Here is a 41,352-nt window from a genome sequence, read left to right as displayed (position 1 = left end):
GCCGGCCTCTAAATTGCGAAGCATGCACTATCCCGGTGCACAACGGCAGTCTTGATTATTTCAGGCTGCCAGAGAGGAATTGTTGCAAACGCTCGGACTGTGGATTGACCAGCACCTCACGCGGGTTGCCGCTTTCTTCGACGACACCTTTGTGCAGGAACACCAGCTGGTTCGACACTTCACGGGCGAAGCCCATTTCGTGGGTCACCACCACCATGGTCCGGCCTTCCTGGGCCAGGGCCTGCATCACCTTCAGCACGTCGCCGACCAGTTCCGGGTCGAGGGCCGAGGTCGGTTCGTCGAACAGCATCACCTCAGGTTCCATCGCCAGTGCACGGGCAATCGCCACGCGCTGCTGCTCGCCGCCGGACATGTGGCCAGGGTAAGCGTCTTTACGATGCGCCACGCCGACCTTGTTCAGGTAGTGCTCGGCTTTCTCGCGGGCTTCGGCCTTGGACATGCCGAGCACGTGGACCGGCGCTTCCATGATGTTTTCCATCGCGGTCATGTGCGACCACAGGTTGAAGTGCTGGAACACCATCGACAGACGCGAACGCATGCGTTGCAGCTGTTTCGGGTCAGCGGCTTTCAGCGCGCCGTCCTTGTTGGCAACCAGTTTCAGCTCTTCGTTGTTGAGCAGGATCTTGCCCGCGTGCGGCTGCTCCAGCAGGTTGATGCAGCGCAGGAAGGTACTTTTGCCGGAGCCACTGGAGCCGATGATGCTGATCACATCGCCAGCCGCCGCTTTCAGGGACACGCCCTTGAGCACTTCGTGACTGCCATAGCGTTTATGCAGGTCTTGGACTTCAAGTTTGTACATGCGGTCGGTTCTCACAAAAACAGTCAGTCAGTCGTTGAGCAAGCGCCCGTGACGCAGCGCTTCGCGCCCCGCCACCTTGGCCAGCCAGAAACCGGGTTGGGCATAACGCAGCCGTTCAATGGCAAACAGCACCCCGGACGTACCAGCACACACCGTGCTGACCCGATCCGATAACGGATCGATCACTTCAAAAATCTCGTCGCCGGCTTCGATCCACTCACCGGGTTTACGCAGAAAACTGATCACGCCCGGATGCGGCGCGAACAGCAATTCGGTGCCTTCGAACGGCATGCCTTCACACGCGTCCTGCGCAGGTTTCGGCCATTCGCCGCTGATCAAGCCTTGCTCGGCGAGGAACGCGAGAATGCCTTCTGCGTAAGCCTCGGCGTCAGCGCGAGCGGTATCGGCCTGCCCCCCTAATTCAATAGTAGTCGCCAGACAGGCCAGTGGAATCTGTGCGTCCGGGAACTGTCGGGACAGACGCAACCATGGCAGCGAGCAGGCTTCGTCGAAGGAGCTGCCGCCGGAATCTTCTGCCAGCAAGCCCACTTTCACATTCAGGTGCGCGGCGAGCGAACGCCATTGCGGCCAGTGTTGCGGCAACGCGTACATGTGCAGTGCGGCTTCGGCATCGCAGTGCAAATCGAGCACCACATCGGCAGTGCAGGCATGGCTGAGCAACACGCGCTGCATGCCTTGCAACTGGCTGCTCGCCTTCGGCAATGCCGCCAGGTGATCGCTCATGGCCTGACGGATCAAGCGGATGTTGGCGTGCGGATCGTCACCCAGATGCCCTTCGAGTTGGGCGGCCACTGGCGCGCTCAGTTCGACGAAATCGCGGTTGAAGTTCTTGCCGCTGCCCGCCTCGAAACGCCCTTGATGACTGCCTTGCAACAGCTGACCAAGACCCAGTGGGTTGGCCACCGGCACCAGTTCGACCACACCGTTGAGCAGGCCTTGGGCTTCGAGTTCGGTCAGGCGCTTTTTCAGCTCCCAGGCCGTGCGCATGCCCGGCAATTCATCGGCGTGGAGGCTGGCCTGGATGTAGGCCTTGCGCTCGCCGCTACCGAAGCGGAACACCGAAATCTGGCGTTCGCTACCGAGGTGGCTCCACGGCAATGAATGATCGATGCGTTCCATATCAGTGCTTCCGCGGGGCCAGGTAGCCCAGCCAGCGGCGCTCGGCCAGTTTGAACAGCTTCACCAGAATGAAGGTCAGGCACAGGTAGAACACACCCGCGGTGATGTACGCTTCGAACGGCAAGTAGAACTGAGCATTGACCGTGCGCGCGGCACCGGTGATGTCGATCAGGGTCACGATGGACGCCAGACTGGTGGTCTGCAGCATCATGATCACTTCGTTGCTGTACTGCGGCAGCGCCCGGCGCAGGGCCGATGGCAGCAGAATCCGCTTGTACATCTTGAAGCGCGACATGCCCATGGCCTTGGCCGCTTCGATCTCACCGTTCGGCGTAGCGCGAAGGCTGCCGGCGATAATTTCTGCGGTGTAGGCGCTGGTGTTGATCGCGAAAGCCAGGCACGCACAGAACGTCGCGCTGGACAGCCACGGCCACAGGAAGCTTTCCCGCACCGCCTGGAATTGCGCCAGACCGTAGTAGATCAAAAACAGCTGCACCAGCATCGGCGTGCCGCGGATCACGTAGGTGAAGAGCCAGGCAGTCATGTTGACGGCCGCGTTCTTCGAGACGCGCATCAGCCCCAGCGGCAAGGCCGCCAGCAGACCGAAAAACAGCGACAGCGCGAGCAATTTGAGGGTGGTCACCAGGCCGCCGAGGTACAGCGGCAGGGCCTCCCAAATGACGTTGTAGTCGAAGATCATAGATCAGCCGCCCTTACGCCTACCGAGTAGCGCTTCTCAAGGTGACGCAATGCCAGCAACGAGACACTGGTGATCACCAGGTACATCGCGGCCACTGCGAGGAAGAAGGTGAAAGGCTCGCGGGTGGCATCTGCCGCCTGCTTGGCCTTGAACATCATGTCTTGCAGACCCACCACCGAAATCAGAGCGGTGGCCTTGGTCAGTACCAGCCAGTTGTTGGTGAAGCCCGGAATCGCCAGGCGAATCATCTGCGGCACCAACACCCGGAAGAACACCTGAAAACTGCTCATGCCGTACGCCATACCGGCTTCGGCCTGCCCCTTCGGAATCGCCATGAAGGCGCCACGGAAGGTTTCCGACAGGTACGCACCGAAGATGAAACCCAGGGTGCCGATACCGGCGGCCAACGGGTTCAGGTCGATGTAATCGTCATAGCCGAGCATCGGTGCGACGCGGTTGAGCAGGTCCTGACCGCCGTAGAAAATCAGCAGGATCAGTACCAGATCGGGAATCCCGCGGATCACCGTGGAATACAGATCGCCCAGCCAGGCCAGCCAACGCACCGGCGACAGACGCAGCGCAACGCCGATCAGCCCCAGGACGATGGCCAGGGCCATGGACGACAAGGCGAGCTGAAGCGTCAGCCATGCGCCATCGAGGATGACAGCCCCGTAGCCTTTCAACATGATTCAGATCCTCGAAAGTTGGGATGAAAAAATGGCGCAAACCTCAGAGATCCTGCTGCTTGCGCCATTCGGACTTGTCGCCGGGACGTGTTACTTGCCGTAGATGTCGAAGTCGAAGTACTTGTCCTGGATCTGCTTGTACTTGCCGTTCTCGCGAATGGCAGTGATCGCGGTGTTGACCTTGTCTTTCAGCGCATCACCCTTGCGAACAGCAATACCTACGCCGTCGCCGAAGTATTTGACGTCGGTGAAGGCCGGGCCCACGAAAGCAAAACCTTTGCCGGCGTCGGTTTTCAGGAAACCGTCATTCAGCAGCGTAGCGTCTGCCACGGTGCCGTCGAGGCGACCGGCAGCGACGTCGAGGTAAATTTCGTTCTGCGAACCGTACGGCTTGACCTCGGCACCCAGCGGGGCCAGGACTTCGCGGGCGAAACGCTCGTGGATCGAACCACGCTGCACGCCGATGTTCTTGCCCTTCAGCTCGGTCAGGCCTTCGCTGACTTGAGTGCCGGCCTTCATGACCAGGCGAGCCGGGGTGTTGTAGTACTTGTTGGTGAAGTCCACGGACTTCTTGCGGTCTTCAGTGATCGACATCGACGACAGGATGGCGTCGATCTTGCGCACTTTGAGTGCCGGGATCAGACCGTCGAACTCTTGCTCGACCCAGACGCACTTGACCTTCATCTCTTCGCACAGTGCGTTGCCGATGTCGTAGTCGAAACCAACGATGCTGCCGTCCGGTGCTTTGGAAGCAAACGGAGGGTAAGCCGCTTCGATGCCAATTTTCAGAGGCTTTTCATCGGCGAAGGTTGGCAGGGACAGCACGGACAGTGCCAGGGCGCCAAGCAGCACGAGTTTCTTCATCTTGGGACTCCATCGGTAAAGGGCTAAAACGGCAGAGTGAGCAACAGCCCATTATGCGAATGAGTAAAACCGGAAAGCGGTTGCTGCGTCCTGGGAAACCGGCGTTGTTTTCAACGCGAGCAACGACGAGCGAGTGATCGGCATTCTAACGACAGGCCCGAAGCCGATATTTCTTCAATGCGACAACAAATTACAGAAGCACCGAGAAAGCCGTTTGGGCACGTTGACAGCCTTGCAATTTCATGCAAGAGCAAAAGACAGTGAACCGATCTATATTGCAAATTGCGGGCCTATTATTCGCAAAGCCTTCTAATCCGGCAAGCGCAGCGTGGGTTCTTATTTTTTTGCGGGGTTGAAATGCATTGATGCGGGGTTATGGCGTTTCGCAATGCCCCGTATCGGCGCAGGCGGTTACACATTCAGTTACTTGAAGGGTCGTGGGTAACAGTGGGAAATGGACTACGGGGGAAGCCGATAATTATTGGCTGGTGTTTATGGGGGTGTCTGATAGATAGCCTTCGCGAGCAAGCCCGCTCCCACATTGGATCTCCAGCGAACGTGGGATTTGTGCCCGACTCAAACCCACTGTGGGAGCGGGCTTGCTCGCGAAGGGGCCAGCCCAGCCAACACAAAACCTTCAGCCAATAAAAAGCCCCGCCAGACTCAACACCTGGCAGGGCTTCGATAACGCCAAACGCTACTTAAGCAACATTCATCGTCTTGTGCGTATCAATCAAATGCTGCACCACACCCGGATCCGCCAGGGTCGAGATATCCCCCAACCCATCATACTCAGCGGTCGCAATCTTGCGCAGAATCCGGCGCATGATCTTGCCCGAACGCGTCTTCGGCAGCCCCGGCGCCCACTGGATCACATCCGGCGAAGCAATCGGGCCGATCTCTTTACGCACCCAGTTCTTCAGCTCCAGACGCAATTGCTCGCTCGTCTCTTCACCAGCGATCAATGTGACGTAGACATAAATGCCCTGCCCCTTGATGTCGTGCGGCACACCGACCACGGCTGCTTCAGCGACTTTCGGGTGCGCAACCATCGCGCTCTCGATCTCGGCGGTGCCCATGCGGTGGCCGGACACGTTGAGCACGTCGTCCACACGGCCGGTGATCCAGTAGTAGCCGTCCTCGTCACGACGCGCACCGTCGCCGGTGAAGTACATGCCGCGGAAGGTCTTGAAGTAAGTGTCGACGAAACGGTCATGGTCGCCATACAACGTGCGCGCCTGGCCTGGCCACGAATCGAGGATCACCAGGTTGCCCTCGGCGACGCCTTCGATGATGTTGCCCAGGTTGTCCACCAGCGCCGGCACCACGCCGAAGAATGGACGTGCAGCCGAACCCGGTTTCAGCGCGTGAGCGCCTGGCAACGGGCTCATCATGTTGCCGCCGGTTTCGGTCTGCCACCAGGTATCGACGATCGGGCAACGGGATTGACCGACGTTTTTGTAGTACCAGTCCCACGCTTCCGGGTTGATCGGCTCACCGACCGAACCCAGCAGACGCAAGCTGCTGCCGTCAGCACCTTCAACAGCCGCCTTGCCCGACGCCATCATCGCGCGGATCGCAGTTGGCGCGGTGTAGAGGATGTTGACCTTGTGCTTGTCGACGATCTTCGCCACCCGAGTGATGTCCGGGTAGTTCGGCACGCCTTCGAACAGCAGCGTGGTCGCGCCGTTGGCCAGCGGGCCGTAGACGATGTAACTGTGGCCGGTGACCCAGCCGACGTCGGCGGTGCACCAGTAGATTTCGCCCGGGCGGTAGTCGAACACGCGCTCGTGGGTCATGGCCGCGTACAGCAAGTAACCGCCGGTGGTGTGCTGCACGCCCTTCGGCTTGCCGGTGGAACCGGAGGTGTAAAGGATGAACAGCGCTTCTTCGGCGCCCATCTCTTTCGGCGCGCAGACACTGCCCGCCACTTTCATCAGGTCTTCAAACCAGATGTCGCGATGCTGGTTCCACTTGATGTCGCCACCGGTGCGTTTGCACACGATGACTTTCTGGATGCTGCTGGTTTCCGGGTTGGTCAGCGCGTCGTCGACGTTGGACTTGAGCGGGATTTTCTTGCCGGCACGAATGCCTTCGTCCGCAGTGATCACCACTTTCGAGCGGCAGTCGATGATGCGACCGGCCAGGGCTTCCGGCGAGAAACCACCGAACACCACCGAGTGAATCGCGCCGATCCGGGTGCAGGCCAGCATGGCGACCACGGCTTCGGGGATCATCGGCATATAGATAGTCACCACGTCGCCGCGATGCACATCCTGGCCGCGCAAGGCGTTGGCGAACTTGCAGACTTGTTCGTGCAGCTCGCGGTAGGTGATGTTGCGGCTTTCGGAAGGGTCATCCCCTTCCCAAATGATCGCGACTTGATCGCCGCGCTCGGCCAGATGACGGTCGAGGCAGTTGTAGGAAACGTTCAGGGTGCCATCGGCGAACCATTTGATGTCGACATGGTGATCGTCGAAGGACGTCTGCTTCACCGTGGTGAAAGGCTTGATCCAGTCGAGGCGCTTGGCTTGCTCGCGCCAGAAACCGTCAGGGTTGACGACCGACTGCTGGTACATGGCTTTGTAGGTTGCCTCGTCGGTCAGCGTGTTGGCCGCTACCTCGGGACGAACGGGATACAGAGAAGCCGCACTCATCTTTCTTACCTCGGTGGAATAGTTGTTTTTGTATGGCCCTGTTGTAGCCCGGGCCGGGCCTATAGAACCATTCGACGATGGTAGTAACAAGCCCCTACAAATTATCGTGATAAGCCCTCCCAGACATACAAAACCCCTGTAGGAGCCGGCTTGCTGGCGATGGTCGTCAACGATAACGCGCCAATCCTGACACCCCGTGGCGCTCTCGGGTTTATCGCCAGCAGGCTGGCTCCTACAAGGTGATGATCGTTCCGCCAACAGGTTATTCGGTGATTGTTACGAAATCTGTCAAAGGTGTTTATCAAAACCCCACCTATATGAATGCCAGCCCCACGCCTAAAATCCACCTCGCCAACAAGGCAAACCCTGATTAACCAAGTTGCAGCCCCCACGAAGGCAGTTAATCAAAAACCCGGTAACCAAGTTCCACACGCAACCCCAAAAAGGTTGCGTGACCCCACTCGACCTCTAAAAGGTAAAACTGAAATGAAAGCTTTATTAGTTCTGGCCCTCTCCAGCCTGTGCGCAACCGCCATGGCAGACGAGGTCCCGACTGATGTCGCCCAGCAACAACCGGTCATCGAGGAATACACTTACTCCACTCACCTCGATATCGCCAAAGTTGTCTCCATGAGTGAAATCCCCAATGTGTGCGAAGTTGTCCCCATGAAAATGGAATACGACGACTCCAAAGGCCAACGCCACATTCTGCGCTACAGCATCATGGGTAACGGCTGCTCCAACGGCTAACTCCCCGCACTCCCCTAAACGGTTCGACCCAATGCCCGATCATCACACCGACCTGTAGGAGCCAGCTTGCTGGCGAAAGCAGTCGACGCAATGTTCCAGGCAGTCAAAGCGCCGAACCGTATAGATCGATTTATACGATAGATTTAAGCATTTATTTGCGCTTTTTAATCGAATCCATCGGCGTAGTATGAATTCCACACCAAGGCACACAACGCCAACGAACCTGGAGCAACGACCATGAAAACCAAACTGATCCTCGCCCTGACCCTGTCTGTACTGGCCGCCAACACCTTCGCCGCCGACGGTTACGACCGCACGGGCTCGGCCTCTTTCACCACCGAAGCCGCTGTCGCTTCTGACGGTTACGACCACACCGGCTCGGCCAAAGTCGCCGCCGATGGTGCCGATCACGTCGGTGCAGGCAAACTCGCTTCCGATGGCTTCGATCACACCGGCGCCGCCAAAGTCGCTGCCGATGGTGCCGACCATGTCGGTGCAGGCAAACTCGCCGCCGATGGCGCAGACCACGTCGGTGCAGGCAAACTCGCCGCCGATGGCGCAGACCACGTCGGTGCCGCTCGCCTGAGCTGATCATCGAGCGTGACTGACAGCCCGACTTCGGTCGGGCTTAGTTGTGTCTGAGGCCAGCGAAAACCGACTCAAAACACAAGATGTAGTGAAAAACCCGATTTTCTGGCTATTTTTTGAACAAAAAAGTAGCACGTCAAAATTTAAGAAAAAAAATCTGCACCCGCGATCTCCAGCCAAAGCCCTATAAACCCTCGCTCCGACCGAAAAACCCTCCTTCTCGACCGCTCCATGCGCGGATTCGCCCCACCACGGCCGCAAAAATTTCCCTATAATGCCGCCTTAAACGGGCCTGCAATATTCCCTTACAGGGATGACAGCCAGTCCGAAGCCCAGGCCGACGTCGTCAACGACTGCAGCGCCATCAGCGGCTCTCGGAACCCCGTACAAAATTATGTTTATTTGCCTGCGTGTACCGCTGCAAAAAACGCTATCAAACGCGGCCAGACCGGTCGTGTGAAAAACCAACCAATCAGTTTTCACACGGGCATCTGGCCCTCACGCAGGAGACGACACGTCATGCTGAGCTGGGACGAATTCGACAAAGAAGACAGCGGCGAGACCGTGGTAAAAGGCGCCAACGCCGGCCACGCGACTGAAGCCAACATGGACCGCCTCGACACCGCCGGTGGTGTTGCCGCTCAAGAAGCTCGCGCTGTAACCGCGTCCGACTCCGCCGCCATCGCTCGCGCCAAGGCAGCCCTCGACAACCTCGACATCGCCGAAGGCCTCGCCGAACTCGAAGGCGCCTCCGCCCGTGTCGCCGTTGACGAAAAGCGCATGATCAACTGCCGCGCCGACCTCAACCAACTCGTACCTTTCAAGTACGACTGGGCCTGGCAGAAGTATCTGGACGGTTGCGCAAACCACTGGATGCCGCAAGAAGTCAACATGACCGCCGACATCGCCCTCTGGAAAGACCCGGAAGGCCTGACCGACGACGAGCGCCGCATCGTGATGCGCAACCTCGGCTTCTTCTCCACCGCCGACTCCCTGGTTGCCAACAACCTGGTCCTGGCCGTGTACCGCCTGATCACCAACCCGGAATGCCGCCAGTACATCCTGCGCCAGGCTTTCGAAGAAGCGATCCACACCCACGCCTACCAGTACTGCATCGAATCGCTGGCCATGGATGAAGGCGAAATCTTCAACATGTACCACGAGATCCCATCGGTCGCGAAAAAAGCCACCTGGGGCCTGAAGTACACCCGTTCGATCTCCGATCCGAAGTTCGAAACCGGCACCGTCGAAACCGACAAAGAACTGCTGCGCAACCTGATCGCCTACTACTGCGTTCTGGAAGGCATCTTCTTCTACTGCGGCTTCACCCAGATCCTCTCCATGGGCCGCCGCAACAAAATGACCGGCGTCGCCGAGCAGTTCCAGTACATCCTGCGCGACGAATCCATGCACCTGAACTTCGGCATCGACGTGATCAACCAGATCAAAATCGAAAACCCGCATTTGTGGGATGCCGAGATGAAGGAAGAGGCTTCGCAGATGATTCTGCAGGGGACTCAGCTGGAGATTGAATATGCTCGGGATACCATGCCTCGTGGGGTGCTGGGCATGAATGCGGCGATGATGGAGGACTATCTGAAGTTCATCGCGAATCGTCGTTTGTCGCAGATTGGGTTGAAGGAAGAGTATCCGGGGACGACTAACCCGTTCCCTTGGATGAGCGAGATTATGGACTTGAAGAAAGAGAAGAATTTCTTTGAGACTCGGGTTATTGAGTACCAAACCGGTGGCGCGCTTAGCTGGGATTGATTCTTGGGTTCGCTCAAAGTCGCTAATGCATGAAACCTTCTCACTAAATGTGAAACGGCTTCACCAAAAAGGCTGCCAAATGGCAGCCTTTTTGGTTTGTAATCCGCAGATCCCTAAGTGCCTCATACCCCTCAGAAGCTGTAGCAATTCTCTCCAATTGGTAGACTGCTGAGATTAGGTGCCCATGACGCACCTGTCGTGCCTAAAAGGAATTCATCTTCAATGTCCGCCCTTCAATCCCTGCTCAACACCTACCGATCTACATCTGTCACTGAACGCGAAAAAGGCACCTACTTCGAAGAGTTGATCTGCGCCTACCTGCGCAACGAGGCCACCTATCGCGACCTCTATGACAAGGTGTGGATGTACTCCGATTGGGCGAAGGAGCAAGGGCTGCACAGTCGCGACACCGGCATCGACCTGGTGGCACGTACCCAGGGCACCAGCGAATTCCATGCCATCCAGTGCAAGCTGTACGCTGAGGACTACCGCGTCCAGAAGAAGGACATCGACAGTTTCTTCACTGCCTCGGGCAAAACTCCGTTTACTCACCGGATCATCGTTGCCACTACCAATAACTGGAGCGAACACGCCGAAGACGCCTTGCAGGACCAGCAGCTTTCGATCAACAAGATCGACATGCAAGCGTTGGAAGACAGCCAAATCGACTGGGCCAAATACCAGCCCAAGCAGGCTGTTGCTTTAAAGTCACGCAAGCAGCTTCGGGACCACCAGAAAACCGCACTGAATGCTGTTGCAGCGGGTCTCAAAAATGCCGAGCGCGGCAAGCTGATCATGGCCTGCGGTACCGGAAAGACATTCACCAGCCTGAAAATTGCCGAACAGCAGGCCGGCAAGGGCATGCGCGTGTTGTTCCTAGTGCCCAGTTTGTCGCTGCTGTCACAAACCCTTACCGAATGGACGCAGGAAAGCGAGACTCCGCTCCACAGCTTCGCCGTTTGCTCTGACAGCGATGTAGGCAAGAAGCGCAAGGCCGGTGATGATGCCCCGCAAGTCTTCGCCCACGAACTGCGCTACCCAGCCACTACCAAGGCAGATCGCCTCGCGGCGGAAATGCTCAAGCGCCACGATGCCGAGCACATGAGCGTGGTGTTCTCTACCTATCACTCCATCGACGTGATCAGCCGCGCCCAGCACGAGCATGGCCTGGCAACATTTGATCTGATCATCTGTGACGAAGCCCACCGCACGACCGGCGCCACCTTTGACGACGATGACGAAAGCACCTTCGTGCGCGTTCACGACGCTAACTACATCCATGCTGCCAAACGCCTATACATGACTGCCACACCGCGTATCTACGGTGACAACGCAAAGGTCAAGGCCGAGTCCGGCGAAGTCACCCTTTGCTCGATGGATGATGAAACGCTGTACGGCAAAGAGCTGTTCGTCATCAACTTCTCCGAGGCTGTCCAACGCGGCCTGCTTACTGACTATAAGGTGCTGGTACTCACCGTCGAAGAGAGCGCTATCAGTCGTCGCCTCCAGGACTTGCTGAAGGACGAAAACAACCAGCTCAAAGTGGACGACGCCGCCAAGATCGTCGGCTGCTGGAAAGCGCTGGCTAAACAAGGCCTGACTGAGCAGTTGGTGGGTGACGGCGAGCCCATGAGGCGGGCTGTCGCGTTCTGCCAGGTCATCTCGCCCAACTACAAGGGCACGAAGCACAAGGTCAGCTCGATCAACATCGCAAGCATGTTCCAGTCTGTGGTGGAGGCTTACCAGGAGTCCGAAGAGATTGACGAAGCCTCGCGTATCGTCTGCGAGGCCGAACACGTCGATGGCGGCATGAATGCCAGCCAGAAAGAGGCCAAGCTCAACTGGCTCAAGGAAGAATCCCCGGCCAACACCTGCCGCATCCTCAGCAACGTTCGCTGCCTGTCGGAGGGCGTGGACGTGCCGGCGCTGGACGCCGTGCTCTTCCTCACCCCGCGCAACTCCCAGGTGGACGTGGTGCAATCCGTAGGCAGGGTGATGCGCAACGCACCGGGCAAGAAGCGCGGCTATGTCGTATTGCCGGTAGTTATTCCGGCTGGCATGGAGCCTCACGAAGCGCTCAATGACAACCAGACCTATAAGGTCGTCTGGCAAGTGCTCCAGGCGCTTCGCTCCCACGACGACAGCTTCGACGCCATGGTCAACAAGCTCGATCTGATTGGCTCTGACCCGCGAAAGATGGAAGTCATCGCTATCACCGACAAGGCCGACAAGAAGGCGAAGAAAGCCAGCGGCACGAGCAACGGCCAGGCCGGTAAAGGTCAGTACGGCATTGGCGAGAAGCGCCCGAAACACGATGCCGAAGGCCAGATGACTCAGCAGGCGGAGCTGACCTATGAAGTAGGTGAAATAGAAAAGGCTATCTACGCCAAGATCGTCGAGAAGTGCGGCAACCGCCAGCACTGGGAAGACTGGGCCAACGACATCGCGAAAATCGCCCGCACCCATATCGACCGCATCCAAGGCATCTTAGAAAACTCGGCCAACACCCAGGAAAAGGCCGCTTTCAAGGCCTTTGCCGCCGAGTTACGTGATGACCTCAACGACAGCATCAGCGATGGCGATATTGTCGAAATGCTCGCCCAGCACCTGATAACCAAACCGGTGTTCGATGCGCTGTTCGATGAATACAGCTTTGCCAGCCATAATCCCATGTCGAAGGCCATGCAAGGAGTGCTGGACGCGCTCCATGAGCACCATCTGGCTAAGGAAGCCGACACTCTGGAGAAGTTCTACGCCAGCGTGCGTCAACGCGCTGCCGGCATCAACAACGCCCAGGGCAAGCAGAAGATCATCGTCGAGCTGTATGACAAGTTCTTTGCCAATGCTTTTCCTAGAATGCGAGACAAACTAGGTATCGTCTACACACCGGTCGAAGTGGTGGACTTCATTCTCCATAGCGTCAATCACCTGTTGCAACAGGAATTCGGCCAGACCTTGGGCAGCAAGGGAGTACACATCATTGACCCGTTTACCGGCACCGGAACCTTCGTCACTCGTCTGATTCAGTCAGGCCTGATCAAGCCGGAAGAGCTACCGCACAAGTACAAGTACGAAATCCACGCCAACGAACTGGTTCTGCTCGCCTACTACATTGCCGCCATCAATATCGAAGCGGCCTATCACGGCGAAGTGATCGACGAGTACACGCCGTTTGAAGGTATATGTCTGACCGACACCTTTCAGATGTATGAAAAGGACGATCTGGTAGACGCGCTACTGGTGGACAACAGCGCCCGACGCAAGCGACAGAAGGACTTGGACATTAGGGTGATTGTGGGCAATCCTCCGTACTCAGTGGGACAAGAAGATGCTAATGATAATAATCAGAACGTTATCTATCCTTCTTTAGATAGCCGTATAAGAACTACGTACGCAGCTCGCTCCAATCTAACGATGGTTCGATCTTTATACGATAGTTACATCCGCGCTATTCGCTGGGCCTCTGATCGCATTGGCGATGCGGGCATCATTGGTTTTGTTACCAATGCCGGCTGGGTGGAGGCTAATACCGCAGACGGCTTACGCAAGTGTTTGGTGGATGAATTTTCCAACCTCTATGTGTTCCATCTGCGAGGCAACCAACGGACTAGCGGTGAGACCTCGCGCAAAGAAGGCGGCAAAATTTTCGGAAGTGGTAGCCGCGCCCCCATTGCTATCTCGCTACTGGTCAAGAACCCCGATGCTGCAACGCAAGGGCAGATATATTTCCACGATATTGGCGACTACCTCAGCCGCGAAGAAAAGCTGGAAAAAGTCGCCGCCTTTGCAAGTGTTGCGGGCATCAAGGATTGGCAAACTATCACACCTGATGCACACGGCGATTGGCTCAAGCAGCGCGATGATAGCTTCGGCGAGTTCATCGTGTTGGGTGACAAAAAAGGAGGAGGTATAGCTGTTTTTGATGAGTATTCGCGGGGGCCTCAAACAGGTCGAGATGCATGGAGCTATAACTGCTCAAAAAGCAGCTTATCGAAGAATATTGACTTCATGATCGGAAATTTCAATAACGAGGTAGATAGGTTTGCTACATCGCATGGAGCTAAAGACAAGAAAGCTAGGGAAAAACTAGCATCAAATTTTGTCAATAATGATTCCACCAAAATTAGCTGGACACCTAACTTGCTAAATGACGTGGTGCAAGGGGTGAAGCGAGAGTTCAATCCGGAAAGCAAAGTAGTAGCGCTGTATAGGCCATTTTTTAAAGTGTGGCTTTACAACGAAAAAGCGCTTATGTGGAGTCGGTATCAGATGCACCGAGTCTTCCCCTACGCTCGGAAAGAAAACGTGGCAATCTGTATTCCAGGACGCGGCGGAGACAAGGGGTTTTCTGCACTTGTAACCAACCACATACATGATTTGAACTTGGCCCCCGGAATGGGTGGATATCAGTGCTTCCCCCTCTATCGCTACGACGAAGCCCCCCAAACCGCACCCGACGATTTGTTTGCCGAAAAAGATGGGGTGGGCCTGCGCCGCCGCGACGCCATCACTGACGCCGGCTTGGCCTACTTCCAGGCCGCTTACACCGGCGAGCAGATCAGCAAGGAAGACCTGTTCTACTACGTCTACGGCATATTCCATTCGCCAGACTACCGTAAACGCTTTGCAGACAACCTGAGCAAAGAGCTTCCACGTATTCCGGCGGTGAAGAGGGCTACCGATTTCTGGGCTTTCAGCAATGCTGGCCGCGCTCTGGCTGACCTTCATCTCAACTACGAAACCGTCGAGCCCTACCCGCTGAACGTCGAGGCTAAGGGCACGCTCACCGATGCTGATTACCACGTGGAGAAGATGAAGTTCGCCAAAAAGGGCGACAAAACCACCGTCATCTACAACCACCGGATCACCCTCAAGGGCATCCCTGAGACGGCGTGGGACTACGAGGTCAACGGCAAGTCCGCGCTAGATTGGGTGATGGAGCGCCAGGCCGTGCGAACCGACAAAGCCAGTGGCATTGTCAACGACGCCAATGACTGGGCCATCGAAAGCATGAACAACCCCAAATACCCACTGGAGCTGTTCCTGCGCGTGATCACCGTCAGCCTAGAAACCATCAAGATCGTGAGGGCACTGCCACCCCTCGATATCGCCTAACAATGGGTGACGACATGGCCCCTTTCTAGCGAAGGGCCATGTCGATCTGGGTTAACGCATCAACAATTCCTCGGACTGTTCCACGATCAAACTCGAAGCGCTCATCCTCATGAGTGCCCGAATTCAAATATGCCCATTCGGGAGAGGCTCCATTAATGCCTAATAGCTGAGTGAGTGCAGCGAGCATCTGTTCCTTTCGAGCATGCACAAACTGAGGCTTTGCCAGAATGGCCTTAAGTTGCTCACACAGATTCCTCAGCTCAGGCTTTGCTCCAGGAGCCCGATAAGTCAACTTGACGGGGTCGGGTGCTAGTTTTGATATCCACTTCCAAAGCTGCTTCGAGAGTGACTCTAAAGCTCGACGAGACTGAGACAGTGCATCTCGGCTGTTTTGGCGGGCCAAATACTCTTGTGCGCTCAATACATAGTTTTTCGTCGGGGGCTGCGTGTCTACCAATGGATGGTGATCCCCATCATGGGGGAGTAACTCATAGTAAGCACAGTCCGTCTTGACCCTCTCTGCCCCCAAGCCTTGTTGGATGGTTTTGATAAACTCCTGGCCGTGGCAGGTCAGGATCACCTGTTTTTCACCAAGCCAACCATCCTCGAAGATTGTTCTCCAAATTCCGTCACGGTGGTCGTCGTCAATCGCGTTTACGGCGTCATCAAAAATCAGTACTGGGCTATTTTGCTTGATATTTTTAGCTACCAAAAGTGCAAGGCCAAGGCAGCGTATGTGGCCTTCACTAAGGATGTGTAAAGCATCTCTCCGGACAAGCGGGCTATCACAGAAAGCTAACTCGATCTTCCCTTCAGGTGCAGTTGGCAGCCAGAGCTGAGCCAATTTATCCTCATGTCTATCTTCACGGTTGAACGCGTTGTATAGATCTTTCGTGGTTTCACCGAGGTCGGCTAGCAGGGTTCCTGGAAGATCTCCAAGGTAACGCCTGAGCATCGGAACCAAGGAGTCGTATGCCCTTTTTATTCGATGCTGAAGCTCGACTCTAGGACGCTCGTGCGCCACCTCAAGGATCAGCTCTCGGTTGTCTGCCTCAAATTTTTCTATGAGTTCATGGGCAGCGTTAAGCTCAGCTTTCCAGGCCGTTTTTCTTCCTTCTAGGCCTAAGATCAAGCGATCAATTTCCTCCAGGCGAACCCTCTCCTCAGCGAAGGCTGTCCGACTCAGTAAATCCTTTGCAGCTCGCTCGTCCTGCTGCTCTATCGTGGAAGCCACCTCCAAGATTTTGCACCACAAGACTCCGTCCGCAGGACCTATAGTCTCCCACCAGCGCTGGTTTATTTGGCCCAGTTGCGGGACCTGGACACCTGCTGGCTGAAGGCTCGCACTGATCTTCGTTAACAGGTTGTGAAATGCTGTTGCAGCTGCTGCAAGCGAATCTTCAATCGTCTTAATCTCTCCTTGGAGCTTAGCCAGCTCCCCAAGACTAACGAGCCCCTCCTTGGCTTTTTCGTAAGGATCATGAAGCACTATGTGATCACCATATAAGGGGGTATCACAAGCTGGGCAGCGATCAGGCATTTGCTCTTGGAGGGCTTCAACAGCGGTAAAAAGCTGTTGAAATGAAACTTCGCTGCTGCGAGAAGCCAGCTTTTCCTGCCTACCTAGCAGCTCTTTATCGTTGACCGATAGTGTGTGTAATGCACTATTGAGGTCAGCTTGCGTGACGCCAAGTGTAGGTAGAAGGGGCTGCTCAAGGGTCTTTCTGATTTCCTCCAACCTTCCTGGCTTTTCTGGGGAACCAATGAATGCTCTCAGCTCATCATAGGAAATAGGCTCGGGAAACATGGCACAAACGGCATGCTCTTCCCCTCGATAAGCGGCCTCTCCCACGACCTCTGCCGCAACAGACTCCTCAGCCGTGCGGAGGGCTAATCTAGCAATGGCAAGTTGCTGGGACTTAACCCCGAGCAAATCCAGCTGGGGGTCTAATTCATCGCTGAATCCTCTGACAAATTCGGCAAACTGATCGATACCAAACAACGTTGCAATTAGCTTTGTTTTCTCAGCTGTAGTACGTGACGCCAGGCGTGAAAAAGCATCAATCCGATTTTTCTCAACGAAGCAGAATCGGTATTCCTCCTCATTAGGAGGCACAGGTACTGCGTGTCCCTCGGCACTTAGCACTGTTAAAGAAGGTCGTGCGTAGGTCCCCGCCCAAGCATTTCTGAAATAAGCATCACCTTGAATTCGCTTGACATCCGCCTCACTAACTTCTCCAAGCAGAGAAAGTTCCAGGGCCTCGCAAAAGCTACTTTTGCCTGCTCCGTTGGCCCCATAGATCAAGGTAATTTGTTTTTGAAGCTCAAAGGTCTCGCTGAGTTTAAAGCCCCGAAAAGGGCCAACCTGCAACTGATGAAGCCTTGTCCATTGACGCTCATCTGCGAGATGGGCAGCTTCATGCTCATCAAGCTCAATAGAAGTCTGCCCCCATAGATCAGTCGCAAAGGGCGCAAGGATTTTCGAACGCTTACGCGCGGCCGTCCCAGCAGGAACCAGTTCGTGTAGTTTCTGAAAAATGATATTGGCTAGACGTTTGACATCATTCTCTGGAGCTTGCCCAGCCAGCCAAGTTATGAAGCGCTCGTATTCCTTTAGCACAGTGGACATGACTCCCTCCTCACCTACGCCTTCATATCGAACTGTGCTTCAAGCACACTTTGCGCTGTATAGCACATAATCAGGAGAACAATCATGACTCGGAATTCACAAAAACGTCGCCCTCCCCGATGACCAGCGAAGCACCAGCCCGAATCCATTTCAACGAGGCAAAAGGGAATGAGGGCTAGGTATCCAAAGACGGTTTTTACAGCGAGGGGCGACTCGTGCTTCTAAACAGAACAAACGTTTACTAGGAAAAGGCGGGACTTCCGTCCCCATGATATGTAAACAGTCGGCCTTTGGGCACGAAATTCCCACGCAGCAAAGCTTCAATCAGCGCCAAAAAGAATTTTGCTGAACCGTCTTGTTCATTTATCTAGATCCAACATCCTTCGACCTGACGAACAACATCGTAAACCAGCTTTTTTTGCGTAAACCTATCCGGTTTACGCAAAATAGCTGGTTTACGATTCAGAGCATTACTCAAAACCCCGTATATTGCTCAACCTCTGAACTCGGCACTACCTCATGACCTAGCTAAACTTAATTACCTCTTCCTCAACTAAACGTTTACGCTGAAAAACTAGATTTTTACCACAAAATACCGACATGCAGCCTACCCTCTCTGCTATCCAAACCAAAACATTCCATAATTTCGGCCACAAACATAATTGCATATTATTAATTTTGAAAGGTGCGATCAAGTTTCGTAGCTATCGCCGCGCAGCAAGCAACTAGCACGCTCTGCCACTAGAATTTTACAAAATTTCATAATATGCTATAAGACATCTTAAGGATTATCTATCTAGACGGAAGCCCCATGAACATTAATACAATTATCACATGTGATACATGTCAAGCAGTAACTCATTGTCGTCTAGGGATGTCTAATCGAAAATTTCAACCTTTATCTTTTCTCTGCGAGGGGTGTGGTGTACCCATTGAAATTGACATTAAAGATATGTCATTCAGCGATTTACGTAACGCGACAGAGATGAAATTCGACAGAGGATCCTTCGAAGATCAAGCTCAATTTTTTATTGATCTACATTTAGATTTTCCAATTTGGAGCAATAAATATGTAATGGGAATGACTCCTTATTTAGTTGCAAGCCAAATGGTCGACGACGACAAATACCTAATAAACGGAATACCAGCTATAGAAATATTCCGAATAAGACTAGACATACTTAACCATTTCGGAGAAAGATTTAATGAAGTAAAGCAACTCCTTAAGCTGTACCCCAGAGAAAATAAAGAACTGTTCAGAAAAAAAGCTATCGACTTTTTGAAAGAAGATTTTAGTCCTTCTCTGGCGCCGCAGGATATCAATCTTTTACTTTATACCGTACTGTCCAGAGTTACATCAGCTTTTCTTGAGGAAGAAACTGTTCAAGAGGTCACCAGGCGCTACCCGCAAATAATCATGCAACTTTCAAAAGCTCATCAATCAAAATTTGATGAATTCTTTGCCTCCATAAGAGAGACGGGCTTCCTTGATGGACTTCAACGAGACTGCCTAAGCCTTTACGGTCGTATCTTTGAATTAGAACTCTATATGCGTCCAGCTATATTTCTCGATTTTTGCACAGGTCAGGAGGGTAAAAAAAGCTCAGCAAAAATCTCTAAACTAGGATTTGAATCTTGTAAAGATATGTACAAGGATTTATCCGAGATAGTTGGACGACAGTTGGCCCTGGTAGCCGGAATTAACAATTTACTACATCGAGGCGATCATAATTCCTTTTTACCTAACAAAGATGGACCAGCGCTTTCGAGCCTCGATAAATTCGCCGACAAGGTGCTCTCCGAAAAAATTAAATATTTGGATAGTTGCTGGTACAGACTCGATGAAGGACTATTGAACACCGACATCCGAAATTCGATTGCTCATTACACCTTTGAGTATGACGAATTGACGCAAATCATCGCTTGCTACCCTACAAAACAGGGGCTAAGACAAGAGAGCAAGATAGAAATAACATTTTTGAGCTTTATGCGAATGATACTAATCCAATTTCGCGAAATGCATTACCTCCACCATTTAATAAAAGCACTTTACTACTATGAGTACCTTGTTCTTGATAGGAAGTAATTTTTACATATCGTTAATCAAAGTTACCAATGAACACCAACACTATAAAATCAAACCTACTTCACGAGGCAAACATGCAATCTGATAAATCTTTAAATGACTACATGGTCGAAGGAAACGAAAATCAGCTAAAAACAGCCATCCAAGATATGCATCGTAAGTTCATTATAGTATCAGAGTGGATAGCTGAGAACACAGAGCACACTAATGACAACCTTGTGTTTCTAAATTTATTCCGCTCCACAATTGACTACATAGAAGTTTTAAACACATCAATCAATCAGCATATATCAATACTTGGTCTCGCAACACGCAGTCTCTACGAACTCAACCTTCAGCTACGGTTAGCTTTGAAGGATCCAGCCTATATCCAGGCCTGGTGTTCAGAAGTAATTACCGACAAAATTCAAATTTACGAGGGGATCCTTGGAATACAATCCACCACCGAAACGACTCAACAAAAATTAATTTTACAAACCGAAATTGAAAAGCTGCATAATTTGAGAGTCAAGTACCAATTACCAGCGGAAAAATCTACCTTAACTGCCGCTCAGAAAGCCAAGTCGCTAGGAATTTCTAACGAGCACAGCAACTTGTATAGGTTATTTTCAAAAATTGTTCATCCCAGCTCATATCTTGTCAATGACCGTATTCATGCAGCATCTCTTCAAACACAAATAATCTTACAGATTCGTGCTCAGCTATATGCGTGGGATACATTTAGTCGCACTAGCGACTATTTCAACATCCCCGAAGATCTGAAAAGCTGAAGCCCCGAGAGCATAACAAGATGTAGCTTAACCATTAGTTATTTTTAATATCTCGGCAGTAGGAATCAAACATCAGACTCCGGCCCACTCATTACAAGTCCTCGGGTTGTGTATGCCAACCAACTCAAAAAGTATATTTTGTACTATGAGTTTGCTAGCTTCATGTTCTGCTTACGCTAACTAAATCAAGCGTAAACAGCCACCATTCCACTGTACCGGGCTTTTACATACCGGTGACTCTTGCTTTAGGGCGTGCAAGAGCATCCCAGAAGCCTTGCAGCAGCCCAATTCCATTAGAAAAAAGCAGTTTTCACTGCTGGTGTACTCGACTGGCGGTTGATACAGACGTAGTTGGCATGGCATATTGCCGCCCCGATCTCCTATCGAGCCAACTGTTATGGAATCCAATTGCCCGTGAAGCCAATTAAGAGTTTGCTTACGTTTGCGATATGCGGCCCTCTGTTGGCAATTTCTGCTCTGCCATCCCAGCCACAGATCTCAAGGTCAATGCTAGTTGAGCTAGCAGGTAATTACTTCGAAAACTTATCTGTAGCTTTAGCGAGCTGGGCAGTCTTCATGATAGTAACTATCCTATCGGGCTCTGCATTACCCAAAACGCTGACAGAAAAACACAAAATATTAATTGAGCTTCTCCCGCTTTGGAGTTCAGTGATTGCCTCTGCCTCGTATTATGCTACCACTAAAGTAATTGGCTTGTTCTGCTCAAGCAATATGGATAGTGAAATATTGCATTTTACTTGCTCCGCACAGCTAGCCCCATCTCTAGTTCAAACACTAATCTGGGGAATTTTTTGTGGAGGAATTTCAACATCATTCAATCAAACAAAAATAAAACCCAATAACACTGAAATAACCCACCAACTTACTAAAACAATTGAACGTACGAAAAATCGCCTCAAAAAATTTTGGTGGACTCTTCCCATCCTGATAACACTGGCGATATTTTTATTATTTTATAATGGTTACTTCCCCTTAAAAGGGGATAGCATAGAAAAACGAGGCCAATTTGGTGACAGCTTCGGCGTACTTAACTCTTTATTTTCTGGCCTAGCTTTTGGCGGGTTAATTATTACGCTTCTTTATCAACAAAAGCAGATCTCTCACCAAGAAAAAGAGTCAACAACAAAGCGAGAATTCGAAGAAATCCAGCATTACGAAGAGGTGTTCTATAGGCTCTTATCCATTTATTCAAAAACACTAGCAGAGGTAACTAACAACAAAGGTGACCTTGTAGGAAGACAAGTAATACGGGGGGCAATCGATAGGGCTTACAATTCGCTCAGGACCCATAATGTCAACGCCATCCCACAAGTTACTTTAAGCAAATACGAAAATAAAAGGCTTTCAAAACAAGAGATCCTGTTACTCGACTACGTGTACTTTAGAAACTTCAAGATTCTCAGCGTAGAACTAGAAAAACAAAAAAGACTTGTGGAGACCTTCAAACTTCTCCTACGCCACACCGCTCGCTCTCTACCTACACACCTTGACGGAGAGCCATACTTCGACCTGATCAAAGCTCAAATCAACCACACCGAAGCGTCCTATTTCTTTCTAGTCGCGTTAACATTTCAAGATGAATATGACCTCCGAGAACTTTTCGGAGAAACCAATTTATTCGAAAAAATTGCAAGTACAAAGATTATTCGGGTACACGAAATGATGTACAGCGACTTTTGGGGAATAGATATTCGTCAACATAAAAAAAAGCAAAAGCTCCCAATGGCAGGTAAGCGAATTGACCAAGCTATTCGCGCTTTTGAATCCTCACTCCAAGATAAACCTTCTACTAGTTTACGAAGATATACCCCCGCGAAGGTTAAAACAAACGCTGCGATCACGATGGAAATCAACATAAACGAGTTAGCCAGTAACGAGGAAGCTTTCGAGAAAAACTAAAAACACTAGCAACAAACTAGCCTAATAGGTAAACGCTGCTACTTAAGGCGCACAGAAGTGGGAAGAACCCAATAGTGCCGCGCCCTTTTGGATTAGCTTGGGTAAGTTACAAGCAGATGTGGGTAGCAGCAGTCCCCCCACTAACCCCTTCTACGGTCACCTTTAGGTAAGCCGACCACACATGAATTGCGTTGAGCTAGAATGTTCTTGAACGTTATGGAGATCTGCAATGGCACCCCGAAAAAAACAACACACCAAGATCAACCGTAGCCCTTCAAGTCCTGAAATCTCTGCGCCTGAAAATTCCCGGCAGGGTTCTCGCAAAGTGCGACTCGACCTTGATACGCTGCTGGCTGAAACACCCAAGCACAGCGTCGACTTCGATTGGGACACTATGTCTCCCGTTGGCCGTGAGTTTCGGTGAGCTGCAATCAACCCGGCTTGCCATCATCGGCCCCTGCAAGTTTGCAGGGGCTTGCTGCAAATTCGTGGTATTGAGCGCTGCGATTTAACACATCATGGATGTGATTGCGCTGTTCAAGACGTCTTATGCGCGTCAATACCTGACGCTGGCCATCCGCAGATCGATTCATGCCCGCCAGGCCTGAATAGGTAGCGCACTGGACGGTCGCTACGCACTGGAACCTTGGAATCGCGCGCCAGCTGGCAAATGGGGATTTTGAACCGCGCTGCGCATAATCGGATTTCGGTTCAATCAGCTGTAGGTTCATCCACTGGGGGATCAGCGCATGGGGCAACTGTATGATCGCGCGCAGCTGCTGGCGGAGGTCTGGGCCGAACCCCTGACCGTGATCGCGCACCGCTACGGCCTGTCGAATGTGGGTCTTGCCAAACTGTGCACCCGTTTAAACATTCCGCGCCCCGCCCAAGGGCATTGGGCCAAGCGGGCGGCGGGTAAAGCGGTGCCGGCTGTCCCCGCTTTGCCGGCGTACACCGGTTCACCCAGTGCCTTGCGACGCCCCACTCGCCGAGCGACTCCGGATTCCGCTCCCCCCGTCGATCCTCGGTTGGCGGCGGTGATCGCGTTTGAGGCGCGAGCGGAAAACCGCATCCGCGTATTGACGTCGGTACAAGAGTGGCACCCCGTGGTGGTGGCGGCCCAGGCGTCGCTGCAACGCCCCAGAATTGATGCGCGGGGGTTGCCGCAAACCACCGCCGGCACCTTGGATATTTCCGTCTCGCCAGCGCTGCTGCCGCGCACCTTGTGCGTGGCCAATGCCCTGTTGCAAGCCCTGGACGTACGGGGTTATGCCCTGTCATCGGGACGGCAGCGCATAGAAGTGAAGGTCTTGGGAGTGGCGTTGACCGTCCGTTTTTATGAGCCCACGCATCGCCTGGACTATCAGCCCACCGCTACAGAGCGGGCTGAAGCCGCCGCCGGTGAGGCGGGGTATTGGCCGAAGTGGCAGTTTCGGCCCACGGGCAAATTGCAGCTGATTGTCAGCGACGGTTTCGGCGGAAAAGTCAGCGACTCCAGCGCCCGTTCGGTCGACGATCAGCTCAATCACGTGATCGTGCTGATGGTGACCCGAGCGGTCGAGATCCTTCTGCGCGAAGAGCGGTACGCGGTTGAGGCCGCTGAGCGCGAGGCGGTCCAACAAGCCCATGTGCAACGCCAGCACGTGCAAGCGTTGGAGCGGGCGCGCTTGGCCCAACTGGAAGACCAGGCGCTACGCTGGCAGCGCGCCGCACGTATACGGGAATACCTTGCGGCGCTGGAACACCACCAGGGGTACGACATTGATGCTGATCAGCGGTCGTTGCTGCACTGGGGACGAAGTATGGCCGATTGGTTGGATCCGCTCACGCCCAGCGCCGCGTCTATCCTGGATGAAGACCCTCCGCCGCCGTCTTGAGGAAAACAGGGCCATGACTGACCTGCCCCCCTGTCGAACGAACCTCGCGCGGCATCGGCCGTTGCACAAATGTTCCCGCGCAAACAGGCGCGGCGTGTTGAGCATGCGGCGATGTCGCAGGGACACTTGGTAACAGGCGTTGGATACGCGGCAAAAGGCCCAAATGTTCGCCGCGCTGCCCCCCCCCGACCGGGAGAACGCGGCGCAATTGGCCGATCTTGGCGGTTTATCCTCCTTCCACCGGAGGATTAACAAACACGATTCGACACGCGCCTGAATCGCTCACTCCCGCTCAGGCTTTCTGGCGTCGGTGCTGACCGCGTCCATGATCGCCGTCAACTCCACCAGAAGTTCGCCGTGGCAACGGTTCAAGTAGCCCGATATGGTTTCATTGCGCAGCAGACGGGCGAGATACCCCTTGGCAACCACCAAAAACAGCATCGTCTCTCCCAGCGTGTCCTCCACGACCTTGTAATCGTGAAACAACTTTTCCATCTCCCGCTCCATCCTCGCCAATTCTTCAACGCTGACCTCGGCAGGGAGCTTGGATTTTTTTTCGATCAACATGTCTGGGCGTGAAGCGGCAAGTACCATGTCGGCGTAGGTCTGGGTGAAGCAGTTGGCGGACACCATCAGCTCTACGGTTTCGATTTGGCGAATTGGTTTCATTTTTCTTAATGTGCGGAATACACCTTGGCTGACCATTTTGACTTTCAGCATTTCCACCACTTCGGGCGCGATGCCATCGAGCAAGCGCTGCCGCTCATGGATGCGCTCGATGTTGATGCCCAAGACCTTGGCGATCAGGGCAGGGGAAATACCTTTACGCACAGCGGTGAGAATCATTTTGTGCTCTTGCACGGGGGTTAGGCGGTTAATCTGCCGGTTATAAGTAAAGCCTTCGTCATCAATGGACAGCATGCATAGTGCCTCAGTGGCGCCCAGCGCTTTGAGGGCGTGCAGGCGAAGATGGCCGTCGAGCAACACGAAGGCTGCCGCCCCCTCCACATTGGTCTGTTGTCGATGCACCGCAAGTGGCTCAATGACACCCAACTCTCGAATGGACGTCAGGATGGTTAAGTACTTTTTAGTCTGTTCTATGTCCTTATCCAGAGATCGGGTTGGGAGAATTCGGTCGAGAAGGACCGGGATGATCTGCCGCTCAAAGCCCTGCTTCACCTGCCCCATGTTTATCCCTCACCTTGAATGCGGTCAGCCAACGACTTCGGCATGTCCGCGATGCTCTCGCTGCGCAGCAGCGTGCAGAAATAGTCGTCGGCCAGTAGTCGGCGCATGGCGGTGACAATGATCAATACGCGCTGTTCATTGATGTCGGCTTTTTTGATCATGACTCGTTGGCGCCTGACTTCAGTCTGGTAGGTACTCAGCAGTTTTTGAGGCGTCGTCGGTTGCTCGGCGGCTTTTCTTTGCTGACCGTAGTGTTTCCCTAAAAATCGACGCCTATCGATCAGGCGTCTGACCTTGATCAACTGCTCACCTTTCAAGACACCTGTCTCGTAAGCCTTGATCATGGCCACTTGTACTTCGGTATCACTGGATCTAGCGACTTCGGTCGCAACACTGATGGGCAGCCAGCCTTTCTCGACAGCGGCGATGAGCCGTTCCTCTCCTTGACGCAGAAGCAGGAGGATGGCGTTGATATAAGCGGGATCCAGGGCGGTTTTGACGCTGATCTGTTTGGTCGTGTAGCCGCGTTCTGACAAGATTTGAATGGAGTAGAGCAAGTCCCTGTTTGTGTGCTTACGGCGGGCTAGGTTTTCAACCAGGCTGATCAGAAACCGGTCGGCTTCACTGGCACTGATGACGACACAGGGAATTTCTCGCTCGCCCAACGCACAAAAGGCTTCGTATCGGCCTTGCCCGCAGACCAGTTCGAAAAACCCAGTATTGTCTTGGTCGCTGCTGGGGGTGACCGTAATCGGTCGCTTCAGGCCCAAGCTCGAAATGTTTTCGACCAGCTTGGCAAACACCTGTTTGTTGCGCGCACGGGGATTGAGGACGCGGATACGATCCAGACTGACCATTTGGACGGTCGTCGCTTCACCTACATGGTGGGGGCTTCGAGGGTGTTGCGGCATATTCATGCGGCTCTCCCCACGACAGTGCGACGAGACAGTTGCGCGAGCGCTTCGAGGTTGTCGTAGCGATAGATTTCCAGGTTGGAGGCGTTGGACTCACTCAGACGAATGTTGGGCTGTTGAATATCAAGGGTCGGCAGGATGTAGTAATCGCGGGTGATCTCTTCCCCCGGCTCCATACGGACGGCAACGGTGATATCCGGTGAGAGGCCAACATCGAAGCGTATTTTCCAACGATTTGCTCCCGAGCCACTGCGCTGACAGCGGCACAGGACGAGAGAAATCAGTAACTCTTCGTTGACTTGGAGCAGGTCGCTGGTTGGGTCGATGGCAACCCTTCCCCCTACTTGCTGAATGTGCTCCACCGTTCGAGCCAGCATCAGTGGATGCATCAGTCGAAGATGATGGTTGGCTGCAACGTAGTCGTAGTCTCGCGATGGAGTGTAGCCAATGAGCGAATACGTGCGCAGAAGACTGCCAAATCGATGTTGATACGCCGTGCTGGAGGGACAGTCGTCAGACTCATTGATGATCAGGCCCGATAAATAACCAGCTTTCTCGTACAGTTTTTTGAGCCGCTCCAGCATTTCCGCGTCGGGCATGCGATAGCTGCGTGACTGGATGATCTCTCGGGCGGCGGCGAACAGTACGTGGTCGACTAAAGCAGGAAAGACACCGTCCGCGCGTATCCATTGGTCTGGATCATTCCGCACATGTTCTTGTTTAAGTTTGAAGGAGGACCGGTTCCAGACGTTGTTGCCGATGTACTTCTCGTTGGTCAGGACCTGATGGACGCCCCCTTTGGTCCACGGCCTGGCTAAGTCATTCTGGAGTCCTCGACTATTCAGTTGTTGCGCGATCTCCATCTCCGAGTAACCGCCTTCAACAAATCGTTGGTAGATCCAATGAACGGTTGCAACCTCCTCCGGCGGTCCAGGAATAAGCTTTACGCGGTCGGTTTGGATGCTTTTGTGTTCGCCAATCGCCAGTTCCGCTTTGGGGTTACCGCCTGCGTCTACCAACTGACGCCTGAGCCCATACCCTGCCATCCCACCCTGCCGAAACCCCAATTGAATAAGTCGGGATTGCCCCGCAAAGACTTTTACGGACAGCTCCCGACTGTACTCGCCAGCCATCATGCGTTTCAGGCTTTTGACGATGTTAGAAACGGGAGAGCCGTCATTGGAAAATTGCTCTGCGCAGTAATGAACCGAGACACCTGCCTGTCGGCAACGAACCTCGAAGCTGGCGGCCAAGTCCGGATCTTGAAAGCGCCCCCAGCGGCTGACGTCATAAACGAGAATCGTCGAAAAGCCAACCACCCCGCTCTCAACGTCGCTGAAGAGTTGAATCAACGCATCACGTCCTTCCAGGCGCAAACCACTCTTGCCCGCGTCGGTATAAATTTTGACGATTTCGAGGGAATGCGCCGCTGCGTAAAGCTTGATGGTGTCTAGCTGGTTTTCAGTTGAATACTGCTGATGTTCTGTGGACATGCGGACATAAGCCGCTGCCAAACCTGGGTCTTGGGATGAGTTTTCCGAATGAGCACTTTTACGACTGTGCATACGCAATAGCCCCTGCGTGCATCCACACTGGACGTGCGCCGTTTGGGCGTACCCGTTCTGCTGCTACTCAAGCAAGCGGTGTGTTTTTCAACCATAGAGGATCGCAGGAGGAAAAATGTTTACTAAAAAGGGCAAAACTTTTCCGAACAGACAAGAGTATGCGTCGGGGTTAGCGATAGCATTACAAAGTGAGTTGGGCTCGACCCACCAAGCCGTGAAAACGCTGATGAGATGGACAAATGCGAACGAACGGACTGCGAAAAACTGGTTAAAAGGAACGTGTGGCCCCCGAGGAGAGCATCTAGCTCGTCTTATTCAACACTCCGACGCCGCCTTGGCTAGCTTCTTAGACATGGCGGAGCGAAACAGCGCGGTAATGCGCACGACGCTTCCTTCCTTGAGAAGTGATCTGATGAGGGCGGTGAATGCCATTGACTGCTGTTTGTCCGCTGTGAACGAACCGTAGCCGGATTGACGTGGTTTTACTTTGGGCTCCGTTGCTCGGCGGTTCGACTAATCTTCCAGGGATGTCATACATCTGTACTCCAAGGAGGAACCGCCATGCCACACTCAGACCTGCTCCCTTCACTGCTTTTAAAGCTCAATGAAAACCAACTCGCCTTGGAAGCGGCGATTTTGGAACTCACAAATTGGGTTGAGCAGCGAGGATCAGGCGATGTCGCGGAGAATGTGCGCGGCGCGTTGACTGCAATCGATCGTAATGAGGAGTTCATCAAGATGACGCTTGCTGTGATGATGACGCCGGAGTGATTGCACTCGTACACCACCAACGACTTTGTGTCGTTATGAGCCTTTCAGATTTGATGTCCTGTCGGGTCAATTTTTTTACAATCGGTAACCCACCCCAACGTAAATGAATGGCTAGCTCGTATGCAAATACGAGGTCATGAACGCTGCGATTTCGCACCTCATGGCGTGATGCCGTGTTCAAGACGCCCTATTAGAGTCAGTACCTGGCGCTGGCCATCCTCTGATCCTGCCAACTCCAACGGAATGATATGACCAAGCGCAGGTGCTGGCTGAGTCAACCACCGCGCAGCAGCCTGACCATCAAGCGCAAAGAACTCCAATGCCGCGCCTAGCAACGCCCCCATTGGAGGAGCGAGCAGAAGCCCATTCCTCACATTAGTCAGGAGTGGCTCCTCATGAATAGTCGTGAGCACATGGGTCGGGCAACGCGTCTGCATCCAACCGAAAAGCACCACCGTTTTACCGACGGCGCCACATACCTCACACACATGCGGCGATAGCGATTCAGCGAGTTCCACCGCAGCAGCGGTGTAGCCGTTGCCATGTCTGTAGTAGAAACGAAGCCCACCAAATTTTTGTTTCACCTGCAAAGCCCGAAGCTGCTGAGCGCCATCGGTCTCGATGTGACGCTGAATCAATTCACACGCCCCATCGATAAGCGTGAACCAACCGTCGCCGCATTCGAAACCGAATATGTGTTGGTCGGCCGAACCCTCTGCTGAAAAAATGGCCGGATATCGCGTACACAGAAGTGCATCGAGTTGTTCTTGCATGTTTTCGGTAACCTCCTGGCAGGTCAGTGGAAGCGATGAATCACCGCAACGGCTCGCAACTTGACTTCATTGAGCGACTGGGCGTAATCATTTTCATCACGTAAACCTCGCCGCCTCATACGCATCGAATCCACACCCTCACTGCACGCAATAACGCGAGCCGGTCATGGCTCCGCTGGTGAATAGCTCAAGCAAAAACTTCAGCGACTTGCGCCCACCGCACGGATGAAAATTCACCAGCAGCAAGCGTTCGCCATCGACCGTCTCGATCAGGTAGCGTCGGTCGTACTCGACGACCCTGCTGATTTCCTCTGAAAGCATTAATGCACCATCGCGATAGTCGACACTTTTGTAAACATGCCCTATTGCGCAATAGCTGCTGATGTAAACGTCCATCAAATACCCGGTAATCACGTAATCGGGGTAGTCCTCTAACATCGCATTGACGAGCAGAACTGCTTTATAAGGGCTGATCATCTTTTTCCCCCCGTAAATGCAGCGTCAAAAAACAACCCTAAAAACAGCTCCGGATTACGCAGCCAATGTGTTTACAACGCCGAAACACGCACAAGGCGCGAAAGCTAAAAGGCGAGTTCATAAGTGCTCTCAGGCTTGAGCAGATAGAGTTCTATCGCGCACGTTTAATACGTGAACGAAGTGATCAAAAAACTCAGCTCTCTCTGGATGTAGGAAAGCGCAAAACACGCAGACGAAAAATCCTACGCCTGGATTTCGCCCCGTAATAGCCATTAATCTCGTTGGCGAAAAATCTCTAACTCGATCATCGGATGGATCCCGAACGCCTTCGGGCCCCGAACGAATCGACTCGCACAAGACAAAGAAAATGAAAGTCGGGACGATTGATTTGTTTCATGACTGCCCTCGAAGAACTCGTCAACACTTCAATTGAACGAAGCAATGAAACTAACTTAGTCGATCAAAGCATCGTGTCAACCCCCTTCCTACTAGAAAAGTTACGCAGGCGGTTTGAGTTACATTTTTGTCATTAACGAGCGAAAGCGTAGATGGTGACTGGCCATTGCCAACGACTCTGGGGGCAGCCGTTGGGCTCCCAAACAGGAGGGTTGGGGCCCATAGCCTAGGACCTCTCCCTCGTGATAGCCGATGGTGATCACGCCGGTACGCCCTACTGAAAGATGCTCCACGAGCAACTTACCTATTGACTTTTCAAAAAAGAATTGTCATAGTCCGCAGGCATCAGGTCAGTCCGACCTGCAATGCGAAGGCAACTATGAAGCACTCTTTCACTACCCCCCTCCTGTTATTACGTACCTTCTGATTTCCCATAGGGATATTCGGCTTCTGGCGGCTATTTCCTATTAATCACAACTCTAGTATTCCTCAATAGCTCGTTTGCGCTGAAGGTTTTCGCGCGCCCGCTCGTCGGACAATAAAACCGATTAACCCTATATAATAATAAAAAAAGCAAGAACGTAAGTTATTGACTTACATACACACACCTCGAAACTGTCAATATAGAAAACACCGAAACCCCGGAGGCCACATGATGTTATGCCGTTTAAGCCAGCAAGCCATTTGACAAGCCGAAACTTGGCCACCAATCTCTAAACAACTCTGACGAGCATACATCATGAAAAAACTCCGAACTCAAGACGGCGGGACATCCTCGCCCCTAAGAAACATAAAACGCAGTCAATATGGAAAGCAGACGACCTTCTTTCCATCCCGAAAAAACGGCGAACTAATCGTCTGCGAAGTGCGGCTAGAGGCTGACGCCTGTTTCCTGTGGGAACAGGACAAAAATGTCGTCAGCTATCGCGCACAACCCGAACGGTTGGTCCTGGAAGTTGAGGGAAAGTCCCGAACTTATGTGCCCGACTTTGCCGTTCGTTATGCGAACGGCTTGACCAAGTTCGTTGAAATTAAGCCCGACAACGTCTTTCTCAAGCCCAAATACCTCGCCTTGTATCGCGCAGCTACCCAGCGCCTACGTGAGCGCGGTGACGACTTCGAACTGCTCACCGCGAGCCATATTCGCCAACAACCCCGATTGAATAATCTGATCAAGACCTATTGCCAGGCACGTGGAGTTACTCCACTTGAGCAAGCCTATTTGCGCGACCAGCTCTGCGTGCTGACCTCGCCTATGAAAATTTGCGACCTTCTGGCGCTGCCCTCACCGCCATCTCCAGCAGCGCTATCTGCGGCGATTTTCGAGTTGGATCTGCGTTGTGACTGGAACAAGCCAATTTCAACCAACAGCCAAGTCTTCTGGGGGTAAATCACGATGGACAAACATGATGTACAGCCGGGTGCACGTTACCAACTGAATGGCGAGCTAGTTGAAGTCATCGCCCGTGACCATGGTCGCATTCTCATGCGCGGTGTGAACCACAAAGGTTCCATTTACCTGCCCGAGTCAGAGGTCGACCCCCTCCTTCGTCAGGGGCGACTTGTGCCCGTGTCCAGTGCACTGTTGGATGAAAAAAAGGCGCTGGAAATGGTGAGGCAAGACGCTTCAAAGCGACTGCGGTTTGACCGTGCTACTTACTACGTCCAGCAGCTTCTGGAGATGTTCCACGGCGCGCTCCCTCGGGAAAAAACCATCGCTGCGGTGGAGAAGATGGCAGTTGAATTGGGTGATCCCAAACCACCGAAATACACAAAACTGTACCAGCTCAAAAAACGCTTTTTGGACAACGGCCACAACACCTTCTCCCTGATGGACGCACCGACAGGAAAGCAGCTGCGAACCAAGCGATTGAGCCAGGAATCCCTGGATGTCATGCAGGACTACATCCGCAATCACTACCTGAAGAGCACTAAGCCACCGGGGCTTATGGTCTACAAATTGTTCGTTGCACACCTTGAAGAATTGAACCGCCAATCCGACTCCAAATTGGATATTCCTTCGCCGTCAACTTTTTACCGTGCCCTGAAGGTGCTTCCTAGCTACACGGTGGACGTCGCCCGGCTTGGCCGAAAGGCCGCAGAAAAGAAACATGGATTTGGCAAAGGGATCCATTGCCCTGACAGGCTGTTGGCTCGGGTCGAAGCGGATACTCAGGAAGTCGACGTACAACTTGTGGGAGAAGATGGCCTGTACATTGGTCGCGCCTACCTCACCGCGTTGCTGGAAGTACTCACCAGCTCCGTCATTGGCTGGAGCCTTTCGTTTACTCCGCCGTGTTTCGAAAAGACAGCCAGTGCACTACGCCATACTTTGTCTGAGCGTCAGGACGGCTCACCGGCTGGGCTCATGGAAGAACTAGTCGTGGATAACGGTGCAGAGTTCTACAACGCATCGTTGCTTTCGATAGCCAACCGTATGGGGTTCACGGTTCGATTTTGCTCCAAGGGTCAGCCTAACCAGAAACCACACATTGAATCGTTTTTCCGCACATTGAACATGCAGCTCATTCACGGACTGCACGGAACGACGAAATCGAATCCGATAATGCGAGGAGATTATGACTCTGAAGGCGAAGCTGTAATGACGCTGGATGAGTTGCGCAACATCCTCACAGACTGGATTCAAAACTACTACAACAAAACAGCCCACGGCCACCGCCACCTGCCAGCCAACGTTCTGTGGGAGCGAAACTTGGACAAAATGAATCCGCCAAAAGTCTTCACGGCTGGAGACGTCCAGTTTATTTGCATGGCAACGCATTTCTGCACCATCAACCGCGGCCGTGTTCGGTTCAAAAACTTGAGCTGGAGTGGCCCAGGACTATCCCATGTCCAGAGTCAATTGAAGCCAGGACAAAAGGTTGAAGTCCTATACGACCGTACAAACCTCGGCATCGTCCATGTGTGTGACCCAAACAGCGGGGTTCTTTATCAGGCCGATGCGGTGCATGAATACCAATACGACCTGTCACTGTTCGAACATGAACTGGTTCAACAAAAAATGAAGGAGGAGGCAAAACAATTCACCGGCGAAGAAGCCAGGAAGACGTTGCCCCGCATCTGGCAGGCCCTGAGCGAGAGCAAGACGAACAATGCACGGCGTAAGCGCGCTCGCCTGCGCGAACCTCGTAATGATGAAAACCACTTCACCACCCCACTTACCGAAATTGGGGTCGATACACGGTTTATCGACGAAAACATTCAGCTTCCTGAGGAAATTGACTTTGAACTTATTGAAGACATGCCTGATGACGATACCGACGACTACGAAACTGTCCTACTGCCCAGGAAGCAATAATGAACAACGAAATCCAAGCCAAGCTCGACCAGTTCAAACAATTTGTCGTAATCCACCCTGAATATGCCGAGGCAATGGATTGCATTTCTCGCAGCATCGAAGCGACGATGATGCGAGGAGAACCGGCATCTGCACTCCTGACTGGCGAACCGGGTACAGGAAAATCTACTGCCTCCAAGATTGCATTGAGCCTTTTGGGGGAGAAGAGAATCATAACTACAGAAGCCGGAACTACTGAGATCGTCCCGGCGTTTTACTGCTCCCTAGACGCAGGCGCGACGATAAAAAGCCTGACCACTACAATGTTGCAGAAGCTGGGATCCGACAACGTCACTGGTAATAGTTCGGCCATTTTTAACCAGATGCCCCGTGGTGTTCTTGGGTTTTTCGCGAGCAAGCTTCGCTCCTACAAGGGACGGTGTGTTGCCGTTGATTTTTTAGTGTGTTTAAAAGAGTGGGTGCAACCCGGCTCGCCTCCCGCTATTAATACCCTTCCCCACTCAAGGACCCGAGCCCACCATGAAATTCGACCTCGCCTACTGCCTCAGCCTCGACGACAAGTTGTCGATCTATGACGTGCGCGATTTGAATTTCGACGAAACCATGGATTTCGATTCCGCCAAGGAACACTTCCAATGCCCCAATGACGCCTGTAGAGCGGCGTTCGATGCGGCAAACGTATTGACGACGTTCAACGCCAAAAACGTGAATTACGTTCGCACCCCGCACTTCAAGAACACGCCCAGCACCCGGCATGTGGCGGATTGTCCTTATGTCAGTCTCAAGGCGCCGGCGTCGGGTGTGGATGCGGACGGTGCGGAAACGGATGACAGTCGCGAGGAGCATTTTCCGTCGGAGTTGTTGCTGACTCGGCGTCAGTATGTGCGTAAGCCGTCGAACCCGGCGGTTGCGGCGGATGTAACGCGGGACGATCCGAAACCTCTTACACAGCCCAGCGATAGCGAACACCCAAGCCACGAATCAGCACCGGACAAGACCAGTGTCTTCGCCCACCCGGTGGAGTGTTTTGTGTCGAACTTCGAGGACAAGGAACTGCTCAAGCGCGTGCCGCTGAAGATTGGCGAGCACACGGCGCCTTATGGGTCGTTCTTCAAGAAGATCGAATACCTGACGGACAACAAGGGGCTGATTTACTGGGGCAAGATCAAGGAGATCAAGGATTACACGCAGAGCTTTCGCATCGATTTCGAGCAGAAGGTCTGGTTCAAGCAAGCGGATGAGGCGAAGAAGAAGCCTTATTCGGTCAACGTTTACTTGAGCAAGAAGTTGATCGAGAACTACCGCAAGCGCAAAGCGTTTCTGGAAGAGATCAAGCACGCCATCGACAGTGAAGCGGAGTTGTTTTGTTTCTTTTATGGCGTGACGCCGGAGTTGAAGCAGGTGCCAAGCAAGAAAAACCCCGAGCAGACGTTCGGGGTGTTCAGTGCGAATATCGAGAACCTGGATCACTTCATTATTCGTGAGGCGCCGGGGTTGGAGGCGAAGTGACGGCGTTCAATTCAGGCACATGCTGAGCATCACCACGACCAGCAAACCGATGTACACCCGCGCATGGATCCGATCCGGAATCCGCCCAATCCACGGCGTGGCCAATCGAATCCCCACCAACGACCCCATCGTCAAAACCGCAAACGCCAGCAGATCCACATAACCGACAAACCACGACCCCAAATCAAATTCGGTAAACCCCGCCATCGCCATGTAAGTCACCGTCCCGGCCAACGCCACGGGCAGGCTTAGTGGATTAGCCATGGATGTTGCCTGCGACATGCTCAACCCACATCGACGCAACAATGGCACGGTCATAACGCTGCCGCCTACGCCGAGAAACGTGGCGATGGCGCCGATTCCTACACCGCCTCCGGACACTTCTGCCCTCCCCAATCGCCGTGGGATTCCATTACCTGCGTGTGTAAGAAAACCGCGTCTGAACAGGCAATCCACAATGGTCACGCCCAGGTAGGCAATGAACGCATACCGAATTACCTCGCCACTCACCCACATCGCCGCCACCGCTCCGCCCACCGCGCCCAGCCCGATGAACCCGCCCAACGGCCACAGGTAATGGCGAATCAGATTACCGGCGCGGTGATGTTTTCCGGTGGCGACCAGGGCGTTGACGATCATCACGCAGGTCGAGGTGGCGACGGCGATGTGCATCGCCGATTGACCGATGGGGTCGTCTGCACCGTGGCTGGCCATGAGCATGCGGTATAGCAATGGCACGACGACGAAGCCGCCGCCGAAGCCGAACAGCACGGCGGTGATGCCGGTCATGCAGCCGAAGAGTGTCAGCAGGAGGTAGAACATTGTGCGTCGTCCGTTGGTTGAGAGTGGGCGACGATAGAGCGATGTGGCTTGGCCTGCTTCAGCAAGTGAGCCAATAATGTTTGCGTTTACGCCAACTGCTGGAAGCCGCTTGATGCGCAATGTTTCGATTAATTTGCTGGATGACACGCCACGGTCGGTGGTGGCAATCGGTACGGATTATTCCTACGGGCATGTGTTGCCTAGTCATACACACCGACGGGCGCAGTTGTTGTACGGCGCGACCGGGGTGATGCAGGTCGGCACGCACGATGGCAACTGGGTGGTGCCGCCGCAGCGGGCGGTGTGGATTCCGGCGGGGGTGGCGCATGAGGTGTTGATGCTGGGGGTGAGCACTCGCAGCTTGTACATCGAGCCGGGCGCAGTGGATTTGGGCGAGCGTTGTCAGGTGATCAGTGTTTCGCCGTTGATGCGGCATTTGCTGATGGAGGCGGTGGAGGTTCCGCTGGCGTACGACGAGACCGGGCGCGATGGCGCGTTGATCGAGTTGCTGCTGCATGAGCTGGCGCGCAGTGCTCACTTGCCGTTGCACATTCCGCTGCCGGTCGATACGCGGCTGCTTGGGTTGTGCCAGGGCTTCTTGCAGCGACCCGATGTTCATCAATCGCCGCAGCAATGGGCGGATCAGATGCACGTCAGTCTGCGCACGTTCAATCGGCTGTTCCGCCAGCAGACCGACCTGAGTTTCAGCCAGTGGCGCCAGCGCGCCTGCGTGGTGCTGGCGCTGGCGCGATTGGCGGTGGGTGAGCCGGTAACGCGGATTGCGCTGGATTTCGGTTATGACAGCCCGGCGGCGTTTTCGACGATGTTTCGTCGTGTGTTGGGTCAGGCACCGTCCGTCTGGTTGGCAGGGGCGAAATAGCAGAATTCAAAAAATGAGTTTGATCCGGGCGCAAAACAACTGTACAAAAACACAGTACATTTTGAATCAGCACTCTCGAGCCCGGAGAACACCATGGCCTCTTATGCGATGAAAATCACCCTGGAACGTATCGCTCTCTTCCAATTCACCCCCACCCATTGCGCCCAGGCCCGGGCGATGTTGGGTTGGAGCGTTGATGAGCTGTCTCGGGAGTCTGGCGTTTTGGTTGATGTGATTGAGCGTTTTGAGGCCAAGCGTGAGGTGCCGGATGCTGATCGGCTGGCGTTGGCGTATCGATTTGAGTCGCAGGGGTTGGTGTTTTTCCCGGGGTTTGCGCCGGGGCGGGGGATGAGTGTTAGAGGGACTGAGTCGAATTCGGTGGGGCGGGCGGATTTTGCGATGGTTGAGTGAGGTGTCGGCACGAGCCGCTTGCATCACAAGCGGCCAGGCTTCAATACGTCATGCGCTCTGGATTTCCACCTGATCGCCGATGTTTTCCATCCCCAACCACCAAGCACTCCCCCGCTGCGGATACATCACATTAAACGCCTCACCCATCTGCGGCGTGGTAATCGAAACACTGCGCTCCCAGGCCAATGCCAGTATCCGGTCAAACGGTTCGAACCAGGCGTGCATCGACAGATCGAAGGTGCCGTTGTGAATCGGCAGTAACCAGCGGCCTTTCAGGTCGATGTGCGCTTGCAGGGTTTCTTCGGGTTGCATGTGCACATGTGGCCACTCGACGTTGTAGGCGCCGGTTTCCATCAATGTCAGGTCGAACGGGCCGTACTGTTCGCCGATGCGTTTGAAGCCGTCGAAGTAGCCGCTGTCGCCGCTGAAGAAGATTCGTGTGTCGGCGTCGATCATCACCCACGAGGCCCACAGCGTGCTGTTGCCATCGAACAGGCCTCGGCCGGAAAAGTGTTGCGACGGGGTGGCGACGAATTGGATGCCGTCGACTTCGGTGCCTTGCCACCAGTCGAGTTGGCGCACTTTGCTGGCGTCGATGCCCCACTTGATCAGGGTGTCGCCGACGCCCAGCGGCGTGAGGAAGTATTTGGCTTTGTCCGCCAGTTTGAGCACGGCCTGATAATCGAGGTGGTCGTAGTGATCGTGGGACAGGATTACCGCTTCAATCGGCGGTAGTTCTTCGAGGCTGATCGGTGGTTGGTGAAAGCGTTTCGGGCCGGCCCATTGCACCGGTGAAGCGCGTTCGGCGAAGACCGGGTCGGTGATCCAGAATTTGTCCCGCAGTTTCAGCAATACCGTGGAATGACCAAGGCGATAGACGCTGTGGTTGGGCGCGGCGATCAACGCGTCGTGGGTCAGGCGTTGCACCGGAACGGCCGTCGTCGGGCGGGTGTTGCGGGGTTTGTGGAAGATCATGTTCCACATGATGCGCACCATTTTGCGCAAGCCTCCTCGTTGCACGGGCGCATGGTTGCGGAAGTGCCCTTCGGCCTGACGGGACGCTTCAGGTGCAGAAACGTTAGTGGAATTGGCCATGACTGAATGACTCCAGGAAACCGCACGATGTGCAGTTTCTACGGTGGGACGATAAATGGCCAAGGCACGCACGCATCAGCCGAACACTCTATTTTTGGCTGCGCAGGATTAACGAAACATTACACTGCACAGTGTAGTTTCTAGGTTGCATCAAAGCTGATCACAAGTAAACTGCCAAGTGTAATTCTTAATTTCTTCTGCCGAAGCGTACTTATGACAGCTCCACAGCGCCTGACCGACCGAAAACGCGAAGCGATCATTCAAGCGGCGATTGCCGAATTCCGGGCCAACGGTTTCGACATCACCAGCATGGACAAGATCGCCGCCACCGCTGGCGTGTCGAAGCGCACGGTGTACAACCACTTCCCCAGCAAGGAAGAGTTGTTCGCCGAAATCCTCAATCAATTATGGGCCAGGGTGACGGCGGAACAGGAAACGGCCTACCGCCCTGACTTGCCGTTGCGCGAGCAGATGCGCCGCATGCTGATGGCAAAATTACAGATGCTGGGCGATGACAATTTTCTCGACCTGGCGCGGGTCGCCATCGCAGCCACCATCCACTCCCCCGAGCGCGCGCAGAACATGGTCGAGAGAATGGGCAAACGCGAAGAAGGCCTGACCGTGTGGATTCGCGCCGCTCAGGCCGATGGGCGATTGAAGCCGGTCGACCCGGAGTTTGCCGCTCAACAGATTCAGGGGATGCTCAAATCCTTTGCGTTCTGGCCGCAGATTTCCATGGGGCTGCCCGGCCTTTCGCCTGAGATGCAGACCACCGTCGTGGACTCTGCGCTGGACATGTTCCTCGCCTGCTACCAGCTCTGAATCAAGCGCCTACAAGCATTACAGCAATTTCAACGCCCGCCCCAACTCATCGAACAACGTCACCACCGAACGCAAGGCGCGACAGTCCGGGCGGGTCAGCAACCACAGCGCGGTGTCGTAACCGTGCAACGGCTCACTCAACGGTTGCAGCCCGTCATCGATCAGAAAGTCCGGCAATGCTGCGACACCGAGCCCGGCCCGCACCAGCTCAGTCACCGACAACATGCTGTTGCAACGATAACCCGGTGTGACGCCGGGCAATTGCTGACGACGCCACGCGACGGTGGGGTGATCGGGGAGGAAGTCGTCCGGGGCGATCCATGTCAGCGCGGCCAAGTCTTCGGCATCGACCGTTTTCAGATATGCCGTGCTCGCACAGACGCGATACGACACCTGCGCCAGGCATCGACCCACCAAATGTTCCGGCGGATTCCGAGTCAGGCGCAAGGCGATGTCCGCGTCCCGCCGGCTGAGATTGGCGAAGTCGTTGGACGTGCTCAACTCGATCGTCAGCGCCGGATAGCCGGGCATGAACTGCGCCAGCGCCGGCAACAACAAACCTTGTAAAACCGAATCAGTGCAGGTCAGGCGCACAGTGCCGCTGATGACTTCACCGCCCTGCTCCACGCCGATGCGCGCAGCCTCCAGCGCTTGCTCGGCGCGCTCAGCCTGTTCGGCCAAGGTCTGCGCAAGACTGGTGGGCAAGTAGCCGGCGCGGCTTTTTTCGAACAGTTGCTGGCCCAGCGCGGCTTCCAGTCGGCGCACGGCGCGGAACACGGTCGAAACGTCGACCTTCAACAGTGCCGAGGCCCGGGCCAGCGAGCCGCCGCGCACGAGGGCGAGGATCAGGGACAGGTCGGGGTAGTCCAGTCGATAGTGCGTTGCTGCATTGATCACTTGGGATAACGCCAATGTTGAGTGCGTGAACGCCAATCTATAGTGGGCCCCTGGAATCAACAAGCGTCGAGAGCCCTCATGGAAAACAGCGCCATCCACATCGCCCTGATCGGCGATTACGACCCGCAAGTCACCGCCCACCAGGCGATTCCCGTCGCCCTCGGCATGGCTGCCGAACACGCCGGACTGGACGTGCAGTTCCAGTGGCTGGCCACCGACGGCATCAACGACGACAAGCCGCTGCAAGACTTCGACGGCTTTTGGTGCGTGCCCGCCAGTCCTTACCGCAATGAAGACGGTGCGCTGCGAGCGATTCGCTTTGCCCGCGAACAACAGCGACCTTTCCTCGGTACGTGTGGCGGTTTTCAGCACGCGGTACTCGAATACGCCCGCAACGTTCTGGGGTGGAGAGATGCCGAGCACGGCGAGACATCACCCGATGCCACGCGAGCGTTGCTCACACCGCTGACTTGCTCGCTAGTGGAAGCCGTCGACAGCATTCATCTGGTTGAAGGTTCGTTGATCGCCAAGGCGTACGAAAAACCGGAGATTCGTGAAGGCTATCGCTGCCGTTATGGTGTGAATCCGGAGTTTGAGCGGGATTTGCTAAGCCAGGAATTATCCGCGGTGGGACACGATTCGACGGAGGATTTGCGAGCGGTGGAATTACGCGGGCATCCGTTTTTTGTCGCCACGCTGTTTCAACCTGAACGTGCCGCGCTCAAAGGAATTGTGCCGCCGCTGGTGAGTGCATTGATCGAAGCGTGTGTGAGGCAGAAATCATGATTGCCCAGACACCGGAACCGCCCTACTACGCGGTGATTTTTACTTCGTTGCGCACCGACGGCGATCAGGGTTACGCCGAGGCTGCCGAGCGCATGGTTGAACTGGCGCGTGAGCAGCCGGGGTTTCTCGGTGTGGAGTCGGCGCGGGGTGAGGATGGGCTCGGGATTACGGTTTCCTATTGGGCCAGTGAGGCGGCGATTGTGGCGTGGAAACATCATCCCGAGCACAGCGCGATTCGTGAGCGTGGGCGCTCGACCTGGTATGCGGCGTGCAGTACGCGGGTTTGCAGGGTTGAGCGGGCCTATGGGTTTAAGCAGTAATTGATGTGGTGTTTTTGAGGCCGCCATCGCCGGCA

Annotated in this window: 34 protein-coding genes; 19 read left to right on the top strand and 15 right to left on the bottom strand. The window is 54.1% G+C overall.

The window, feature by feature from the left end:
- Positions 1 to 55: 55 nt before the first annotated feature.
- From PMI32_RS02115 to acs, 6 genes are all read right to left on the bottom strand, one after another.
- Positions 56 to 820: an ABC transporter ATP-binding protein gene (locus PMI32_RS02115; RefSeq protein WP_008034888.1), complete on the bottom strand. Its 765-nt coding sequence runs from the start codon at positions 818 to 820 to the stop codon at positions 56 to 58.
- A 27-nt stretch (positions 821 to 847) separates the two neighbouring features.
- On the bottom strand, positions 848 to 1,960 hold the full coding sequence (locus PMI32_RS02120; protein WP_008034886.1) for a M14 family metallopeptidase: 1,113 nt from the start codon (positions 1,958 to 1,960) through the stop codon (positions 848 to 850).
- Position 1,961: 1 nt separating this feature from the next.
- A complete protein-coding gene (locus tag PMI32_RS02125; RefSeq protein ID WP_008034884.1) occupies positions 1,962 to 2,660 on the bottom strand; it encodes an ABC transporter permease in 699 nt (232 codons plus the stop codon).
- The gene (locus PMI32_RS02130) at positions 2,657 to 3,346 is read right to left on the bottom strand and encodes an ABC transporter permease (RefSeq protein WP_007951063.1); all 690 of its coding nucleotides are present in this window, start codon (positions 3,344 to 3,346) and stop codon (positions 2,657 to 2,659) included. Before PMI32_RS02130 ends, PMI32_RS02125 begins: the two co-directional genes overlap by 4 nt.
- 90 nt (positions 3,347 to 3,436) lie before the next feature.
- A complete protein-coding gene (gene aotJ / locus PMI32_RS02135) occupies positions 3,437 to 4,210 on the bottom strand; it encodes an L-arginine-binding protein AotJ (RefSeq protein WP_008034882.1) in 774 nt (257 codons plus the stop codon).
- A gap of 701 nt (positions 4,211 to 4,911) precedes the next feature.
- Positions 4,912 to 6,867, bottom strand: a complete 1,956-nt coding sequence (gene acs / locus PMI32_RS02140) for an acetate--CoA ligase (protein WP_008034880.1) — start codon at positions 6,865 to 6,867, stop codon at positions 4,912 to 4,914.
- A 486-nt stretch (positions 6,868 to 7,353) separates the two neighbouring features.
- Between acs and PMI32_RS02145 the strand changes: the two genes are divergently transcribed.
- From PMI32_RS02145 to PMI32_RS02160, 4 genes are all read left to right on the top strand, one after another.
- Entirely contained in the window at positions 7,354 to 7,617 is a 264-nt protein-coding gene (locus tag PMI32_RS02145; RefSeq protein WP_008034878.1) for a DUF2790 domain-containing protein, read from the top strand.
- Positions 7,618 to 7,854: 237 nt separating this feature from the next.
- Positions 7,855 to 8,208, top strand: a complete 354-nt coding sequence (locus PMI32_RS02150) for a hypothetical protein (RefSeq protein ID WP_008034876.1) — start codon at positions 7,855 to 7,857, stop codon at positions 8,206 to 8,208.
- Between the two features lie 516 nt (positions 8,209 to 8,724).
- Positions 8,725 to 9,975 carry a ribonucleotide-diphosphate reductase subunit beta gene (locus tag PMI32_RS02155; RefSeq protein ID WP_008034875.1) on the top strand — a complete coding sequence of 417 codons (1,251 nt, stop codon included), beginning with the start codon at positions 8,725 to 8,727 and terminating at the stop codon, positions 9,973 to 9,975.
- A 222-nt stretch (positions 9,976 to 10,197) separates the two neighbouring features.
- On the top strand, positions 10,198 to 15,090 hold the full coding sequence (locus PMI32_RS02160; protein ID WP_008034873.1) for a DEAD/DEAH box helicase: 4,893 nt from the start codon (positions 10,198 to 10,200) through the stop codon (positions 15,088 to 15,090).
- Positions 15,091 to 15,115: 25 nt separating this feature from the next.
- Here the strand turns inward: PMI32_RS02160 and PMI32_RS02165 are convergent, their stop codons facing one another.
- On the bottom strand, positions 15,116 to 17,719 hold the full coding sequence (locus PMI32_RS02165; protein WP_008034870.1) for an AAA family ATPase: 2,604 nt from the start codon (positions 17,717 to 17,719) through the stop codon (positions 15,116 to 15,118).
- An 811-nt stretch (positions 17,720 to 18,530) separates the two neighbouring features.
- On the opposite strand from PMI32_RS02165, the gene PMI32_RS02170 reads away from it, so the two are divergent.
- From PMI32_RS02170 to PMI32_RS02185, 4 genes are all read left to right on the top strand, one after another.
- Positions 18,531 to 19,805 (top strand): hypothetical protein, encoded by a 1,275-nt coding sequence (locus tag PMI32_RS02170; protein WP_008034868.1) that lies wholly within the window; start codon positions 18,531 to 18,533, stop codon positions 19,803 to 19,805.
- A 74-nt stretch (positions 19,806 to 19,879) separates the two neighbouring features.
- A complete protein-coding gene (locus tag PMI32_RS02175; RefSeq protein WP_008034866.1) occupies positions 19,880 to 20,575 on the top strand; it encodes a DUF5677 domain-containing protein in 696 nt (231 codons plus the stop codon).
- Positions 20,576 to 20,989: 414 nt separating this feature from the next.
- Complete coding sequence (locus PMI32_RS02180) at positions 20,990 to 22,495, top strand: hypothetical protein (RefSeq protein ID WP_008034864.1); 1,506 nt, start codon at positions 20,990 to 20,992, stop codon at positions 22,493 to 22,495.
- A gap of 749 nt (positions 22,496 to 23,244) precedes the next feature.
- Positions 23,245 to 24,372, top strand: a complete 1,128-nt coding sequence (locus PMI32_RS02185) for a hypothetical protein (RefSeq protein ID WP_008034859.1) — start codon at positions 23,245 to 23,247, stop codon at positions 24,370 to 24,372.
- A 282-nt stretch (positions 24,373 to 24,654) separates the two neighbouring features.
- On the opposite strand, the gene PMI32_RS02190 is transcribed toward PMI32_RS02185, so the two are convergent.
- The 3 genes from PMI32_RS02190 to PMI32_RS02200 are packed head-to-tail and all read right to left on the bottom strand — an operon-like array spanning position 24,655 to position 28,039.
- Complete coding sequence (locus tag PMI32_RS02190; protein WP_008034857.1) at positions 24,655 to 25,560, bottom strand: plasmid partitioning protein RepB C-terminal domain-containing protein; 906 nt, start codon at positions 25,558 to 25,560, stop codon at positions 24,655 to 24,657.
- 2 nt (positions 25,561 to 25,562) lie between these two features.
- A complete protein-coding gene (locus PMI32_RS02195) occupies positions 25,563 to 26,477 on the bottom strand; it encodes a plasmid partitioning protein RepB C-terminal domain-containing protein (RefSeq protein WP_008034856.1) in 915 nt (304 codons plus the stop codon).
- Positions 26,474 to 28,039, bottom strand: a complete 1,566-nt coding sequence (locus PMI32_RS02200; protein ID WP_008034855.1) for a recombinase family protein — start codon at positions 28,037 to 28,039, stop codon at positions 26,474 to 26,476. Before PMI32_RS02200 ends, PMI32_RS02195 begins: the two co-directional genes overlap by 4 nt.
- Positions 28,040 to 28,154: 115 nt before the next feature.
- Between PMI32_RS02200 and PMI32_RS30825 the strand changes: the two genes are divergently transcribed.
- Positions 28,155 to 28,505: a hypothetical protein gene (locus PMI32_RS30825; RefSeq protein ID WP_008034854.1), complete on the top strand. Its 351-nt coding sequence runs from the start codon at positions 28,155 to 28,157 to the stop codon at positions 28,503 to 28,505.
- Positions 28,506 to 28,600: 95 nt separating this feature from the next.
- A complete protein-coding gene (locus tag PMI32_RS02210) occupies positions 28,601 to 28,810 on the top strand; it encodes a hypothetical protein (protein WP_008034853.1) in 210 nt (69 codons plus the stop codon).
- A 158-nt stretch (positions 28,811 to 28,968) separates the two neighbouring features.
- On the opposite strand, the gene PMI32_RS02215 is transcribed toward PMI32_RS02210, so the two are convergent.
- Positions 28,969 to 29,583, bottom strand: coding sequence for an MbcA/ParS/Xre antitoxin family protein (locus PMI32_RS02215; protein ID WP_008034852.1), 615 nt, complete (start codon positions 29,581 to 29,583; stop codon positions 28,969 to 28,971).
- A 138-nt stretch (positions 29,584 to 29,721) separates the two neighbouring features.
- Positions 29,722 to 30,060, bottom strand: a complete 339-nt coding sequence (locus PMI32_RS02220; RefSeq protein WP_008034849.1) for a hypothetical protein — start codon at positions 30,058 to 30,060, stop codon at positions 29,722 to 29,724.
- 1,135 nt (positions 30,061 to 31,195) lie between these two features.
- Here PMI32_RS02220 and PMI32_RS02225 point away from each other — a divergent pair.
- The 4 genes from PMI32_RS02225 to PMI32_RS02240 are packed head-to-tail and all read left to right on the top strand — an operon-like array spanning position 31,196 to position 35,284.
- A complete protein-coding gene (locus PMI32_RS02225) occupies positions 31,196 to 31,846 on the top strand; it encodes a TnsA endonuclease N-terminal domain-containing protein (RefSeq protein WP_008034846.1) in 651 nt (216 codons plus the stop codon).
- Positions 31,847 to 31,852: 6 nt separating this feature from the next.
- Positions 31,853 to 33,775: a TnsB C-terminal domain-containing protein gene (locus PMI32_RS02230; RefSeq protein WP_008034845.1), complete on the top strand. Its 1,923-nt coding sequence runs from the start codon at positions 31,853 to 31,855 to the stop codon at positions 33,773 to 33,775.
- A complete protein-coding gene (locus tag PMI32_RS02235; protein ID WP_008034843.1) occupies positions 33,775 to 34,350 on the top strand; it encodes a P-loop NTPase family protein in 576 nt (191 codons plus the stop codon). Before PMI32_RS02230 ends, PMI32_RS02235 begins: the two co-directional genes overlap by 1 nt.
- Complete coding sequence (locus PMI32_RS02240; protein WP_008034841.1) at positions 34,295 to 35,284, top strand: hypothetical protein; 990 nt, start codon at positions 34,295 to 34,297, stop codon at positions 35,282 to 35,284. Before PMI32_RS02235 ends, PMI32_RS02240 begins: the two co-directional genes overlap by 56 nt.
- A 6-nt stretch (positions 35,285 to 35,290) precedes the next feature.
- Here PMI32_RS02240 and PMI32_RS02245 read toward each other — a convergent pair whose 3' ends face one another.
- Positions 35,291 to 36,106: a sulfite exporter TauE/SafE family protein gene (locus PMI32_RS02245; RefSeq protein WP_008034839.1), complete on the bottom strand. Its 816-nt coding sequence runs from the start codon at positions 36,104 to 36,106 to the stop codon at positions 35,291 to 35,293.
- A 112-nt stretch (positions 36,107 to 36,218) separates the two neighbouring features.
- Here PMI32_RS02245 and PMI32_RS02250 point away from each other — a divergent pair, with 112 nt between their 5' ends.
- Together PMI32_RS02250 and PMI32_RS02255 are read left to right on the top strand one after the other, a co-directional pair.
- A complete protein-coding gene (locus tag PMI32_RS02250; RefSeq protein ID WP_008034838.1) occupies positions 36,219 to 36,986 on the top strand; it encodes an AraC family transcriptional regulator in 768 nt (255 codons plus the stop codon).
- A gap of 93 nt (positions 36,987 to 37,079) precedes the next feature.
- Positions 37,080 to 37,397, top strand: a complete 318-nt coding sequence (locus PMI32_RS02255; RefSeq protein ID WP_008034837.1) for a helix-turn-helix domain-containing protein — start codon at positions 37,080 to 37,082, stop codon at positions 37,395 to 37,397.
- A 48-nt stretch (positions 37,398 to 37,445) separates the two neighbouring features.
- On the opposite strand, the gene PMI32_RS02260 is transcribed toward PMI32_RS02255, so the two are convergent.
- Positions 37,446 to 38,492 (bottom strand): MBL fold metallo-hydrolase, encoded by a 1,047-nt coding sequence (locus PMI32_RS02260; RefSeq protein WP_008034836.1) that lies wholly within the window; start codon positions 38,490 to 38,492, stop codon positions 37,446 to 37,448.
- A 213-nt stretch (positions 38,493 to 38,705) separates the two neighbouring features.
- Between PMI32_RS02260 and PMI32_RS02265 the strand changes: the two genes are divergently transcribed.
- Positions 38,706 to 39,314, top strand: coding sequence for a TetR/AcrR family transcriptional regulator (locus tag PMI32_RS02265; protein WP_008034835.1), 609 nt, complete (start codon positions 38,706 to 38,708; stop codon positions 39,312 to 39,314).
- A gap of 18 nt (positions 39,315 to 39,332) precedes the next feature.
- Here PMI32_RS02265 and PMI32_RS02270 read toward each other — a convergent pair whose 3' ends face one another.
- Positions 39,333 to 40,274: a LysR family transcriptional regulator gene (locus PMI32_RS02270; RefSeq protein WP_008034833.1), complete on the bottom strand. Its 942-nt coding sequence runs from the start codon at positions 40,272 to 40,274 to the stop codon at positions 39,333 to 39,335.
- Positions 40,275 to 40,289: 15 nt separating this feature from the next.
- On the opposite strand from PMI32_RS02270, the gene PMI32_RS02275 reads away from it, so the two are divergent.
- Together PMI32_RS02275 and PMI32_RS02280 are read left to right on the top strand one after the other, a co-directional pair.
- Positions 40,290 to 40,997, top strand: a complete 708-nt coding sequence (locus PMI32_RS02275) for a CTP synthase C-terminal region-related (seleno)protein (protein WP_008034831.1) — start codon at positions 40,290 to 40,292, stop codon at positions 40,995 to 40,997.
- A complete protein-coding gene (locus PMI32_RS02280) occupies positions 40,994 to 41,317 on the top strand; it encodes an antibiotic biosynthesis monooxygenase family protein (protein WP_008034830.1) in 324 nt (107 codons plus the stop codon). Before PMI32_RS02275 ends, PMI32_RS02280 begins: the two co-directional genes overlap by 4 nt.
- Positions 41,318 to 41,352: the final 35 nt, after the last annotated feature.

Source organism: Pseudomonas sp. GM60 (assembly GCF_000282415.1).
Lineage (GTDB): Bacteria > Pseudomonadota > Gammaproteobacteria > Pseudomonadales > Pseudomonadaceae > Aquipseudomonas > Aquipseudomonas migulae.
The sequence above is the reverse complement of the archived record's forward strand: the minus strand, read 5'-3'. Positions and strand labels throughout refer to the sequence as shown.

Bases quoted from the DNA above. Each gene is read 5' to 3' on its own strand.
- PMI32_RS02115 (WP_008034888.1), bottom strand. From the start codon at position 820: ATGTACAAACTTGAAGTCCAAGACCTGCATAAACGCTATGGCAGTCAC.
- PMI32_RS02120 (WP_008034886.1), bottom strand. From the start codon at position 1,960: ATGGAACGCATCGATCATTCATTGCCGTGGAGCCACCTCGGTAGCGAA.
- PMI32_RS02125 (WP_008034884.1), bottom strand. From the start codon at position 2,660: ATGATCTTCGACTACAACGTCATTTGGGAGGCCCTGCCGCTGTACCTC.
- PMI32_RS02130 (WP_007951063.1), bottom strand. From the start codon at position 3,346: ATGTTGAAAGGCTACGGGGCTGTCATCCTCGATGGCGCATGGCTGACG.
- aotJ (WP_008034882.1), bottom strand. From the start codon at position 4,210: ATGAAGAAACTCGTGCTGCTTGGCGCCCTGGCACTGTCCGTGCTGTCC.
- acs (WP_008034880.1), bottom strand. From the start codon at position 6,867: ATGAGTGCGGCTTCTCTGTATCCCGTTCGTCCCGAGGTAGCGGCCAAC.
- PMI32_RS02145 (WP_008034878.1), top strand. From the start codon at position 7,354: ATGAAAGCTTTATTAGTTCTGGCCCTCTCCAGCCTGTGCGCAACCGCC.
- PMI32_RS02150 (WP_008034876.1), top strand. From the start codon at position 7,855: ATGAAAACCAAACTGATCCTCGCCCTGACCCTGTCTGTACTGGCCGCC.
- PMI32_RS02155 (WP_008034875.1), top strand. From the start codon at position 8,725: ATGCTGAGCTGGGACGAATTCGACAAAGAAGACAGCGGCGAGACCGTG.
- PMI32_RS02160 (WP_008034873.1), top strand. From the start codon at position 10,198: ATGTCCGCCCTTCAATCCCTGCTCAACACCTACCGATCTACATCTGTC.
- PMI32_RS02165 (WP_008034870.1), bottom strand. From the start codon at position 17,719: ATGTCCACTGTGCTAAAGGAATACGAGCGCTTCATAACTTGGCTGGCT.
- PMI32_RS02170 (WP_008034868.1), top strand. From the start codon at position 18,531: ATGAACATTAATACAATTATCACATGTGATACATGTCAAGCAGTAACT.
- PMI32_RS02175 (WP_008034866.1), top strand. From the start codon at position 19,880: ATGCAATCTGATAAATCTTTAAATGACTACATGGTCGAAGGAAACGAA.
- PMI32_RS02185 (WP_008034859.1), top strand. From the start codon at position 23,245: ATGGGGCAACTGTATGATCGCGCGCAGCTGCTGGCGGAGGTCTGGGCC.
- PMI32_RS02190 (WP_008034857.1), bottom strand. From the start codon at position 25,560: ATGGGGCAGGTGAAGCAGGGCTTTGAGCGGCAGATCATCCCGGTCCTT.
- PMI32_RS02195 (WP_008034856.1), bottom strand. From the start codon at position 26,477: ATGAATATGCCGCAACACCCTCGAAGCCCCCACCATGTAGGTGAAGCG.
- PMI32_RS02200 (WP_008034855.1), bottom strand. From the start codon at position 28,039: ATGCACAGTCGTAAAAGTGCTCATTCGGAAAACTCATCCCAAGACCCA.
- PMI32_RS30825 (WP_008034854.1), top strand. From the start codon at position 28,155: ATGTTTACTAAAAAGGGCAAAACTTTTCCGAACAGACAAGAGTATGCG.
- PMI32_RS02210 (WP_008034853.1), top strand. From the start codon at position 28,601: ATGCCACACTCAGACCTGCTCCCTTCACTGCTTTTAAAGCTCAATGAA.
- PMI32_RS02215 (WP_008034852.1), bottom strand. From the start codon at position 29,583: ATGCAAGAACAACTCGATGCACTTCTGTGTACGCGATATCCGGCCATT.
- PMI32_RS02220 (WP_008034849.1), bottom strand. From the start codon at position 30,060: ATGATCAGCCCTTATAAAGCAGTTCTGCTCGTCAATGCGATGTTAGAG.
- PMI32_RS02225 (WP_008034846.1), top strand. From the start codon at position 31,196: ATGAAAAAACTCCGAACTCAAGACGGCGGGACATCCTCGCCCCTAAGA.
- PMI32_RS02230 (WP_008034845.1), top strand. From the start codon at position 31,853: ATGGACAAACATGATGTACAGCCGGGTGCACGTTACCAACTGAATGGC.
- PMI32_RS02235 (WP_008034843.1), top strand. From the start codon at position 33,775: ATGAACAACGAAATCCAAGCCAAGCTCGACCAGTTCAAACAATTTGTC.
- PMI32_RS02240 (WP_008034841.1), top strand. From the start codon at position 34,295: ATGAAATTCGACCTCGCCTACTGCCTCAGCCTCGACGACAAGTTGTCG.
- PMI32_RS02245 (WP_008034839.1), bottom strand. From the start codon at position 36,106: ATGTTCTACCTCCTGCTGACACTCTTCGGCTGCATGACCGGCATCACC.
- PMI32_RS02250 (WP_008034838.1), top strand. From the start codon at position 36,219: ATGCGCAATGTTTCGATTAATTTGCTGGATGACACGCCACGGTCGGTG.
- PMI32_RS02255 (WP_008034837.1), top strand. From the start codon at position 37,080: ATGGCCTCTTATGCGATGAAAATCACCCTGGAACGTATCGCTCTCTTC.
- PMI32_RS02260 (WP_008034836.1), bottom strand. From the start codon at position 38,492: ATGGCCAATTCCACTAACGTTTCTGCACCTGAAGCGTCCCGTCAGGCC.
- PMI32_RS02265 (WP_008034835.1), top strand. From the start codon at position 38,706: ATGACAGCTCCACAGCGCCTGACCGACCGAAAACGCGAAGCGATCATT.
- PMI32_RS02275 (WP_008034831.1), top strand. From the start codon at position 40,290: ATGGAAAACAGCGCCATCCACATCGCCCTGATCGGCGATTACGACCCG.
- PMI32_RS02280 (WP_008034830.1), top strand. From the start codon at position 40,994: ATGATTGCCCAGACACCGGAACCGCCCTACTACGCGGTGATTTTTACT.